42 protein-coding genes and 1 pseudogene (1 of these 43 running past the window's edge) are annotated in these 57,671 nt (G+C 64.0%); 25 read left to right on the forward strand and 18 right to left on the reverse strand.

Annotated elements, in window-relative coordinates:
* The 4 genes from N7650_RS21945 to N7650_RS21960 form a co-directional block, all read left to right on the forward strand.
* Nucleotides 1-377 (forward strand): PaaI family thioesterase (locus N7650_RS21945; RefSeq protein WP_279899996.1); only part of this gene is annotated, 377 nt, incomplete at its 5' end.
* Nucleotides 374-835 carry a PaaI family thioesterase gene (locus N7650_RS21950; RefSeq protein ID WP_279899997.1) on the forward strand — a complete coding sequence of 154 codons (462 nt, stop codon included), beginning with the start codon at nt 374-376 and terminating at the stop codon, nt 833-835. The genes N7650_RS21945 and N7650_RS21950, both read left to right, overlap by 4 nt.
* 108 nt (nt 836-943) lie before the next feature.
* Complete coding sequence (gene htpG, locus N7650_RS21955; RefSeq protein WP_279899998.1) at nt 944-2,848, forward strand: molecular chaperone HtpG; 1,905 nt, start codon at nt 944-946, stop codon at nt 2,846-2,848.
* Between the two features lie 57 nt (nt 2,849-2,905).
* Nucleotides 2,906-3,631: a dienelactone hydrolase family protein gene (locus N7650_RS21960; RefSeq protein WP_279899999.1), complete on the forward strand. Its 726-nt coding sequence runs from the start codon at nt 2,906-2,908 to the stop codon at nt 3,629-3,631.
* Between the two features lie 65 nt (nt 3,632-3,696).
* Here the strand turns inward: N7650_RS21960 and N7650_RS21965 are convergent, their stop codons facing one another.
* Complete coding sequence (locus N7650_RS21965) at nt 3,697-4,557, reverse strand: pirin family protein (RefSeq protein WP_279900001.1); 861 nt, start codon at nt 4,555-4,557, stop codon at nt 3,697-3,699.
* 97 nt (nt 4,558-4,654) lie between these two features.
* Between N7650_RS21965 and N7650_RS21970 the strand changes: the two genes are divergently transcribed.
* From N7650_RS21970 to N7650_RS21980, 3 genes are all read left to right on the forward strand, one after another.
* A complete protein-coding gene (locus N7650_RS21970) occupies nt 4,655-5,659 on the forward strand; it encodes an amidohydrolase family protein (RefSeq protein WP_279900002.1) in 1,005 nt (334 codons plus the stop codon).
* Between the two features lie 69 nt (nt 5,660-5,728).
* Nucleotides 5,729-6,193: a DUF3859 domain-containing protein gene (locus N7650_RS21975; protein ID WP_009396448.1), complete on the forward strand. Its 465-nt coding sequence runs from the start codon at nt 5,729-5,731 to the stop codon at nt 6,191-6,193.
* Nucleotides 6,194-6,334: 141 nt separating this feature from the next.
* The gene (locus N7650_RS21980; RefSeq protein WP_009396449.1) at nt 6,335-7,960 is read left to right on the forward strand and encodes a methyl-accepting chemotaxis protein; all 1,626 of its coding nucleotides are present in this window, start codon (nt 6,335-6,337) and stop codon (nt 7,958-7,960) included.
* Nucleotides 7,961-8,118: 158 nt separating this feature from the next.
* On the opposite strand, the gene fabB is transcribed toward N7650_RS21980, so the two are convergent.
* The 5 genes from fabB to N7650_RS22005 form a co-directional block, all read right to left on the reverse strand.
* Nucleotides 8,119-9,339 carry a beta-ketoacyl-ACP synthase I gene (gene fabB / locus N7650_RS21985; protein ID WP_009396450.1) on the reverse strand — a complete coding sequence of 407 codons (1,221 nt, stop codon included), beginning with the start codon at nt 9,337-9,339 and terminating at the stop codon, nt 8,119-8,121.
* Between the two features lie 11 nt (nt 9,340-9,350).
* Nucleotides 9,351-9,866 carry a 3-hydroxyacyl-[acyl-carrier-protein] dehydratase FabA gene (gene fabA / locus N7650_RS21990; protein WP_009396451.1) on the reverse strand — a complete coding sequence of 172 codons (516 nt, stop codon included), beginning with the start codon at nt 9,864-9,866 and terminating at the stop codon, nt 9,351-9,353.
* 216 nt (nt 9,867-10,082) lie between these two features.
* The gene (locus tag N7650_RS21995; protein WP_279900005.1) at nt 10,083-11,999 is read right to left on the reverse strand and encodes a response regulator; all 1,917 of its coding nucleotides are present in this window, start codon (nt 11,997-11,999) and stop codon (nt 10,083-10,085) included.
* Nucleotides 11,996-12,889 (reverse strand): ABC transporter substrate-binding protein, encoded by an 894-nt coding sequence (locus tag N7650_RS22000; RefSeq protein WP_009396453.1) that lies wholly within the window; start codon nt 12,887-12,889, stop codon nt 11,996-11,998. Before N7650_RS22000 ends, N7650_RS21995 begins: the two co-directional genes overlap by 4 nt.
* Nucleotides 12,889-15,033, reverse strand: coding sequence for a TonB-dependent receptor (locus N7650_RS22005; protein WP_279900043.1), 2,145 nt, complete (start codon nt 15,031-15,033; stop codon nt 12,889-12,891). The genes N7650_RS22000 and N7650_RS22005 overlap by 1 nt, the downstream gene beginning before the upstream one ends.
* A gap of 106 nt (nt 15,034-15,139) precedes the next feature.
* On the opposite strand from N7650_RS22005, the gene N7650_RS22010 reads away from it, so the two are divergent.
* The 3 genes from N7650_RS22010 to sixA are packed head-to-tail and all read left to right on the forward strand — an operon-like array spanning nt 15,140 to nt 16,981.
* Entirely contained in the window at nt 15,140-16,165 is a 1,026-nt protein-coding gene (locus N7650_RS22010) for an NAD(P)H-dependent glycerol-3-phosphate dehydrogenase (protein WP_279900006.1), read from the forward strand.
* 16 nt (nt 16,166-16,181) lie between these two features.
* Nucleotides 16,182-16,529, forward strand: a complete 348-nt coding sequence (locus N7650_RS22015; RefSeq protein WP_009396456.1) for a DUF4389 domain-containing protein — start codon at nt 16,182-16,184, stop codon at nt 16,527-16,529.
* Nucleotides 16,526-16,981, forward strand: coding sequence for a phosphohistidine phosphatase SixA (gene sixA, locus N7650_RS22020; protein WP_279900008.1), 456 nt, complete (start codon nt 16,526-16,528; stop codon nt 16,979-16,981). The genes N7650_RS22015 and sixA overlap by 4 nt, the downstream gene beginning before the upstream one ends.
* Nucleotides 16,982-17,096: 115 nt before the next feature.
* On the opposite strand, the gene N7650_RS22025 is transcribed toward sixA, so the two are convergent.
* From N7650_RS22025 to N7650_RS22060, 8 genes are all read right to left on the reverse strand, one after another.
* Nucleotides 17,097-18,206, reverse strand: a complete 1,110-nt coding sequence (locus tag N7650_RS22025; protein ID WP_279900010.1) for a fimbrial protein — start codon at nt 18,204-18,206, stop codon at nt 17,097-17,099.
* A 16-nt stretch (nt 18,207-18,222) separates the two neighbouring features.
* On the reverse strand, nt 18,223-20,733 hold the full coding sequence (locus N7650_RS22030) for a fimbrial biogenesis outer membrane usher protein (protein ID WP_279900011.1): 2,511 nt from the start codon (nt 20,731-20,733) through the stop codon (nt 18,223-18,225).
* Nucleotides 20,734-20,763: 30 nt separating this feature from the next.
* Nucleotides 20,764-21,498 carry a molecular chaperone gene (locus N7650_RS22035; protein WP_279900012.1) on the reverse strand — a complete coding sequence of 245 codons (735 nt, stop codon included), beginning with the start codon at nt 21,496-21,498 and terminating at the stop codon, nt 20,764-20,766.
* Nucleotides 21,499-21,559: 61 nt separating this feature from the next.
* The gene (locus N7650_RS22040) at nt 21,560-22,111 is read right to left on the reverse strand and encodes a fimbrial protein (RefSeq protein ID WP_009396461.1); all 552 of its coding nucleotides are present in this window, start codon (nt 22,109-22,111) and stop codon (nt 21,560-21,562) included.
* A gap of 253 nt (nt 22,112-22,364) precedes the next feature.
* Nucleotides 22,365-27,284 (reverse strand): RHS repeat-associated core domain-containing protein, encoded by a 4,920-nt coding sequence (locus N7650_RS22045; protein WP_279900014.1) that lies wholly within the window; start codon nt 27,282-27,284, stop codon nt 22,365-22,367.
* Nucleotides 27,285-27,344: 60 nt separating this feature from the next.
* Complete coding sequence (locus N7650_RS22050) at nt 27,345-28,403, reverse strand: hypothetical protein (RefSeq protein ID WP_279900016.1); 1,059 nt, start codon at nt 28,401-28,403, stop codon at nt 27,345-27,347.
* A 100-nt stretch (nt 28,404-28,503) separates the two neighbouring features.
* A complete protein-coding gene (locus N7650_RS22055) occupies nt 28,504-29,595 on the reverse strand; it encodes a hypothetical protein (protein ID WP_279900018.1) in 1,092 nt (363 codons plus the stop codon).
* A 35-nt stretch (nt 29,596-29,630) separates the two neighbouring features.
* The gene (locus N7650_RS22060) at nt 29,631-30,224 is read right to left on the reverse strand and encodes a hypothetical protein (protein WP_279900019.1); all 594 of its coding nucleotides are present in this window, start codon (nt 30,222-30,224) and stop codon (nt 29,631-29,633) included.
* Nucleotides 30,225-30,382: 158 nt separating this feature from the next.
* Here N7650_RS22060 and N7650_RS22065 point away from each other — a divergent pair, with 158 nt between their 5' ends.
* The 10 genes from N7650_RS22065 (at nt 30,383) to N7650_RS22110 (ending at nt 50,829) form a co-directional block, all read left to right on the forward strand.
* Nucleotides 30,383-32,689: a hypothetical protein gene (locus tag N7650_RS22065; RefSeq protein WP_279900020.1), complete on the forward strand. Its 2,307-nt coding sequence runs from the start codon at nt 30,383-30,385 to the stop codon at nt 32,687-32,689.
* 179 nt (nt 32,690-32,868) lie between these two features.
* The gene (locus N7650_RS22070) at nt 32,869-34,662 is read left to right on the forward strand and encodes a hypothetical protein (RefSeq protein ID WP_279900021.1); all 1,794 of its coding nucleotides are present in this window, start codon (nt 32,869-32,871) and stop codon (nt 34,660-34,662) included.
* A 52-nt stretch (nt 34,663-34,714) separates the two neighbouring features.
* A complete protein-coding gene (locus tag N7650_RS22075; protein ID WP_279900023.1) occupies nt 34,715-35,176 on the forward strand; it encodes a hypothetical protein in 462 nt (153 codons plus the stop codon).
* On the forward strand, nt 35,106-37,055 hold the full coding sequence (locus N7650_RS22080) for a hypothetical protein (RefSeq protein WP_279900024.1): 1,950 nt from the start codon (nt 35,106-35,108) through the stop codon (nt 37,053-37,055). Before N7650_RS22075 ends, N7650_RS22080 begins: the two co-directional genes overlap by 71 nt.
* Nucleotides 37,056-37,070: 15 nt before the next feature.
* A complete protein-coding gene (locus N7650_RS22085) occupies nt 37,071-39,959 on the forward strand; it encodes a hypothetical protein (protein ID WP_279900026.1) in 2,889 nt (962 codons plus the stop codon).
* A gap of 78 nt (nt 39,960-40,037) precedes the next feature.
* Entirely contained in the window at nt 40,038-43,985 is a 3,948-nt protein-coding gene (locus N7650_RS22090; RefSeq protein ID WP_279900027.1) for a sugar-binding protein, read from the forward strand.
* Nucleotides 43,986-44,065: 80 nt separating this feature from the next.
* Nucleotides 44,066-44,584 (forward strand): hypothetical protein, encoded by a 519-nt coding sequence (locus N7650_RS22095; protein ID WP_009397092.1) that lies wholly within the window; start codon nt 44,066-44,068, stop codon nt 44,582-44,584.
* 204 nt (nt 44,585-44,788) lie between these two features.
* Nucleotides 44,789-46,810 (forward strand): hypothetical protein, encoded by a 2,022-nt coding sequence (locus N7650_RS22100; RefSeq protein ID WP_279900029.1) that lies wholly within the window; start codon nt 44,789-44,791, stop codon nt 46,808-46,810.
* Nucleotides 46,811-47,004: 194 nt separating this feature from the next.
* Entirely contained in the window at nt 47,005-49,197 is a 2,193-nt protein-coding gene (locus N7650_RS22105) for an autotransporter outer membrane beta-barrel domain-containing protein (RefSeq protein WP_037059587.1), read from the forward strand.
* 159 nt (nt 49,198-49,356) lie between these two features.
* Nucleotides 49,357-50,829 (forward strand): hypothetical protein, encoded by a 1,473-nt coding sequence (locus N7650_RS22110; RefSeq protein ID WP_009397089.1) that lies wholly within the window; start codon nt 49,357-49,359, stop codon nt 50,827-50,829.
* A 47-nt stretch (nt 50,830-50,876) separates the two neighbouring features.
* Here the strand turns inward: N7650_RS22110 and N7650_RS22115 are convergent, their stop codons facing one another.
* Nucleotides 50,877-51,155, reverse strand: a complete 279-nt coding sequence (locus N7650_RS22115; protein WP_009397088.1) for a helix-turn-helix domain-containing protein — start codon at nt 51,153-51,155, stop codon at nt 50,877-50,879.
* A gap of 268 nt (nt 51,156-51,423) precedes the next feature.
* Between N7650_RS22115 and N7650_RS22120 the strand changes: the two genes are divergently transcribed.
* The 5 genes from N7650_RS22120 (at nt 51,424) to N7650_RS22140 (ending at nt 55,678) form a co-directional block, all read left to right on the forward strand.
* Nucleotides 51,424-51,753, forward strand: a complete 330-nt coding sequence (locus N7650_RS22120; RefSeq protein WP_009397086.1) for a hypothetical protein — start codon at nt 51,424-51,426, stop codon at nt 51,751-51,753.
* A gap of 150 nt (nt 51,754-51,903) precedes the next feature.
* Entirely contained in the window at nt 51,904-52,698 is a 795-nt protein-coding gene (locus N7650_RS22125) for an alpha/beta hydrolase (protein WP_009397085.1), read from the forward strand.
* On the forward strand, nt 52,695-53,549 hold the full coding sequence (locus N7650_RS22130) for an alpha/beta fold hydrolase (RefSeq protein WP_279900033.1): 855 nt from the start codon (nt 52,695-52,697) through the stop codon (nt 53,547-53,549). Before N7650_RS22125 ends, N7650_RS22130 begins: the two co-directional genes overlap by 4 nt.
* A 117-nt stretch (nt 53,550-53,666) precedes the next feature.
* A complete protein-coding gene (locus N7650_RS22135; protein WP_279900034.1) occupies nt 53,667-54,455 on the forward strand; it encodes a DUF4892 domain-containing protein in 789 nt (262 codons plus the stop codon).
* 173 nt (nt 54,456-54,628) lie between these two features.
* Complete coding sequence (locus N7650_RS22140) at nt 54,629-55,678, forward strand: AI-2E family transporter (protein WP_009397082.1); 1,050 nt, start codon at nt 54,629-54,631, stop codon at nt 55,676-55,678.
* On the opposite strand, the gene N7650_RS22145 is transcribed toward N7650_RS22140, so the two are convergent.
* The 3 genes and pseudogenes from N7650_RS22145 to N7650_RS22155 all read right to left on the reverse strand — a co-directional run.
* Nucleotides 55,675-56,337 (reverse strand): GntR family transcriptional regulator, encoded by a 663-nt coding sequence (locus tag N7650_RS22145; protein WP_279900036.1) that lies wholly within the window; start codon nt 56,335-56,337, stop codon nt 55,675-55,677. The genes N7650_RS22140 and N7650_RS22145 overlap by 4 nt on opposite strands.
* Nucleotides 56,338-56,353: 16 nt before the next feature.
* Nucleotides 56,354-57,061: a FadR/GntR family transcriptional regulator gene (locus N7650_RS22150; protein WP_279900037.1), complete on the reverse strand. Its 708-nt coding sequence runs from the start codon at nt 57,059-57,061 to the stop codon at nt 56,354-56,356.
* Between the two features lie 15 nt (nt 57,062-57,076).
* Nucleotides 57,077-57,671: pseudogene (locus tag N7650_RS22155) on the reverse strand (C4-dicarboxylate transporter DctA) (it continues 724 nt past the right edge of the window).

Here is a 57,671-nt window from a genome sequence, read left to right on the forward strand (position 1 = left end):
GCATCACCCTGCGCATGCCCTGGTCCCCCTCGATCGTCGGCAACCCGCAGACTGGAGCGGTTCATGGCGGTGCGATAACCACCCTGATGGATACTGCGCTGGGCATGGCCACGCTCTGCGCCCTGCCGGAATTCGAGGTTTGCCCGACCCTCGACCTGCGGGTCGACTACATGGGTCCCGGAGTCGCCCATCAGGACCTGTTCGGCCACGCCCATTGCTACCGGGTCAGCCGCGAGGTCATCTTCATTCGTGGCGCCTGCTACCAGGCCGACCCCGGGCAGCCCATCGCCCAGGTGGTCGGTACCTACATGCGCCTGGGCAAGGACATCAAGGGTGGCCTCAACTTCGCCCGCACGCTCAAGGGAGAAGCGCAATGATCCCGGCGCAGGTCCATCAGCAACTGCGCGAGGCGCATGCCCGCGGCGATTACTCGGCCCTGCTCGGGCTGATTCCCTATGCCGGGCTGATCGGCATCCAGTGCAGCCGTGACGGAGACGACCTGCTGTTCCGTTTGCCGGCCAACCCGGACAACGTCGGCAACCCGCTGCTTCCGGCAATCCACGGCGGCGTGATCGCCGGTTTCATGGAGCTGTCGGCGGCGCTGTACCTGCTGGTCTTCAGCGAAAGTGCGAGCATTCCGAAGATCATCGACTTCTCCATCGACTATCTGCGGGCCGGCCATTTGCGCGATACCTTCGCCCGCTGCCAGCTGTGGCGCCAGGGCCGCCGGGTGACCAACGTGGCGATCACTGCCTGGCAGGCGGACCCCGCCGAGCCCATTGCCACGGCCCGGGCGCATTTCAAGATCAAAGAACTGGTCGCGCCCTTGAAATAGTCCTCCATGGCCCCATCTGCTGTTCATCCCGTTGCGACTGGCGGGATACGTGTCCGCAAGGCCGCCCGCCAGCGCTATCAATGCCATCAGATCGGAGTTTTGAAGACCATGAGTGTGGAGACTCAAAAAGAAACCCTGGGCTTCCAGACCGAGGTGAAGCAACTGCTGCACCTCATGATCCATTCGCTGTATTCGAACAAGGAAATCTTCCTCCGCGAGCTGATCTCCAACGCCTCCGATGCCGTGGACAAGCTGCGCTTCGAAGCGCTGGCCAAGCCCGAGCTGCTCGAAGGCGGCGCCGACCTGAAGATCCGTATCAGCTTCGACAAGGACGCCAACACCGTCACCCTCGAAGACAACGGCATCGGCATGAGCCGCGATGAAGTCATCGCCCACCTCGGCACCATCGCCAAGTCCGGCACTGCCGACTTCATGAAGAACCTCACCGGCGACCAGAAGAAGGACTCGCACCTGATCGGTCAGTTCGGCGTGGGCTTCTACTCCGCATTCATCGTCGCCGACAAGGTCGATGTGTTCAGCCGTCGCGCCGGGCTGCCGGCCTCCGAAGGCGTGCACTGGTCGTCGAAAGGCGAGGGTGAATTCGAAGTTGCCACCCTCGACAAGGCCGAGCGCGGCACCCGCATCGTCCTGCACCTGAAAAAGGGCGAGGAAGAGTTCGCCGACGGCTGGCGCCTGCGCAACATCGTCAAGAAGTACTCCGACCATATCGCCCTGCCGATCGAGCTGCCGAAAGAAGCACCGGCCGCCGAAGGCGAGGAGAAGCCCGCCCAGGAATGGGAAACCGTCAACCGCGCCAGCGCCCTGTGGACCCGTCCGCGTACCGAGATCAAGGACGAGGAATACCAGGAGTTCTACAAGCACATCGGCCACGACTTCGAAAACCCGCTGGCCTGGAGCCACAACAAGGTCGAAGGCAAGCTGGAATACAACTCGCTGCTCTACGTTCCGGCCCGTGCGCCGTTCGACCTGTACCAGCGTGAAGCGCCCCGCGGCCTGAAGCTGTACGTGCAGCGCGTGTTCATCATGGACCAGGCGGAGTCGTTCCTGCCGCTGTACCTGCGCTTCATCAAGGGCGTGGTCGATTCCAACGACCTGTCGCTGAACGTCTCGCGGGAGATCCTGCAGAAGGATCCGATCATCGACTCGATGAAGTCGGCGCTGACCAAGCGCGTGCTGGACATGCTGGAGAAGCTGGCGAAGAACGAACCCGAACAGTACAAGGCGTTCTGGAAGAACTTCGGCCAGGTCCTCAAGGAAGGGCCGGCGGAAGACTTCGCCAACAAGGAAAAGATCGCCGGCCTGCTGCGCTTCGCCTCCACCCACGAGGAGGGCGGCGAGCAAAGCGTATCCCTGGCCGACTACCTGGCTCGCGCCAAGGAAGGCCAGGACAAGATCTACTACCTCACCGGCGAGTCCTACGCGCAGGTCAAGAACAGCCCGCACCTGGAAGTCTTCCGCAAGAAAGGCATCGAAGTGCTGCTGCTGACCGACCGCATCGACGAGTGGCTGATGAGCTATCTCAACGAGTTCGATGGCAAGAGCTTCGTCGATGTCGCCCGTGGCGACCTCGATCTGGGCAAGCTGGATTCGGAAGAAGACAAGAAGGCCCAGGAAGAGATCGCCAAGGAGAAGGAAGGCCTGGTCGAGCGCCTAAAGGCCGCGCTGGGTGACAGTGTCAGCGAAGTGCGCGTGTCGCACCGCCTGACCGACTCCCCGGCGATCCTCGCCATCGGCGAACAGGACCTTGGCCTGCAGATGCGCCAGATCCTCGAAGCCAGCGGGCAGAAGGTCCCGGATTCCAAGCCGATCTTCGAATTCAACCCGAGCCACCCGCTGATCGAGAAGCTGGACAACGAGCAGAGCGAAGACCGTTTCGCCGACTTCTCGCACATCCTCTTCGACCAGGCGGCGCTGGCCGCCGGCGACAGCCTGAAGGACCCGGCCGCCTACGTTCGCCGGCTGAACAAGCTGCTGGTCGAGCTGTCGGTCTGATGTGATGCAGGAAAGCCCGCTTCGGCGGGCTTTTTTCATTCTTGCAAGGAGAAATCGATGAGCAATGTGACGATCGAATCGCTGGTCTACCACGTCGGCGGTGAAGCCTATGAAAGCCGCCTGGTCTACACCCATGGCGCGCAGCCACAGCCGGCGCTGGTGATGGCACCGAACTGGATGGGCATCGGCGAAGGTGCCGAGCGGATTGCCCGGGCGGTAGCGGAGAAAGGTTATGTGGTGCTGATCGCCGACCTCTATGGGCAATCGGTGCGGCCGCAGAACGCCGAGCAGGCGGGGGCGGCGATGATGCCGCTGAAGAACGACCGCGCCGAGCTGCGCAAGCGCATGCAGGCGGCCGTGGCGCAGTTGCTCGGGCAATCGAAGGCGCTGCTGAGCCCGGGCAAGCTGGCGGCGTTCGGTTTCTGCTTCGGTGGCTGCTGTGCCCTGGAACTGGCTCGCGACGGTGCGCCGTTGCAGGCGGCGATATCCTTCCACGGCACCCTGGATACCCCGGACCCGGCGGATGCGAAGAACATCAAGGGCGCGGTGCTGGTACTGCATGGCGCGGCCGATCCGCTGGTGCCCAAGGAGCAATTGCCAGCCTTCGAGGCCGAGATGGACGCGGCCGGTGTGGACTGGCAGTTACTCAGCTACGGCGGTGCGGTGCACTCGTTCACCGATCCGGGGGCGAATGTGCCGGGCAAGATGATGTATGACGCACGGACCTCGAAGCGGGCGTTCGCGGCGATGCACAATCTGCTGGAAGAGGTGTTCAAGGCTTGAGGGCCTCATCGCTGGCAAGCCAGCTCCCACAGTGTGGGAGCCGGCGTTGCCGGCGATTGCTGACTTCAAGGCAACTCGATCCTCCCTGACTCACCTGCAACGACAGGCCAGTCCCCCGCCGCCCATCTCTCCCGGGCCCTATCGATCAACCCCGGATCGCTCACCACGAAGTTCCAGTTCATCCGCCGCGGCCCATCCAGCGGCGCGCCGCCGATGATCACCAGATGGCTCTCGCCCTCGGCATACAGACTGGCTTCCTCGCCTTCGCTCAGTACCACCAGCGTCTGCGGTTCCAGCAGCTCGTCATCCAGCCGCACCTCGCCGGCCAGCACATACACCGCCCGTTCCCGGTGCTCATCCGGCACGCACAGGGTCGTGGCGGCTTCCATGAATACTTCGGCGTACAGCGTGGGCGAGAGCACCGGCACCGGCGACGCCAGGCAGAAGCCGTTGCCCGCGATCATGCGTATCTTCACTCCCAGCGCTTCGCTGACCGGCAGGCTGCCTGCCGGGTGATGGCTGTAGTGCCCGGCGCCTTGTTCCGCTTCTTTCGGCGACGCCAGCCAGATCTGCAGGCCATGCAGTCGCGAGCCTATTTCCAACAGATCCGGCGGTGTGCGCTCGACGTGGGCGATGGCTGCGCCCGCGGTCATCCAGCTTACTTCGCCGGGCCTGACTCGCTGCGACGAGCCCAGGCTGTCCTTGTGCAGCAATTCACCCTCGAACAGGTAGGTGAGGGTCGACAGTCCGATATGCGGGTGCTGGCGGATGTCCATGCCATGCCCCGGTGCATAGTCGGTCTGCAGCATATGGTCGAAGAACACGAAGGGGCCGACACTGCGGCACCTGGCCGAGGGCAGCGGGCGCAGGATGGGCTGGCCCTCGACCGATTCGGCGCGGGGGCGGATTACCAGGGGCGAGGTCATGGCAGGCTCCAGCCAGGTTGAAGTCGGCCTAGCATAGCGAACCGCTGCCGCCAGCGCGCGGTCTACCCTGTCCCAACCACGAGCAAGGAGGGCAGCAATGCTCGCAAGAACCCTGGGCGTACTGCTGTGCGCCGGGCTGCTGGTCGGCGCCGCGCAGGCACGGGATTACCGCTACAGCGACGCCCACCTGCACTACGTGGATTTCTTCCAGGAAACCGAGGGCATGCCCGCGCTGCTCGAAGCCATGGACAAGGCCGGTATCGAACAGTCGATGATCAGCGGCATCCCGGTCGCCAAGAAATGGCATGAGGACGAGCCCAAGCGCCCGCGCTATTACGCCGGCGACGATGCCGATGCCTATTGGTACAGCGCCACCGACAGCTACGTCGCAGCGGCCGTCGAGAAGCTGCCGCCCGAGCAGCGCAAGCGGTTCCATCCGTTCCTGTCCGGGATCAATCCGGTGGACAAGAATGCCGTGGCCCACATCGAGCGCATGCTGGAGCTGCATCCCGGCCTCTGGCAAGGCATAGGCGAGGTCTTCACCCGCCATGACGACCTGACGGCCCTCACCAGTGGCGATACGCCCCGGGCCAACAACGAGGCCATGACCCGCATCTATCATCTGGCCGCTGAGCGCGACCTGCCGGTACTGCTGCACTCCAATATCACCTCCAAGCGCGAGCGCAATCCGCTGTACCTGGCGGAAATCGAGGAGCCGCTGCGCAATCACCCGCATACCCGCTTCATCTGGGCCCATGCCGGCAGCAGCATGGAGATTCATCGACACCAGGAAAAAATGGACTTCCTCCTGCCGACCCTGACCCGGCTGCTGGAGGATTACCCCAACCTGTACGTCGATCTGTCCTGGAGCGTGCTGCAGCCGTACCTGCTGGACGACAAGGGCACGCCGCGCAAGGCGTGGCTGGCGCTGGTCGAGCGCTTTCCCGAGCGCTTCATGCTCGGCTCCGATGTGGTCGGGCGTTTTTCCAGCCTGGGCGAGCAGTTCCAGGGCTTCGCCCCGTTCCTGGACGCCTTGCCGGAGGACATCGCGCACAAGGTGGCCAGGGACAACTTCCTCGCGGTGCTGCCCAAGCCGCGTTGAGCGCGATTGTCATCAGCCTGTCATGGCCGGGTCATAGTCTGCCGCGATCCACAACAGAGGAAGCGCAACATGTTGACTAGCCGTTTGAGCGCCCTGGTCGGGCTGATGTGCATCGCCGGCCTGGCCCAGGCCGAGGTGCGGGTGCAGGGACCGGTGGAATACGGCGTGTTCGAGACCAACATCAAGAACCCGCAGCCCGGTGAACGGGTCATCACCATGAACAGCCAGGCGATCCAGGCCACCGATGTCGTTCCGGCCAGGCTGGGCAGCAAATTCGGCATCCGCTACCGCCTCGAAGGCAAGACCGCCGACGATACCCCGCTGACCCTGCTGTACCTCACCCCGGGCATCGTCACCCCGGACGGCAAGCGCCACGACAAATTCGAGGTGGTGCAGAAGCTGGTCCCGGCTGCGCCGCAGGACGTGATGGCCTACGAATTCACCGAGCATCACGAGGCGATTCCAGGCGAGTGGCACTTCATGGTGTTCCAGGGTGATCGCCTGCTGGCAGAGAAACGTTTCACCGTTCGCTGATCATTCCGGCGATGCGGTGGTCGCGATGATTGGGCAATTTAATATCACCATTTCTTCTTACGCAAAAAGTCGACGGTCCGATACCTTCTAAAGAAGTGTCCGCTGCATGACGGATGCAGCATCTTCGGAAGGAACCGTGCGATGAGTTTGAGAAGCCTGAACATAGCGCCCCGGGCCGGACTGGGCTTCGGCCTGCTGGCGCTGTTGGTGGTGACCCTTGGGCTGTTCTCGCTGGTGCAGATGTCGAGCATGCGCGAGCAGTCCGAGCAGGTGGAAAGCAATTGGCTGCCAAGCGTGATCAGCGTCGGCACCATGAGCCAGGACATGCTGCGCATACGTGCCCTGACCCTGCGCTTGCTGGTCAACCGCGACCCCGCGGCGCAGCAGCAGAACATCTCCCGCATCGACGCCCTGAAGCAGGCCCTGAGCAAGGCGCAGGCCGATTACGACGCGCTAATCGTGCTGCCCGAGGAGCGCGTGCTGTTCGACCGCTACATCGAACTTCAGACGCAGTACCTGGGCATGCAGGCCCAGGTGGTGGGCCTGGCCACCAGTGATCGTATCGAGGCCGCCGAAAGCCTGGTCAACGGCGAGATGAACCAGCTTGCCGACAACCTCACCACCACCCTCAACCAGTTGATCGATCTCAACAACCAGCACGCCCATATGGCCACCAGCCAGTCCGAAGCGGTGTATCTCGGCGCGCGGGTGTGGGTCATCGGCCTGTTGATCGGCGCCTTGGTGCTCACGGTGGTGCTGGCGCTGGTGCTGACCCGCAGCATCGTCAAGCCCCTGGCCCAGTCGCTGCAGGTTGCTGAAGTGGTGGCGAGCGGCGACCTTACTCCGCAGATCAGTATCCAGGGCCGCGACGAACCGGCGCGCCTGTTGGTGGCGTTGAAACAGATGCAGCAAAGCCTGCGCGACACCATCGGGCGCATCTCCGACTCGTCGAACCAGCTGGCTTCGGCCTCGGAGGAACTGAGCGCGGTCACCGAGGATGCGACCCGCGGCCTGCAGCAGCAGACCCAGGAAATCGAACAGGCGGCGACGGCGGTCAACCAGATGACTGCGGCGGTGGAGGAGGTGGCCAGCAATGCCGTGGCCACGTCCGAGGCGTCCAGGGAATCCGATCGTATTGCCCGCGAGGGTGTGGCCCAGGTCCAGCAGACCGTGGTGTCCATCGAGGAACTGGCGGCGGGCGTGAGCCTGAACGTCGATGAAGTGGGGCAACTGGCGGAGCAGGTGCACGGGATTTCCAAGGTGCTCGACGTCATCGGCTCGATTGCCGAGCAGACCAACCTGCTGGCGCTCAATGCCGCGATCGAAGCGGCGCGGGCCGGCGATGCCGGGCGCGGGTTCGCCGTGGTGGCCGACGAGGTGCGGGCGCTGGCCCATCGGACCCAGCAATCGACCCGGGAAATCGAGCAGATGATCGATGGTATCCAGCAGGGCACCGACCGTGCGGTGGATGGCATGCAGCAAACCCGCGAGCGGGCGCGCAGCACCCTGGATGGTGCGCACGCGGCCGGGGCGGCGCTGGAAGAGATTGCCACGGCGATCAGCCGGATCAACGAGCGCAACCTGGTGATCGCCAGCGCCTCGGAGCAGCAGGCGCAGGTGGCGAGGGAGGTGGATCGCAACCTCACCAATATCCGCGATCTGGCGTTGCAGAGTTCGGCGGGAGCGTCGCAGACGGTGGAGGCCAGCCAGGCGCTATCGCAACTGGCGGTGGACCTGAACGGGCTGGTGCGGCGCTTCTCGGTGTAAGGCTTTCCGGCCTCATCGCTGGCAAGCCAGCTCCCACAGGTTCTGTGTGCTCTGCCGACCCTGTGGGAGCTGGCTTGCCAGCGATAGGGCCCTAAAGGTCCACAAACAAAAACGCCCCGAACACAGTCGGGGCGTTTTCAGTGCAAGCGGGCTAGCCCTTACTTGCCTTCCCAGCGCTTGAGCACCAGGGTGGCGTTGGTGCCGCCGAAGCCGAAGCTGTTGCTCATCACGGTGTCGATCTTGGCGTTTTCGCGGGTTTCGCGAACCACCGGCAGGTCGGCGACTTCCGGATCCAGCTCGTCGATGTTGGCGGAACCGGCGATGAACTTGCCTTCCATCATCAGCAGGCAGTAGATCGCTTCGTGCACGCCGGCAGCGCCCAGGGAGTGGCCGGACAGGCTCTTGGTCGAGCTGATGGCCGGGGCCTTGTCGCCGAACACTTCGCGCACGCCCTTCATTTCCGCGACGTCGCCGACCGGGGTCGAGGTGCCGTGGGTGTTCAGGTAGTCGATCGGCGTGTCGACGGTGGACAGCGCCTGCTGCATGCAGCGGATCGCGCCTTCGCCGCTCGGGGCAACCATGTCGTAGCCGTCGGAAGTGGCGCCGTAGCCGACGATTTCCGCATAGATCTTGGCACCACGGGCCAGAGCGTGTTCCAGCTCCTCGACCACCACCATGCCGCCACCGCCGGCGATGACGAAGCCGTCACGGTCGGCGTCGTAGGCGCGCGAAGCCTTGCTTGGCTCGTCGTTGCGCTTGGTCGACAGGGCGCCCATGGCATCGAACAGGAACGACTGGCTCCAGTGCTCTTCTTCACCGCCGCCGGCGAAGACGATGTCCTGCTTGCCCCACTGGATCTGCTCCATGGCGGTGCCGATGCAGTGAGCGGAGGTGGCACAGGCCGAGGAGATCGAGTAGTTGATGCCCTTGATCTTGAACGGAGTGGCCAGGCACGCGGAAACGGTGCTGCCCATGGTGCGGGTCACGCGGTACGGACCGACGCGCTTGACGCCTTTCTCGCGCAGGGTATCCAGCGCTTCCATCTGGTTCAGGGTCGAAGCGCCGCCGGAGCCGGCCACCAGGCCGGTACGCGGGTTGGAGATCTGCTCTTCGGTCAGGCCGGAGTCCTTGATCGCGTCCTGCATCGCCAGGTAGGCGTAGGCAGCGGCGTGGCCGACGAAGCGATAGACCTTGCGGTCGATCAGTTCTTCGAGGTTCAGGTCGATGGAACCGGAAACCTGGCTGCGCAGCCCCATTTCCTTGTATTCCGGGTTGAAACGGATGCCCGGACGGCTTTTACGCAGGTTTTCGGAGACGGTCTCTTTGTCATTGCCCAGGCAGGAAACGATGCCCAGACCGGTGATTACGACGCGGCGCATGCGAATAACCCTTAGAAATTTTCAGTGGAGGTGAATACACCGACGCGAAGACCTTCGGCGGTGTAGATCTCGCGACCGTCGACGCTGACCGAGCCATCGGCGATGGCCATGTTCAGCTTGCCCTTCAGGACGCGCTTGATATGAATGTTGTAGGTAACCTTTTTCGCCTCCGGCAACACCTGGCCGAAGAACTTCACTTCGCCCGAACCCAGGGCGCGACCGCGGCCCGGCAGGCCTTGCCAGCCAAGGAAGAAACCAACCAGCTGCCACATGGCGTCGAGGCCCAGGCAGCCCGGCATCACCGGATCGCCTTCGAAGTGGCAGGCGAAGAACCACAGGTCCGGATTGATATCCAGCTCGGCGACCAATTCACCTTTGCCGTACTTGCCGCCCTCTTCACTGATGTGGGCAATGCGATCCACCATCAGCATGTTGGGGGCGGGCAGTTGCGCGTTACCTGGGCCGAACAGCTCACCGCGACTGCAGCGCAGCAGGTCTTCCCGGGTAAAGGCGTTTTGTTTGGTCATGCGAGCTCCTCAATAATCCTCGTGCGGCAGGGACCGGTTCTTCCCGATCCGCCCCATGAAAGCCCTTGGCTCCGGGGCGGCAGCCTACTCATAGACTATTGCGTTGTAGTGAAAGTCACAGCACAGCGAACGAAGATGTACACCTGTGCACTGAAATTTTTCCGACAGACCTTTCTTGCAGATCGGTTCGGCGTGTAAGACTGCCGCAATTTTGCATTATTCGCCAGTCGCGCTTGCCTGAGCGGGTAGCCAGCGCTGCAGAATCTCCTGCAATTCATTGCGTTTGAACGGTTTGGCCAGGTAATCGTTCATCCCGGCTTCAATGCAACGCTCGCGATCACCCTGCAGGGCGTTGGCGGTCAGGGCGATGATCGGCAGGTCGCGGCCCTGGGGCAACTGGCGCAGGCGCCGGGTGGCTTCGTAGCCGTCGACGATCGGCAGCCGACAGTCCATCAGCACGGCCCCGAAGCGCTGCCGGGCCACCAGGCTGATGGCCTGGGCGCCGTCGGCAGCAACGATCACCTCCAGCCCCAGGCTGCGCAACATGGCCTGGATCACCGCCTGGTTGACCGGGTTGTCCTCCACCAGCAATACCGACTGCCCTTTGCCATCGTCCGCCCCGGCAACGTTGTCCGGCAATGCCTGCGGACGGTCGTGCGGGCGCAGGGTCAGGGGCATTTCCAGGGTGAAGGTCGAACCCTGGCCCTCGCGGCTTTCCGCCCGCAGGCTGCCGCCCATGCGTTCGGCCAGGTTGCGGGCGATGGACAGGCCCAGGCCGGTGCCGCCATAGCGCCGGGAAATCGAGCTGTCGGCTTGCTGGAAGGCGATGAACATGGCTTCCAGGCGGCTGTTGTCGATGCCGATGCCGGTGTCCTGCACCGCGCAGGTGAACCAGATCAGCTGGCGGTCCAGCACCTGCCAGCGCGGCACCACCCGCACGCTGCCCTGCTCGGTGAATTTCAGGGCGTTGCCGATCAGGTTGACCAGTACCTGGCGGATCCGCGTCGGGTCGCCGCACACCTGCAAGCGCTCCAGGCCGTCGGGCATTTCCAGTTGCAGCGCCAGGTGACGCTGCTGGGCGGCGTGAAGGAAGGACTGCACGCAACTGCCGATCAGTTCCGCCAGGTTGAAATCGATCTGTTCCAGTTGCAGCCCGGTGCGTTCGATCCGCGAGAAGTCGAGGATGTCGTTGATCACTTTGAGCAGGTGCCCGGTGGACTCGCTGGCCACCAGGGTGTATTCGGCCTGCTCGTCGCTCAGCTCGGTGGTCTGCAGCAGTTGCAGCATGCCCAGCACGCCGTTCATCGGGGTACGCAACTCGTGGCTCATCATCGCCAGGAATTCCGACTTGGCCTTGTTCGCCTGCTCGGCTTCCTCGCGGGCCTGGATCATCTGCGCCATGGCCTCCTGCTGTTCGCGCGAGGCCTGGGCCAGGCCGCTGGCCAGGTTGTTGATATGTTGCGCCAGGTGCCCCAGCTCGTTGTCGTCCACCACCGGCAACGGCGTGTCGAAATCACCTTTCTGGATGGCCTTGACCGCATGCCCCATGTCGGCGATCGGGGTCGCAAGGCTACGGGCCAGGCGGCGCGCCAGCAGGAAGGTGAAGACCAGGGCGAACAGGGCGAGGATCGCCGCCTTGATCACGATTTCCTGCTGGCGCTGGCTGAAGGCGTCGTCGGACATGCCGACGATCACCCGGCCAAGGTAATCGTCGGCGACGATGCTCGCCGGTTGCTCGCCATTGTGCAGGAAGTCGCCATCCAGGCTGATCCGTTGCAGGCGGATCGGCGCCTGGAACACTTCCACCTGCTGGGCGCGGTTGACGTGTTCGTCCGGCTGCTCGACATAGACCAGGATGTGGTTGGCGCTGTCCTGCACTTCGAGGAAGCGCACGTGGGGGATGGTCAGGGTCGCGCGCATCAGGCCTTCGAGCACTTCGTCGTTGCCGGAGATCACGCCGTATTCCGAGGCCGGGGCAAGCTGGTTGGCGATCAACTGGCCGGTATGGTTGAGTTCCTGGCGCAGGTCCTGGATGCGCACGAAGGTGAAAAAACCGATCAGCAGCAAGGTCAGCACCAGGGCCGGGCCGAGGCTGATGATCTGGGTACGGGTACTGATATCCCAGCTTCTCATCGGGCGGATTCTCCTGCGGACACGGCCTGCCTGGCGGCATCGGGGTCGATCGCCTCGATGCCCAGGGCCCGGGCGACCTGCTGGTTGCCGGTTACGCTGAAATACTCCGGGTAATGGCTGCGCGGCCATTTTTCCGGGGGCTGGTCGAGCAGGCGGTCGATCACCGCCAGCCAGGCGTTCTGGTCGCTGAAGGTACTGGCCAGGGCCCCGGCGCGGACGAAGCCGGCATTCGGCCCGACCAGCGCCATCTGCCTTGAATAGGCACTGAGCAGCAGGTTTTTCGCGGTCTTGGGGTTGTACAGCGAGGGATCGTCGAGGCCGAGCAGAACGTCGGTTTCCTTGAGCAGGCTTTGCAGGGGGCGGTTGTCGCGCAGGTCGGGCCAGGGTTGCGCGTCGATCTCCATGCCCAGCGGTAGGGCGGCCTGACGCAGTTCATCGAGGAGGAAGCGGCTTTGCTCGCTGTACAGCACGCCGACCCGATGGGCCTGGGGCAGCAGGTAGCGGACCAGATGCAGTTGCCGGGCCAGGGGCGGGTCGCTCCAGAGCAGGCTGAGGTACGCCGGGCGCAGGTCGCCCAGGCGCTGCCGCGCCTGGACCCGGCTGATGCGCAGCACCAGCGCCGGCGGCCCGGCCGGCTCGCGCATGCGCCAGTCCAGCGCTTCGGGGTCGAGCAGGATCAGCCGCGTGTCGCTGCGCAGCCGGGCCGGTTCCGGCAGTTGCGCCAGGGGCACGAAGCGCACCGTGTCCGCCGGGCGCCGGGTCTTGAGCGCTTCGACGAATTCGCGCACGCCGCTGCTGTCCTGGGCACCGGTCAGGAGGATCTCGCCGCCGGCCAGGGACACCAGCGGCCAGAGCAGGACCAGCAGCAGCCAGCGCCGCCAGAACCTCATCAGAACTCCAGCTCCGCGCTGAAATACAGGAGGTGGCGGCTGTCGTAGCGGTTGTCGACATTGGCGGTGGGCTGGTCATCGAGACGCTGCTGCAAGGTCCCGGACAGTTCCAGGCTCGCCTTGGGCAGGGCGATGCGCTTGGCCACGCGCAGGTCGACCCGCTCGAAACGGTACTGGTTCAGGGCGTCGTCTCCGTAATAGAAGAGGGCGCTGGACCAGCCCCGCCCCCAGTCGCGCATCCAGCCGGCGGAGCCGCTGTTGCGTGCACTGAGGCGCTGGTCGGCGGGGTTGCTGGCTTCGGCGTCGACATAAGCGTAGGTCAGGCGCACGCGATCGTTGGCGCTGGCCCGCCAGTCCACCTGGGTCTCGGTGCCGGTGAAACGCGCTTCGTTGCTGTTGCTGGCGATGTACTGGTTGTTGCGCAGCGGCTCGCTGATCATGCCGGTGATGCGGTCATGGAACAGCTTGATATCGACACTCAGGTCGAGGTCGGCAAAGTAGCCGTTGTAGCCCACTTCCCGCGAGCGCATCAGTTCCTGGTCGAGGTTGCCCGGGCCGCGGGTCTTGACGAAGTACTCGGCGGTGCTCTGGCCGAAGGCCGGCGGCGTCAGGTTGCTGACCCGGTAGCTCCAGTTGACGTTGTTCTCGAACATGTCCGGTGAACGCACCGCCTCGGAGTACACCGCGCGCAGGCCATGGCGCGGGGTGATCAGGTAGTTCACCGCGATGCGCGGGGTCAGCGAATCGCCGGCCAGCCGCGAATTCTCGTACATCGCGCCACCCTGGACGATCCAGTGCTCGTCCAGCCGCCATTCGAGCTGGCCGAACAGGCGCCAGGTCTGGTCGTCGAGGCTGCCGTTGAAATAGGTCTCGGAGTCGGCGCGGTCGTAGCGGTAGTTGACGCCGCTGAGCAGGCGCAGGTTGTCGGCCAGGCTCAGGGTGTCCTGGATCTCCAGGTCATAGCGGGTTTCCCGGGTGCTTTGGTCGACGTCGCCGCACACCACGTTCTTGCCGCCGCTGTTCCATTGATTGCCGACCTGCCGGGCCAGGTCCTGGAGCACCGGGTCGGCATTGGGCGGCGGGTTGTTGGCGTTGCGCGCCACCTGCTCGGCGTAGTTCGGGTTCAATTGCCAGAGGCGGGTCAGTTCCGGGCTGAAGGCGAGTTGCGCATCGCAGGCACGCCACACCTGCTGGCGGTCCCAGTGCTGCGCCGAGCCTTGCACATAGAGGCTGTGGCCCGGGTCGAAATCGATGTTCCAGCGCAGCGAGCCGGCGTAGTCCTTGGCCTTGACGTCGGCATCGTTGCCGCGCTCGGTGACGTAGGGGAAGACCGGCTGGTAGGTGTAGGGGCGCTGGTCGCTGCCTTCCTTGGCCGAGAGTTGCCAGTCGAGGCTCTGGTTGAGATCAAGGGTGTGGCTGGCGCTGATGTTGAAGCGGGTCAGGCGCCGGCTGTCGCGGTAGTCGCCGCCCGTGGCGTTATGGTCGAAGCCGTCGTCCTGCATTCCCGACAGCGACAGGCGCAGGTCGCCGCCGTCCCAGCCCATGCCCTGGCTGGCGTAGAAGTCGGCGATGCCGCGCTGGCCGCGGGTCACCTTGAGCCGCGTGCCGTGGCTGTCGGCCGGGCTGCGGGTGAGGATGTTGACTACCGCCATCAGCGCATTGGCACCGTAGCTGACCGTGTTCGGCCCGCGGAACACCTCGATGCGCTCGATATCCTCCATGGCCAGCGGAATATCGCTCCAGTCCACGGTGGCCAGGCCGGCGCGGTACACCGAGCGGCCATCGATCAGCACCTGCATGCGCCGCGCGTCGTTGACGTTGCTGCCGTGGTAGTTGACCGTCGCCTGGTTGCCGGCGCCGTAGCCGACCATCATCCCCGGCACCAGGCGCAGCAGCTCGGGAATGTCGCGGGCGCCGCTGGCCTTGATCAGCTCGGCGTCGAGCACGGTCATGCTGCCGGGCACGGCGGCCGGGGACTGTTTCAGGCGGGTGGCGGTCAGAACCTGGGGCAGGGCCTGGCTATCGACGAACAGATCGTCGGCAACGGCCGGCCCGCCGACCAGGGCGGCCAGGAGCAACAAAGGGTGTGAAGGGCGTGGGCCAGAGAACACGGGGCGGCCTTGATCGATAAACGAAACCGGCATGTTAACCGAGTAGCCGGCATTTTCCAGTGATCTGGCGCTGGTGGAGACTTCGACGCTCCGTATAATGCCGGCTTCGCCACTCATTAATGGCTCTGACGGATTGGATATGACTGAACAGCAACCTGTTGCGGTTCTGGGGGGCGGCAGTTTCGGCACCGCCGTGGCCAACCTGCTGGCGGAAAACGGTGTCGCGGTACGCCAATGGATGCGCGACCCGGCCCAGGCCGAGGCCATACGCACGACCCGGGAAAACCCGCGTTATCTCAAGGGCATCAAGGTCCATCCTGGTGTCGAACCGGTCAGCGACCTGCTGCCGGTCCTCGAAGGCAGCGAACTGATCTTCGTCGCCTTGCCGTCCAGCGCCCTGCGCAGCGTGCTGGCGCCCCATGCAGCGCTGCTCGAAGGCAGGATGCTGGTCAGCCTGACCAAAGGCATCGAGGCGCAGACCTTCAAGCTGATGAGCCAGATCCTCGAGGACATCGCGCCCAAGGCGCGCATCGGCGTGCTGTCCGGGCCGAACCTGGCGCGGGAAATTGCCGAGCATGCGCTGACCGCCACGGTGGTCGCCAGCGAGGACGAGGAACTCTGCCAGCGGGTCCAGGCCGTGCTGCACGGGCGTACCTTCCGCGTGTATGCCAGTGCCGACCGCTTCGGCGTCGAGCTGGGCGGGGCGCTGAAGAACGTCTACGCGATCATCGCTGGCATGGCCGTGGCCCTGGGCATGGGCGAGAACACCAAGAGCATGCTGATCACCCGCGCCCTGGCCGAGATGACCCGCTTCGCCGTGAGCCAGGGTGCCAACCCCATGACCTTCCTCGGCCTGGCCGGGGTCGGCGACCTGATCGTTACCTGTTCCTCGCCCAAGAGCCGCAACTACCAGGTCGGCTACGCCCTGGGCCAGGGCCTGAGCCTGGACGAGGCGGTCAACCGGCTGGGCGAGGTGGCCGAGGGGGTCAACACCCTCAAGGTGCTCAAGGCCAAGGCCCAGCAGGTGCAGGTGTACATGCCGCTGGTGGCCGGGTTGCATGCGATCCTGTTCGAGGGCCGGACCCTGGCCCAGGTCATCGAGTTGCTGATGCGCGGCGAGCCGAAGACCGATGTCGATTTCATTTCCACCAGCGGTTTCAACTGAGTCACAGGAGCACGACATGAGTGAATCCCCCAAGCAGATGCAGCACGAGTCCATCATCCTTCGCGTTCTCTGGATGCTCCTGTTCCTGCTGGTCTGGCAGGTCGCCCAGACCCTGCTCGGCCTGCTGGTGCTGGTGCAACTGATCTATCGCCTGGTGTACGGCGCGCCGAATGCCGGGCTGATGAACTTCGGCGATAGCCTCAGCCAGTACCTCGCCCAGATCGGCCGTTTCGGCAGCTTCCATACCGAGCAGAAACCCTGGCCGTTCGCCGACTGGCCGGCAGCGCGCCCGGCCGAGGGCGAGGCGGCCCACAGCGTGCCGCCGGCACCGCACCCAGTGCGTGACGAAGAGCCGAAGCTGTGAAGCTGTGGATCCTGCGCCACGGCGAGGCCGAAGCCCATGCCCGCAGTGACGACCAGCGCAACCTCACCGAGCACGGGCGCAAACAGGTGCTGCGCAGTGCCGCCCACCTGATCGGCCAGCCCCTCGATGCGATTGTTGCCAGCCCTTATGTGCGGGCGCAGCAGACGGCGGCGCTGGTGCATGAGGCGCTGGGGTTTGGCCATCCGGTCGAGACGGTGCCGTGGTTGACCCCGGACAGCGATCCCGACCAGGCCATCGCCCGGCTCGATGCCCTGGGGCTGGAGCGTGTGCTGCTGGTCAGCCACCAGCCGCTGGTGAGTACCTTGCTCGGCCTGCTGGTGCACGGCAACCGTCAATCGGGCGATCCGATGGGCACTGCCAGCCTGGCGCAACTGCGGGGTGAAGCGCTGCTCAAGGGGCTGATGACCCTGGAGAGCCTGCGTCATCCCTGAGGCGTCTGGCGTGGCTTATGGCCTCATCGCTGGCAAGCCAGCTCCCACAGGGATCTGAGCTGTAACCTGTGGGAGCTGGCTTGCCAGCGATGAGGCCGGTGCAGGCCCACGCCGCCTATTGATAGGTAATGGTGAAGTTCAGCGCCCCCTTGGCCGATCCCGACTTCACCGCCTGGCTTGCTTCTGTCTGGTAGAAGCGCGCCGAGAACGGCAATACGGTATCGCCGCTCGGCGAAATCGCCTGCAACGGCACGTCCTGGTTCAACTGCACCGGGGTGACGCCATCTGCCATCAGCATCTGGATCCCCACGCCCTCGGCGGTCGAGTCGTCGGTCAGGCCGAAGATGCCGCGTTGCGCATCGATCGGGGTCGAGCCCTTGGCGCCTTCGAGGCGGATATGCGCCGTCGCGACTCCGCCCTCCGGATCGTCCTCGCAGTCGTTCAGGGTGATGGTGAACGGCACGGACGGGGTGGTGAAACCGGGGCCGGTAAAGTCCGTATTGTCCCACTCGCCCAGTTCCACCGGGTCCGCGCTCACCGGGTTGGGCGGCAGTCCGCACTGGGACTGGATCACCGTGCCGTACAGGTGATGGCCTGCCACCTTGCCAATCCTGGTCGCGGTGGAGCTCCACAGTTCGCGCCCGTCGAGCTCATTGACGCCGGGTGGGATGTCACCGGTCTTGATCAGCGTGATGAAGGGATTCAGCCGGCTCATGAGCAGGTACCCGACGGTGTCGTGATCAACGTAGCCTTCGAAGGGGACGATGGGCGGTCCGACGGTTTTCCAGGTATTGGTCGCGTAGGGCCAGTTGAACGGAAGGCCGAGCTTGATCACCACACCGACCCCGGGAATGTTGGTCTGCAGGACCCTGCCGGTGACGTCGTCGCCAAGCACCGGAGGCAGCGGCCCGGGATGGATCGGGACACTGGCCCTGACGGAAATGTACAGGTTGTGCGGGCCGACGTCGCGGAAGCACTGGGGTATGGTCAGCAGGTTGTTGGTGACAGGCCACTTCACCCCGGGCGGGCTGATGAAGGTTCCTACCGGTGCGTCCCTGGGCACATAGTAGGTGCCCAGATAGTTGGTATGGGTCATGGGACCGACGGGATAGTCTTTGCGCCAGTCGCAGTACTGGTCACCGGGGTACGGGTCCTCGGCGAAGGCGGGCTGGCTGCTCAGGAAAAGGCCGGCACAGGCCAGCAGGGGACGGAGGCATGGGATCATGGGCGACTCGATGGGTTCATTGGCAGGTCAGCGATTGCAGGTGATAACCCTGGCTCGCGGTCATATGGCGGGTGTCGATCGGCAGGCGACACTGGTCGAGGCTGTTGTTGCCCCAGCGGATATCCAGGACCTGGCTGGCGAGCTCGGTACTGAGCATCACCTGGCCGGCCTGGGCGACCAGGCCCAGTATTTCGCCATCGGCGCCGCGCACCTGGGTGCCGAAGGGCAGGGGCTGATCGTGGGCATCGTGCAGGGTCAGCAACAGGCGGTTGACGTTGCGCACCTCGAAGCGTGCCTTGATCACTGCGCCGCGCCGCGGCACCACCTGGGTGGTGCCGTTGACGATCTCCACCTCCGGGCCGAGCAGGTCGGTCTCCAGGGCGATACGGTTGGTCCGGTAGGGGCGCAGGTAGGGCATCAGGGCGAAGCCGCGGGCATTGGTAAGCACTTCGTTACTGTTGAGGAGGCCAACATTGGCGGTGTCCGGGACTTCCACCAGGGCCATGGTTTCCCCCAGGTACGGGCCGAAGGTCAGGCCGTCGCCATGGGCCAGCACGGCGCCACTGGCGTTGAACGACAGCGAGCGGAAGTCATTGCCCTGGGTCAGGCCGGCGCCGAGGCTGGCGTAGGGTGCCTGGTAGCCCAGGGCGATAGCGGCGGACTGGCGCTGCTGTTCGTCATTGGCGAGCGAGGCGCGGTAGCTGACGCGCGTGTCGGCGAGGCTGCCATTGAGGCTGGCGCGCTGGCTGTAGCGTCCGCCATTCTCCAGCACGTCGAAGGTAGCATTGGTGGAGCGACCGAACTCCAGTGGCAGGGTAATGCTCAGGCCGATCTGCCGATCGTTGCCGTAGCGCTCGTCGCTCAGTGACTGAGAGGCGTAGAGGTTGTAGCTGACACCCTTGTACTGGGTGTTGAAGTTGAACTGGAACTGGCGCTGCTCATAGGCGCTGTTCCAGTAGTCCTGCTGCGACAGGGTCAGGTTGATCGCACTGCGGCTGCCGATGTTCTGGTAGATCGCCGCTTCCAGGCGACTGCGCCGGCTGCCATGGAAGCTGCGGTGGCGGCTGCGCTCGCTGACGGCTTCGTCGAAGTCGCGGTAGCCCTCGGTAGAGTAGCGGTAGCCGGCAAAACGCAGGTGGGTGCGGGTGGCGAAGGATTTGCCATATTTCATCGCGTAGCTCATGCCGCTGGTCTGCCGGCCAGTGCTGGTGTCGTTTTGCGATTCGGAGCGGGTCAGGTCGAAGGACACGGCCCCCAGGGCGCCCAGGTCGCGAGCCAGGCCGAGGTTGCCGGCGCGATAGAAGGTGCTGCCCATCAGGCCGCCATAGAGAGTCGAGTCCCAGGCCCCACCGACCGCCAGGGTGCCTTGCCAGAGCAGGGGATCGTCGAGCCGGGACGACGCGTTGTAGCGTCCTGCTGCCAGGCTGTAGCGCCACACGCCATTGCGCAGCAGGTTGCCGAGGGTCGAGTAAGGCTGGGTGAAGCGGCGCACCTGGCCGTCGGCCTCGGTCAGGATGATTTCCAGCTCGCCGCTGCCGCCGACGGTGCCCAGGTCATCGATCTGGTAGGGGCCGGGGCTGACGTAGGTGGTGTAGATCGGGTAGCCGTTCTGGCGGATTTCCAGGCGGGCCCGGGTATAGGCCACGCCGCGCACGATCGGTGCATAGCCCTGCTGGCGATCGCTGAGCATGCCCAGGTCGGAGGCGACCAGGGCGCCGCTGATGGGCACGCTGCGGAACACGTCGCCGTTGGTGAAGGTTTCGCCCAGGGTCAGGTTGGCGTGGGTGCCGGGCAGGTCGCGCTGCAGGTAGGTATAGGCGCTGGTCCAGCGCCGCTTGCCGTCTTCGTCCTGGCGCAACGACTGGTTGCTGCGCAGGCGCCACGGGCCGAGGTTGAGGCCGGTACCGAGGTTCAGGTCCTGGCTGCTGGTCGCCCCGGCGAAGCGGTTGCGGCCTTCCTGGGCGGCGACCTGGTAATTGAGGAAGGCGGCATTGATGCCGTGGTTCCAGTCATCCTGGGACAGACCGGCGCTGGCATCGCGGCGCAGATAGAACTGCGGAATGGAAATCGCCAGTTGCAGGCGGCTGCCGTCGAAATCCACCTGGGCGCCCTTCACCACGGCTGGCAGGTCGACGCACTCGTCCAGCAACTGCCCGGGCTGTTCCAGGCTGTCGGGGCGGATGCCCAACTGGCCGACGAGCTCGGCGTCGAGGCAGGGCTGCAGGCCGCCGCGCGGGCTGGCGCTGAAGTCGACCTGGTGCTGGCCGAGGCTGTCGCCATTGACCAGCACCTCCACCGGGTAGCTGCCCGGCGCCAATGTGCGCTGGCTGGCCAGGCTGTCCAGGGCCAGTGCGCCGGTTTGGTGGTCATGGCCGGGTGCCTGGTGCATGAAGCTCGCCTCGAAGCCCGGGATGCTCTGAGCCTGGGCCGACTGGGAGGTGGACAGGCCGAGGCCGCCACCGGCAAGCAGCAGGTGAAACAGGGGAGGGCGGGAGATCAGGCTCCATCGCCGTGGAGAGGAATGCATGGTCATGCTCCTGGCGCTGAAAGGGCGGAGTCAGAGGTCGGACTGCAAGGCCACCGTGATGGGTTTGCTGTAGCCGCCGTAGTCGTTGATCGCGGCGAAGGTGACCCGGGGATTGCCGCCCAGGCCGGGGACTGGCAGTGGATAGCGCTGCTTCGACAGCGGCGCGGCCATCGGTGCCTCCAGCGGGCGCAGGGTGTGTTCGCCGTGGTGCACTTCGAGGCGGCTGAACGAGTAGTGGAAGGGCGTCGGGTTATCTACCACCAGTTGCGGCTTGCCATCTCTGCGCTCGATCGACCAGCGCAGGTCCTTGAGCCTGTCCATCGGCTCGTCGGTGAGCTGGCTGGGTCGGTAGAACAGCTTGATCCGCGTGCGCAGGGCGATGTTCAGTACATTGGCCTGGCCGCCGCGGGCCTCTGGGATTTCCTGGACATTGAAGAAAAACAGCGATTCGCGGTCTTCGGGCAGGCGTGTGGGCAGGCCGTTGATCTGCACCAGCTGCTCGGCGCCGGGATCGAGGCGGAACAGCGGCGGCGAGGCGATCAGCGGCACGGCTGTGGTGGTATCGTCGGCTTCGGTGTTGACCCAGGTCTGCACGGCGAAGGTGCTGGTGCTGGGATTGTTGACCACGATCGAGACACTGCGTTTGTCGCTGTCGAAGACCACGCGGGTGGCGTTGAGGCTGAGGGCGGCATGGGCCCCCGGCAACCAGGTGGCGAGCAGCAGCAGGGTGGCGCCGGTGAGCCGGCGCAGGGTCGGGATGGACATGGGGACTACCTGTGCAGTGCGGAGCCCGCGAGCGCAAAGGGGACGCGCGCGGGCAAGGCCGTCAGTTGATTTTGACGACGAAGGACACGTCGGCATCCGCCGCGCCCGGGGTTACCGTGGCAGCGGTGGACTTGTACACGGCGGTGAAGAACATTTCGGTGGCGCCGGTGACATTCAGCGGATAGGCCGCAGAGGCCTCACCGTTCTTCACCGGGTTGCCGGAGCGGTCCTTGAGCGCCACGGCCACGCCGGTGGCGGCGCCACCGACGGTCTTGATCGCATACAGCGAACCGTCGGCGCCGGCCCCGCCCTGCACGCCGGTGAAGGTCACGGTGGCGGTATTCGGGTTGTCGGGGTCGATCCCGCAGGCGGCACCGCCGGGAACGCGCATGGAGAAGCTGCGGCCACCGGCCTCGGCGCCCAGGTTGGGGAAGTCGGCGACCCGCGGTGCACCCATCTGCACCAGGTTGCCGACGGCACCGCTGTCGGGGTTGACGATTTCGATCGGGCAGGTGCTGCCGTTGATCTTGCCGTTGAAGTTGATGGTGCCGGTAGTGGCGAATGCGGAAGTGCCGGCCAGCAACAAGGCGGCGGCCAGTAAAGTTCGTTTCATGTTATCGACTCGAAGTAATGGGTAATTTCTGAAGTTTGACTTCAGTTGTTTCTGTTACGTTTTGTAGGACTGTTCCTGTGTTTAAAAGGTAATGGCCTACAAGGTGGGAAGTTTATGCAGGTGTTTTTTAAAGGTATGTAGGAAAAGGAGACTGAGATTGTTGAATAGCGGTGTTGAATGGTCGGAGAAGTTTGTGTTGGTAAAACAACCGGGGCCGAACTAAGTTCGGCCCCGGCGTTTCGGCTAACCCGATTCAAAGGTTGATAGTTAGATCCGTGTTGAACGTGGCAATTGAGCCACCCGTCGTCGGCACCCATTCGCCCAAGGCGTTCTTTTCAAACTTGCTGGAAGTCATGTGCAAGACAGGTCCGCTGTGTTGTTTGCTGTGGGTCGTGCTTTTTGGCTGAGGTGGTGGGCTAGGTGGTTCAGCCCCTCCTCCAGCCCCGCCAGATCCTCCCTCCCCTCCGCTGCCTCCCGCAGCCGGGTCACTGCCCCTCCTTGGTCCATCTGCTGGGGAAAAAGTCTCTGCGTTTGTGCTTTCCTGAACCGGTTTACGCCGGAAACGGTTCCTAATGAATTTCAGACCCTTGCCGCTGCGCAACAGTGAGTCTCCCACCTGGGTGTTCTGGTTCATCATCGGCGTTGTTGCATTATCTCCGCTGTCAGCGGTCTGCTTGATCTCTGGCTCGTCCGGCGGTGTTTTTTGAGACTTGGGCCATCCCGCCCTGTCTTTCGGCCCCCACCTGTCGAGCGCCCCGCCTGCTGCGGAGATGGCGCCACCGACAGTCACCATGATCGTGGCGAGCGTCAACATCTCCCGATCCTCCTTCAGTGTTGCCACTACTGCGAGCGCGCCGCCTGCAGCCGAAACAGCCACCCCTATGGCGCCCACCACCAGCGGTATGGTCAAGCCACCTGTCCAGGGGGTGAAAATCGCCATCACCGCTGCCCCCACGATAAGCCCCGCTGCCGGCCCCCATTTTTCCAGGAAGCTCGCTGCGCCCGGCTCTGGGGGTGGCGGCCGGTAGATCGGGTCGGGTCGTCTCGGGTCTACGGCCCGGTGCCCGGTCGGATCGCGGAAACGTATCGGGTTGCCCAGGCAATAGGTGTAAGGGTTGAGCCCGCCCTCGAGGAACGGGCTGCGCGAGTCGGGGTTGTGGAAACGCATCAGCGACGGGTTGTAGGCCCGGTAGCCGCGGCCCAGCAGGTACCAGCCGGTGGCAACTTCGCGCAGTTCGCCATTGAAGCCCATCAGGGATTCCAGGCGCTGCTCGTCGGCCAGCTCGCCATAGGCGCTGTACACCATCTCGCGCAGGCCGCTGGCAAGGCTGGCGCCGATCACGCTGGGGCTGGCATCGGTGAGCAGGAGCATGGTGCGCTCGTGGTCATCCAGTTGCTGCTGGCCAAGCGGCTGGCCGGCATGGCTGAAGTACTGGGTCTGCACGCCGTCCTGTACGGTATGGCTGAGGCTGTAGCCCTGGTAGAAGCGCAGGGTTTCCGCCTGCTCGCCGATCCGCGCGCCGAGCAGGTGCTGGTGGCCGTCGTAGCGGTAGCTGACCAGGGACTCGCTGCCATCGGCGCTGGTCACTTCCAGCAGGCGGCCCTGGGCGTCGTAGCGCAGCCGTTGCCCGGCCTCGTCGTTGAGCTGGTTGCCGTCATCGTCGTAGGCGAAGGTCTGCTCGCCGGGGTAACCGCCTTCCACGTAGGAATTGGTCACCTTGATCAGTTGGCAATTGTCGTCTTCGGCGTAGGTGAAGATTGCGGTGTTGGTCTCGCCATTGGCGAAACTGGTCATGCAGCGTTTGATGTTACCGAGGGCATCGAAGCGGAACATCTGGTCGGTGATGGCGTTGCCATAGCGATCGCTGGGCAAGCGTTCGCCCGAGCAGTGATGTTCGGTCAAGCGCCCGCGCTGGTCGTAGACGTACTCTTCCTGCAACAGGCTGCGGCCGTCCATTTCCAAGTGCCGGCCAACCAGCTGATCGTCATCGCGCCAGGTGTGGGTGAGGGTTCGCGCCGGGCTGTCGTTGAGCAGCAGGGTCCGGATCCAGACGCGGTCGAGGCTGTCGTAGCTGTTCTCGCTGACCAGGCGGTCGCCGCTGCCGAGGTCGCGGGTGGTGGTGCGGTACTGCCGGCCATCGTCGTCGTATTCGAATTCGGCCTGCAACTGGCCCTGGGTCATGCATTTCACGCGGCCCTGATCATCGTAGGTGTACAGGGTGTCGACGGCGTTGTCGGTGCGTTTCAGCGGCAGGCCTTGCAGCGAGGTCTCGTAGTGGGTTTCATGCACCTCGCCATTGCTGTCGGTCCAGCTTTCCAGTTCCAGATGACCGAGGACGTTGTAGGTGTAGGCTCGCTCGCCGGCGTCGTTGGTGGCGCTCTTGATCCCGGCATCGTCGCGGTCGAAGCCGTAGGTGAAGGTCTGGCCATCGACAACGATCTTCTTCGGCTGGTCGCTCAGGTTCTGCTCGTAGAAGTACTCGATGGTGGCCTGCGCCGGGGTGATCAGGCGGCTGGCCCGCAGCGTCTGGTCATCGTATTCGTAGCGTTGGTTACGCCGCCCTACGCTCAGGGAGGTCAGGCGGTCGAGGCCGTCGAATTGCTGTTCGCCGAGGAGCAGGGTGGTCTGTTGGTCGTCGCCGGGAATCACGCGGATCTCGGTGGGCAATTCGTCGCGGCTGTGCTCGGCGAAGCTACGCTCGATCACGGTCTGGTCCGGCAGGCGGGTGTGCGCCACCCGGCGACGCGAGTCGTATTCGAAGTAGGTGCTGCGGGTTTCCAGGGCGAGTTCCTCATCAGCGCGGATGCACTCGCCGTAGCCATCGTAGATATACACCTGACGACCGACTACCTCGTCCTCGTCGCCATGGCGCTCGGTCCAGTCGATCTTGCCGAAGGCGTTGTACTGGGTGACGCTCAGCATGCTGACCGACGGCTCGGCGCCAGCGCTTTCACGCCAGCTGCGCTCCAGCTTGCCGCCTTCGCCGAACGGCGTGGTCTCGGTGACCAGGCTGACCCCGTCCGGGCCGGTGACGCGGCAGCGCTGGCCCCAATCGTTGTAGGTGTAGTGGGTGGTCAGGCTCAGCTCGCGTTCGTAGAGCCGGTCATACCGGGTTTCCTCGCTGAGCTGGCCGAGGCCATCGTAGACCGCGCTGTAGGTGCGCTGCCAGGTTGCCCCGGACTTGATCTCGCTCAGCAGCACGCGGCCCAGGCCATCGTAGTGGTCGCAGGTCAGCACCTGCTTGACGTCGGTCACGGTGCGGGTGGCCTGTTGCCCGTCGGCGTGGACCAGTTGATAGGCGTAGCTGCGGATCGCCTCGAAATCGCTGCCGGGGGCCACGGTTTCGGTGGTCAGCCGCTGCAGGTTGTCATACTCGAAGCGCACCTGCACATCGTTGGGGTCATGGCCGAGCAGCAACTGGCCGCTGTTCAGCGCCTGGTCGCTGGTGTACACCTTCTGCTCGCCGTCGTAGCCGGTAAAGGTTTCCACCGTTTGCAGGCTTTCCTGGTCCAGCAGCTTGTTGCGCGCCTTGCCGTAGTGGTAGTCGGTGCTGTTGCTGGTGCCGTTGAGGGTGTTGACCTGGCGCAGCGGACGACCATGCAGTTGCGGGTTGTCCGGAGTTTCGTAATAGGTGCGCAGGCTATGGTTGAGCAAGGTTTCCTTGTCGCCCCTGCGCTCGAAGAGCGATTCCTCGCTGACCGCCAGCCAGTCGTTTTCCGGCGCACCGCGCAGTGGCGCGTGCTGGCTGTAGCGATAGCGGGTGATCAGCACCGGTGCATCGCCGCGGGCCTGTGGCGCGGGGGTGACGATGACTTCCTTGACATTGCGGGTGAAGCCGAGCGGATCCTTCGGGCAGCCGTCCTCGCCGTCGGGATCGTAGAAGACCGTGCGCGTGCTGACGCCGTCGGGCCGCACCTCCAGGGTCTTGTTGCCATGCTCGTCGTATTCGTTGAGCTGCAGTTCGTGCTGGATCTTGCTCGAGTCGCCTTCCAGTCGCCAGGTGTGCTGCACCGAGCGCGGCATCTGGAACTGCTTCGGTTGCTGGTCGAAGGGCTTGTTCTCGGCGTAGTAGTCGATGACCTTGGTGAAGACGCACTTGCCCTGGCGGGTTTCCTCTTCGACCTGCAGGTGGAAGCGGTTGTAGGTGTGCTTGACCTGGCGCACCGCCTTGCCGTCCAGCCATTGCTGGACCGTGGTCGAGTAGTCGTAGGTGAAGTCGACCTTGTACAACTGGTCGAGGCCGTCGTCCATCCAGTTGATGCCGGAGCCGTTGCCGAGGAAGTTGTTGGTGCTGTAGGTGTAGGTGGCTTCGTGGACCGCCAGGCCGGGGCCGGGACTGGTCAGGTGGCGGGTCACCCGGGGCATGTTGGGGCGTCCGCTGGAGCCCGGATAGGCATGGCCGCCATCCAGGTACTCCAGGGTTTCATGGGCGCCCATCGGGGTCTTGACCTCCTTGATGCAGGTCAGCCCGCGGACGGTGATGTAGTCCAGGCGCCAGGAGGCCTGCTCGGCCACCGGCAGGATGATTTCCTGGACCCGGTCGCCGCTCAGTTTCATCAGGAAACGGCTCTGCGGTTGGTCGTCGAAGGGCGGCAGCAGGACCTTGACGTTCTCGCTGTCACGCACGATGCGAAGCAGCTCGCCGCGGTCGTCCTCGATCTTCGCCAGGCGCCGCTCGCCATTGGCGAAGTCGGCCCAGGTCAGTTTGATGGAGTGGCCGGCCGGGCCGTAGATCAGGGTCGGCAAGGCCACGCGCTTGCTCGCGCTGCCCTGGGCGGTGAGCACTTCCACCAGGCCGCTTTGGTGCACCACGCGCCAGGTATCGTTGCCATCGTCGAAGAAGCGGAAGCTGTCGAGGCGTTTCTCGGCGATCGAGGGTTCCGCGCCATCGCCGGTGATCTTGAAGCTTTCGCCGGTGTACAGCGAGAGCATGTTCCTGGCGATCACGTATTGGCTCAGGCGCAGGTTCCAGCCGATACCGTAGCCGCTGTCCTCGAGGTTGAGCGGGCTGAAATCGAGCTTGAGCGGCAGGTCGGGCCCGCTCAGGGCATTGGCCTTGAGGTTCGGCAGGTCGATGGACAGGGTGTACTGCCCGGTGCGTGGATCGACGTTGCTCTTGAAGAACTCAAGGTAGTTGAATGCATTGGAGCTGACGTTGCTGTGGGTTGTCATGTCCAGGGCACCTCTTGATCGAATGAATGAAAAGCGTGGCGCAACTTATCGGGCTGGCTGTCAGGGCGGCGACTGCTGGTAGACGGTGCCGCACTGGTACCAGGTCTCGCCGTTTTCGTCGTGCCAATGAGCCCGGCCGATCAGCACTTTGTTGCCCCCGCAGGCGAAGCGGTGATGGTTTTCGTCGAGCGAGGGCGTACGGAAGTCATCCGGCAGGACGTACAGCGGGGTATCGCCAGCCCAGGCTTCGGCGCAGGTGTAGCGGGTTTCGCCGCGCTCGTTGCCATCGTGCTCGTGCCCGGTCATCACGGTGTTTACAGGGCAGACGAAGTAATGCCTGAACTCATGCTTGGCCCATGTCGTGGGGTTTTTCATCGTAATGGCGGTATCACCCTGCATGGGGGTACCGCAACGGAACTCGTTCGGGTCTCGTTCGTCGCCGAAATGGGCGCGGCCGAGCAGCATGCGGTTGCCGCCACAATGGAAGGTGAAGCCCTCGTCCCAGTTGACCCACTGGGTGTTCTGCTCGATCAGGCGTACCTGCACGGTGGGCTTGGGCAGGGTTGCCCGGGAGGTGGTGATCCTGACGCAGGACAGGGCGTTCAGCGCATCGGTGCTGCTGCCTTTCAGGTAGCTGTCCACCAGCAGCAAGCCCGGCTTGATCAGCGTGTTCTTGGTAAACCGGAAGAAATACGGGAGCTGCACGGCCTCGGTGATGGTCACCTTCTTGGTGGTCTTGAGCTTGATCCAGAATTTGCCGACGGCAACGTCGGTGCCGGATGTCGTGCAGGTGGGGTTGTCGGTGAGGAGGATCTGGGTTGCCGACGGCAAATCTTCGAAGGCGACCGACCATGCCTTGTCGTTCAGGTCGTGACAGCCCGCGTTTCCGGCGTAAAAGTCATAGACCCGGGTTACGCCGCTACCCTCCACGGGTACCGGCACATAGCAGTATCGGTCGTTCTCGTCGTAGGCCGTGATGTAGCCGGCTATCTCATCCGGAGGAATCGTCTGGGCAGGCGTTGCGGGCGGGGCAGGAGATTCCTGCGCCGGCGCTTGCGCTGCGATCACAAGCAGGGCCACGGCGGCCAACAGACTGACTCTCAAGGTGCTCAGGGTCATGGTAAAAGCGTCCTCGGACAGGGGTTAAGCGACTTCCCCGGCGGCGGGCCAGCTGGCGCAGGCATGCCGGAGTCGCCATCGTTTTGCAGGCGCGTGCGTTTCAAGGTGGAGAAAGCTGGAACAGGCTGGCGCAGCGGTACCAGGTCTTGGTGTCTTCCCGGCCGTACCTGGACATGCCCGCCATGACGGTGTTGCCAGTGCAACTGAACGTGTGGCCGGACTCGGTGTGGGGCCCCCACCAGTGATCGAGGGTCAGCACTTCCAGGCGCTCGTCGCCGATCCAGGCCTCGGCGCACCAGTAGCGCGATTCGCCGAGATGGTCGCCGTCCTGCTCGCGACCGGTCATCAGGTTGTTGAGCGGGCAGACGTATTCGTGGGTCACGCCATGCAAGCCGGAGCTCATCTTCTGGTTCTTCAGTACGACTTCCCGGGTGCCCTGCATCGGCGTGCCGCACAGGTACCTGACCTTGGGCATGATGACGCCAAAGGCTTCGCGACCGAGCATCACGCGGTTTCCGCCGCACTTGAACTTCGAGTCGTACTCGGTCAGCTCCTCGTACCGTTGGTCGGTAAAGGTAATGGGCTCCACCGGCTTGGGCAGGGTGCCGCGGGAGGTGGTAACGGTGATGCAAGACAGGGCATCCAGCGCATCGGTGCTGTCGCCTTGCAGGTGTTTGTCCACCAGCAGCAGGCCAGGCTTGATGAGCTTGTTGTTGGCAAAACGGAAGAAGAACGGGAGCTGCATGGTGTCGGTAATGGTCACCTTCTTGGTGGTCCTGAGCTTGACCCAGAACTTGCCGACGGTTTCGCTGTCGCCCGTGGTCTTGCAGGTCCTGCTATCGGTCAGGAGTATTTCGGTTGCCGACGGCAGGTCCTCGAAGATGACCGACCAGGCTCGGTCATTGAGCCCGGAGCAGGGCGATCCGTCTGCCGTGAACTCATACCTGCGGGTCAGTCCGCTACCGGCGCTGGGCACGGGGAGAAAGCATAACTGTTCATTCTCGTCCCCGACGGTGATGAAGCCGGCGACCCCTTTGGTTGGAGATTTGGCGGCTGCGGGTTGCGGGGTGGGCGTCGCGGTCTCCACGGGGGGGGCGCTATCGTCGCCCCGGTTTTCTGCCGGAGGCTCTGCAGCGACGGCGGGCAGGGCCAGGCCGAGCAACAGGCTGCACAGCAACGTTTTCAGGTGCATGATGAAAGTGTCCTTTGAGAGGTATGCAGAAATGCTCAGAACACCCTGGCGCAGAGGTACCGGCTCGGTTCTTCCTCGTCACCTTTGTGATAGCGACCGATCATGAACATATTCTCGGGGCATGCGGCGGTATGCTCGATGTTCTCGTCCGGTGTCCAAAACCATTTGTCGGGTTTGACCTGGAGGGGTCTGTCCCAATAGTCATACGGGGTTCCGCAGTAATATCGGGTCGCACCGTTTTCGTCGCCATCGTGCTCGCGCCCGGTCATGACCTGGTTCTCCGGGCAGATGAACTCGATCCCAGCCGCCTCATGCACCTCCCGGATCAATTTGGGGTCCTTGATCGGAATCGCCTGGAATTGGAACGCCTTGCCACATTGGTACGCGGTCCATCCCTTCTGGTACTCGTCGCCTCTGTGCCTTCTGGCAATGAGGAACTGATCAGTGGGGCAGTGAAACCTGCTGTCCTGTTCCCATTGCGCTTCGGACCACCCAAGCGGCTCCACCGTGACCTGCGCCCTCGGAGCGTTCTGCGCAGGTGCCTGGGCGCATGCCGTCAGCACTGTAGCCAGCGCCGTGGCCAGCAAAGCCCGACCCAGTGTTCGAGCGGCGTAGATTGATACTTTCATGTCTGGCTCCTTGCAGTCCGGAACGTCCGGTAAATGGGTCGGTTCAGTTAATACCCGGTGGCCGTGCTTGCCTACTTGGCAGAACTGCTAGGTTGCGGGGGGCAACGGGCAAGGCTGTACTGAGAGCGCTGAACCGGCGGCGACTGCCTGGAGGGACCATGTCCGATGCCTACCTGGAACTTCTCGAATGGTTGCGTGAGGCGCCGCGCACCTACGACTGGGGTTGCCTGCTGGCCTGGGACCGCAAATGGGTCAACACCCTGCTGCTACGGGAATACATGGAGCGCTTTGCCAGCGACAGCTACCTGCCGCCCTTTACCGCGCAGATCGATACCTCGCCGCTCACCCGCGAACTGATCTACGACTACACCCTCGATTGCCCGCGGCTGTCCTTCGACCAGTCGACCTACAGCGACCCCAGGGCCCGTTTGCGCATGAAGGTGGTCGGTGGCTCGCAGCTCTCGGTGGAGGCCGCCGACGACGGTTCGCCGAAGCTCGCCAGGATCGCCGAAATCGATGTGCTGGCCGGCCCCTCCCTGTACATGAAGCTGGCGCTCCGGAGCACGCCTGGAGCAACCAATCCGCTGGGCCAGGTGGTGCTGGACCTGGCCGAGGGGGGCGATTTCGAGCTGAGCTTCGCCGACACGACGCGGGAGCGGCTGATCGGCGGCGAATTCTTCCAGGAGAGATTCGAGGAACTGCCCAAGGAGAAAAAGATTTTCGTCCTCGGCGAGCTGCTGGTACCTCCGAACGAGTTCCTGCGGCCGGAGTATTTCGAGATCCGCATCCATGGCAAGCCGGGCGATCCCGATGCGGGGGCGGTGCTGTTCATGGTCAGGATGCGTGGCTACGACAACGGTGGCGAGCCGCCCACCGACCGAGACCTGCGCTATCTGCTGGAGGGCGGTTATTCCTTCGCCATGTTGCTGGGTCAACAGTTCTTGCTACAGCAGATGTTCATTCCGGCATGCGCCGTGCTCACGGACACCGCAACGCCGTTTGTCGCGCGCGTGGAGTCGCCGCCGCAGGGGGCGGCCTTCTACCTGCATGCTGTCTCCGGCATTGCCAAGGGCGCCTATATCAGTCGCCACTCCACGAGCTTCGCCCACGCGACCTGCACGATCAGGGTGCCGCTGGCTTCGGCGCAGTGTCAGTTCAAGCTGAGCTTTTCCAACAGCGATATCGTCCTGCACTGGCAGGGCGAATATAACCCCGACGTCAGTCTCGAACTGCACTCCGGCACCCGGCTGGTCGCAGTCGGCAAGGTCGATTTTGTGATCAAGCGCCAGTACCGGCTAAGCCTGATCAGGAGCGAAGGACAGTTGCAGGTCGTCGAAGTGAGTGGCGGTGGGCAAAATACCTGTGAGTTCGCGATCGATGGCCCGGACGTACCGCTCGTGATCGTGGACATGTTCAAGGCGCAGCTGGGCGTACAGATGCGCGACGCCGTGCTCGATCACCTCAAGACCTGGCTTGACCAGGCGAAGTCGAAATTCGTCTCCATCGACCTGGACAAGATGACCCGACTGCTGTTTCGCGGCAGCGAGCACCTGCGTTTCGACAAGACCGGCTTTACCCGCGACCTCGCGCTGTTCGGCAACATAGCCCCGTTCTCCCAGGTGTTCTTCGTGCAGCCGGCGGAACTGCTCATGGGCCCGGGCGAGACGCGGTTGTTCTACACCCTGCCGCCGCGCAGCGTGACCTGGACGGTGGAGGCGCCGGCGGGGGAGAACGGTCCGGTGGGCAGCATCAATGCCCTGGGCCTGTACACCGCCCCGCACGAGCTCGACCGTCCCTTCCTGCGGGTGCGGATCAGCGCCTCGGCCGCCGGCTACACCAGCAGCGCACTGGTCACCGTGCTGCCCGGCGAGATCAGCGTCAATCCGCTGGTGATGGTGCACAGCGCCGGTTCGAGCATGGGCCGGGAAATGGTCGCCGGGGCCCGCGATCCGGGCTCGCTGACCTGGACCTTGGTCAACCCGGACTCCGGCGCGCGAATCGTGCTCAGCCAGATGGCGGACGGCGACAAGACCTACTTCCCTGGGCCGGTACAAGAGGGGGTTACCTGGTCGATCGACGAGATCAAGGTCACCCACGACCTGACCCGGCGCTCGCGAACCGTGTACGTCATGCTGACTCATTTCACCCCCACCCTGCAGATCACCGCGACACCGGCAGCCGATGGCAAGACCATCGCACTCAAGGCGTTCCACGAGGGCGAGGAAATACCCGGCGAATATCGGCTGGAGTGGCAAGTACTCCTGGGGGCCGGCACGGTCGATGCAACTTCGGGAGTGTTTACCCCGGGTGCAACATCGCCGTTGCGCTTTTCAATAGTGATCGCCAGGGTTCATTGGACGGAAAACATAAAGTCGAACGGTTATATGCTCTTGCCGATTCCCTTCATTGAACTTCCAAAGCCGTCCTGGCAAGGCTTTTCCATTTCCCCGCCCGCACAACGATAAGCGTCCCCAACGCCGTTTCGGGCGTATTGGCGAATGCCGTGCTGATCAAGCGTAACTGCCGTTGCGCATTTGGCAACCTGATAGTTCTGCCAGTACCGGCAACGCGTAGCGGGGTGTACAAAAACTCCACTGCAAGCGAAGGCCTGCCGGTTGATTCCGGCCACTGATAGGAATGACTCATGAATGATTTACCCAAGCCGTCCATCCCCTTGTTGCGCGGCGACACCATTGACCTGGAGGACCTTGGAGGGGATCTGGCCACCTGGATCAAGTACCCGGGGATTGCCCTGGGCGACGAGGTCTATCCAGTGTGGCGTGGCTGCGGCCAGGACAGCGCGGCCTATGACTACGCCGGCGAAGTGATTGAAATCGACGACTCCAACTACGATCCGGAGATGGGCTTGTCGATCGCTATCAGGGGCAGCCTGCTGAACGCCCTGGACCAGGGCTGGGCCATGTACTCCTACTCGGTCGCGCTGCAGGGGGGCGAGCGTGGTCCGGAGTCGCTGCGCCAGTTCTGCTATGTCGGGGTACGCCCGCGGCAGGCTGTCTTGTTGCCGGTGGCGCAGATGCGTGACTCCCACGACCTGGCCCTGGACTCCGGCAGCGTCATCGGCAGCACCACCCCGGCGGTGGTCCCGCCGTACCTGGCCATGCGTCCGCGAGACAAGGTGATCCTCAGTTTTGCCGGTTATTACGACGACGGGGAGCCGGATGACACCTGGTCGCAGCCCAAGGAGCTGAGCGCCGCCGATGTCGGCAAACCGCTGGTCTGGCAGGTGCCCAAGAGCCAGTTGAGCTGGATCGAGGGCGGTCATGCCGAGGTCAGCTACCGGGTCGAATACGCCTCGGGCGAGCAGGCCAGTGACTCGGCAGTGCAGACTTTCCGTATTCGCCCGGCGGACTCCGCGCGCCTGCCGGCGCCGCAAGTCGAGGGGCATGATGGCGACAGCCTCGATCCCGGACATTTCCCCGATGGCCTGTACCTGCGCATCGCGCCCTGGCCGGACATCCAGGACGGCGACCGCCTGCTGGTGCACTGGATTGGCGGACGCGATGCCGACAGCGTGATCAAGTCGCTGCGCATCGATACCTCGGCCATCGATAGCGGGGTGATCGAGGTGCTGATCGAGGCCCACTGGCTGCAGGCCAATATCGGCAGCCAGGTGCGGGTGTTCCACCAGTATGCCCGCGAGGGCGTGGCCCACAGTAGTGAAGACCTGGCCCTTAACATCCGCGCGCCGCTGAACCTGCTACCGCCAAACGTCGAGCACGCCACGGCCGAGGGCGGCGCCGGGGAAAACAAGGGCGTGTTGCTGGCCTTCGATGCCCGCACTGGCGCTTACGTCGACGTGCCGGACAGCTTCCCGCTGGGCCCGGGCGATCGCCTGGCCGTGCACTGGGCCGGTCATCCGGCAGGTGGGCAGCATATCGCCGACACCCCGGTCGACGGTCGTGAACGCCGCTTCCGCATTCCCTCCACGGCCATCGCGGCCAACATGGGCCCGGGCGAGACCAAGCGTTTCGAAGTGTTCTACCAGCTGACGCCCGAGGGCGAAGAGCCACTCAAGTCGGTGCCTTTCAACCTGCGGATCGAACCGATCGCGCGCAGCCTCTACAGCAATGTGCAAATCGTCCAGGCCGACTCCGGGGCCTTGTCCTTGGCCAGGGTTCCCGCTGCCGGGGCCGACCTGGTCCTGGCCAGGTGGTACTTCATGGCCGTGGGCCAGTTGCTGAGCATCAAGGCCAGCGGAGTGGACGCCGGGGGCCAGCAGGTCAGCCTGATGGTACGCAACGCCGCGCCCGTGACCGCCGCCGAAGTGGCGGCGGAGCAGATCGAGGCGAGGCTGATCCGCATGTTCCTCGAATCCTTGCAAATGGGGCAGAACTTCACCCTGACCGCCGAGGTGAGTTTCGACGGCGGCGGCAGCTATTACCCCTTCAAGGACCTGAACCTGCCCCTCAGACCCTGACCGCAAGCCAACGCCTGCTTATGCAGCCCTGCACCGAAAGAGGATACACACCATGGAATCCAAAGCTTCCCTTGACGACATGCTTGAGTGGTTGCGCGGCGGTTCGCGGACCGGCGGCTTCAACTGCATCGTCGCTTACGACCGGGCCAAGACCAATGCCGTACTGCTCCAGGAGTACATCGAGCGTTTCACCGCCGGTACCTACCTGGAACCCATCAATATGGACGTGCCGACCTCGGGCAAGACCCGCGAGCTGACCTACGACTACATCCTCGATGCCGGGCGGCTGTCCTTCGAAAACGCCACCATCGCCAGATCGAAAGCCCGCTTGACCATGCACGTCATCGGCGGTTCGCAGGTGTCTTTGGAGGAGTCGGACTCCGGCCAGCTAAAGGTGGCCGGGATCAGCATCCATCGATGCCCTGCAGGGACCGCTGGTGTACATGGACATCGAGCTCGAGGCAACCGAGGGGCTGATCAGCGAGGATGGCAAGATCTACCTCGACCTCAATAAAACCTTCGAAGTCATCATGCTTACCTTTGCGGCGACCGACCGTGAACGCAAGATCGGCGGGGAATTCCTCAATGAGTATTTCAAGGGCCTGCCGGAGGACCAGCAGATCCACGTACTCAACGAGCTCAAGGTGGTTCCTGGCCAGTACCTGGTGCCCCAGGAGTTCTTTATCCGCACCCATGCGGCGCCCGGAGGCAAGGATCCGAATTCCATCCGGCATGGTGCGGGGGCGGTGCTGGTGTACATCACCACCCTGGGCCAGGAGAACGGCAAGATCGCGGTCAAGGACGAAGACCAGCCGTACCTGATCCCGGATGGTTTCTCTGCCAGCATGCTGCTGGGCCACGACTTCCTGATGGCCAGGATCTTTTCCGAGGGCTGCCGGGCCCTGGCCGATGACGGCAGCGAGTATGACTTCGAACTGGTCAGCTATCAGGAAGGCATCGTCGATCATATGCGGGTATTGCGAGGTGTCGCCAGTGGGCCCGATATCACCGGCAGCAGCGCGACCTTCAAGGAGATCACCGCCCGAGTGCTCGCCTTCCCGCTGGCCGACGATGATGTAGTCTTGACCTGCAAGTTCAGCGACGACCGTATCACGCTGGACTGGAAAGGCTTTTCGCGGCTGCGCCTGACAGTCTTCCTGCAAAATGACCAGATGCAGGACTTCTGGGCCGATGCGTCCTGGCACATCATCCGTTCATTCGAACCCCGGCTGGACAGCGCGACGGGCATGGTGAGCCTGGTGGCTCTGGACGAGACCCCGATGAAGCGCCTGAAGGTGAGTCCCGGTGTGCATGATTATCCTCCGGTGATCGAAAACTTCGGGGAGATCACCGATCTCCTCGAGCCGCAACTGACGCAGCGGCTGTTCGACACCCTGGCGAGATTCTCGGAACCAGCGTCGGCCATCGATATATTTCGCCTCAACAGCATCCTGTTCAGGGGCGACAACGTGGTGGTGCTCAAGGACGTACACCAGCCTCGCGATATGTTCCTGATCGGCGATGTCTCTCCCTCCCTCACTCATTTCTCCATCACGCCCATGGACGAGAAGGTCGGCCCCGAAGGCCAGGTGACGTTCAAGACGGTGCCGCCGGTCAGCGGTGTTACCTGGTCGGTGGAGAAGGTCCCGGGTTCGTCCGACAAGGTCGGCAGCATCAGCGCCAGCGGAGTGTATACCGCGCCGAAGAAGAGCGAGCTCGATGGCAGCTTCACCCGGGTCAGGGTCACGGCCACGGTGGGCGACTACCGCCAGAGTGCGCTGGTCAGCATCGTCAGCCGGGACATTGCCCTCAACCCGCTGGTGGTGTCCATGGGGGTGGACAGCGGGGTGCTCCGGGAAATGTCGGCGGGCACCCTCGGTGACGGCGAGCTGGTCTGGACGATCGCCGACCCCAGTTCCGGCTCGGAGATCGTGCCGAGCAACGTCGAGTTCGGTGACAAGGCGTTCAAGCCCGGGCCGAAGCAGGACGTCCATATCCTCGTCGAGGAAGTGGTGGTGGAGAACAAGAGCACGGGCTCCAAGGTGTCCAGCTACGTTGTGGTGACCCACGTCCAGGGCAGCCTGACTATTAAATACGAGAAAACCGACAATCCGGACGAGGTGCAGTTGACGTTCAGGCATGAAATGGAGGACGTGCCCCCGGACGAATACATGACGCTCACGCTGGTTGCCGGTTCCGGAACGATCAGCGCCGACGGTTTATTCAAGATCGATCCAGCCGGCCAGCACAAGTTCGCCGTGATCGAGGCGCTTTACGCAATGGGGCCTTTCAAGTCCAGGGGCCACATCATCCTGCCGATCCCGTTGCTTGATATCAAACAGGCGCTCGAAGTCCAGGCCAAATGCCTGGAGCACAAGCCAGGCAAGCCCTGAGAGGGAGTCACCATCATGTCGGAACATACCCTGCAAGCATTGCTGGCGCGCATGCGCGACAAGCCGGTCACCCTCGGCTGGGGCGCCATCGCCGCCTTCAGCCGCGACCGTATCAACCACCTGCTGCGCCATCAATACGTCAGCGGGCTCAGCGATTTCCGCCTGATGCCGCCGTTCAGTGGCACGGTGTCGCTGACCGATGAGCAAAGCATGCTCGCCACTTTCCAGAACCTGACCTTCGGTGCGCCACGGATTTCCTTCGAACCGGCAGCGCTGCCCATGGCCCGGGTCAGGTTGTCGGTCGAGGTGATCGGTGGCAGCTTCAGCCTGGTGCAGAACCTGATGGACAGCATGCCGCGGCTGCTGACCTGCTTCGATTTCAGCGAGGCCGACGGGTTCACCCTGGCCATGGACCTTGACCTCTCGACGCTGATCGGCGATGTCGACCGCCGTGGTCGCTTCGTCCTTGACCTGGAAAAGGGTGAAAACCCGCTGTGCAACGTGCTGGTCGAAGAGCGGGCGCAGAAAGCCATGGGCGGGCTGTTGCTCGACTTCATCAAGCGGCAGCCGCGCAGCTTGCGCATCTTCGAGATGGGCTTGGTGGACCTTAATGGCTACAACCCCCTGAGCCCCAGGGAATTCCATGTGTACACCCAGCCGGCGCCCGGTTCTACCGACGGTGACGGTGCGCTGCTGCTGTTCACCCGACTCAAGGGCATCGACGAGAACGGGGGCGAGCCGGCGCACAACGACGATTTCCCCTACCTGATCCCCAGTGACATGAGCAAGGGCGGCGAGCCCTTGTATAGCGCATCGCTGGTGCTGAACGCGGATCTGCGCGACTGGGTCGGCGAGCGTCCATTGGAGATGATCGAGCGCCTGGGCTTCCCGGCGCGCAACCTGTTCAGCGAAATCCCGAACGGGCGTCATGAGCCGCACGATCTGCTGGTGCTGGGCAACATCCAGCCGGCGCAGCAGAGCGCGGTCATCGAGCCGTTGCTGGGGGCGGTGAAGCCGGGCCAGGAGCGCCAGTTCCGGGTGCGCGCCGCCGATGGCAGCCTGGTAACGGATGTGCAGTGGAGCACGCGCAGCCTGGGCAGCCCGATCTCCGCAGGCAGCATCAGCAGCAGCGGGCTTTATACCGCGCCAGCGGAAAAGCGCATGGGCCAGGACAGCGTGCCTGCCGTAGTCACGGCCAAGTACAGGATCAATGACACGACCTATGAAAGCTCGGCCATGGTTCTCGGCCGCTTCGAACTGATGAGCGTGCAGCCCCGGGCGCAGTCCATGCTCAGCGGGCGGGAGCCGGTGGATATCCATGTTGCGAGCCAGAGTGGCGGCGATCTGGAGTGGACGCTGCTCGCGCCGGGCATCGGCAGCCTGCAGGTGCAGGGCCCGGGGCACGCGGTCTACACGCCGCCGGATAAGGTCGATACGCTGATCAATGTGCAGAAGATCCAGTGCCGCGACAAGCTGAGCGGCGAGACCATCGAGTCGACCATGATCGTGCTGGGCGGCAGCCCGGGTGCGCTGGTAGAGCCGGTCTTCGTTCCCTCCATCGCCCGTGGCCAGACGGCAGCGTTCAGCACCGATATCGAGGCGCAGTACCAGCGCTGGAGCGTGATCGGCGAAGGCAGCGTGGACGCCAACGGTGTATTCACCCCGCCAGACAAGGCCACTTCGGTGATCAGCCTGGTGCTCTGCCAACTGGTCTATGACGACAGGGTCCTGGCCACCGGCTACGCGGTGGTGCAGTTGTCGGCCCGCAGGGAACTGCCGCACTGGTCGTCGCTTCAGACCTTCAAGATCAGGGCGCCCAACAACCTGACCCGCGCCTATGCCAATGGCTACCAGCAGATTCCCCTGGTGGTGGAGGTGGAGACCACGACCGTCGATTTCGATGGTGAGCAGTACGAGATTCCCCTGACCGATGGCGAGGTTGCGTCGATCCGCCTGGCAGACATGTACACCGGCGACGACATCGAGTTTCTCGCTGACGAGCAGGAAGGCATCGAATACGGCAGTGGGGAGGTGACCTTCACCCACAAGTACGCCAACCGCTTCGCCCTGTTCCCCGCCACGGCGGCCGGCCCACTGGAGCGCCAGCCCGTGCCGGAGCCGCGCAACGGCAGGACAAGGTTCCGCGAGCTGTACCTGCATACGACGGCTCGGGACACGCAGAAGTTCTTCGTGCGTTTCACCGACAAGTTCGGCGGAGTCTGGGAGTCGACGAGTAAAGGTGACGAGGAAACCACCATCGAGCTGATCGGGGTTCCTCCACCCTACGTGGACCCGGAGGTCGGTCCGGGCCATGACTTCAACATCGTGCGCGAGCGGGTCTGGCAGGGCCCTGTTGGTGGTGACGACCCCGGCAGCGGCGACGATTTCACTTACTACATGGAGTCGGTGGACTACTGGTACATCATCTACCAGAGCCTGGGCCGGCCGATACCTTTCGCTACCCTGCAGATCGAGGAAAACACCTCGACCATGCAGTGGGAAAGCGAGCAGATCTCCGAGACCTTCTTCAGCTACACCGGCTACTGCTTCTATCCGTACAACTTCCCCGGGTACGACGAGCGGCCGCCCCGGCTGTCATTCGACACCTACTTCCAGAGGCTGGGACTTGAGGCGTTGGGCACTGCGATCCGCGAGGAGTTCGAAGATGACTTCACACCGGCCCCGGGCCAGTTGCTGGTCAGCAACCACCGCGTGGCGGACATGCGGTTCTGGTACGACGACATGGCCGAAGGCGATCCGAACAAGCGCTTCCGCGAGAAGCTGGACAAACCGGTGATCTTCGTCCTGCTGGATGTACATGGCAATCGCCATCGGCTGGCGGTGGGCTACGAGTCACCGACCAAGGAGGACAGCCGCAACACGCTGGTCCTCAAGATCCAGTAACCGCTCTGCAATCCAGGCGGCGCGGGCCAGCGACCGGGGCCCGCGCCACTTGCTCTTTCTCCGTTGGGGACCAAGCCCATGACCACTTCTTCCACCGTGCGTTCCAACGCTTTCAATTTCATGAGTTTCATGAACAACAGCGTCGATCCGAGGACCGGGCAGTACACCCTGTCCATCGACCTGCCCGAGCTCAAGGCCAACGCCCTGATCGGTCCGAACGTGCCGATCAAGCTCGACTTCAATCCGCTCAACCTGCTCGACAGCGGCTACGGCCTGGGCTGGAACCTGCGCCTGAGCGAGTTCAACCCGGTCAACAACATGTTGTCGCTGCATACCGGGGAAAGCTACAAGGTCACCGGTGATGGTCAGGAGCCGTCTATCAAGGAGAAGAAGCTCGATACCTTCCGCTTCTTCGACGAGGGCAATGGGGTTTGGCGCATCGTGCACAAAAGTGGCCTGGTGGAAGTACTCAAGGAGCTTGGCAGCGGCTCCCAGCGCATCGCCCTGCCCAGCGAGATCCTGGCGCCGAGCGGGCACGCGGTCAAACTGAGCTACGCCGTGTTCGAGACGACCCATCGCCTGGCCAGCATCGCTGACGCCAGTGGCGAGCTGCTGCGCCTGGTGCGTGACAGCTCGGAGGTCAGGCTGCTGCTGCCGCCTTTCGATGACAAGCCGCTGTCGCGCTTCGTGATGAAGCTCAGTGGTGGCCGGGTCAGCGAGATCGTGCTGCCGGTGCCGGAGCTGGCATCCTGGCGCCTGACTTACGAGACGGTCCGCGGCATCAGTTGCGTCAAGTCGGTTGGCACGCCGCTGGGCGGCAGCGAAACCCTTGAATACCTCGATGGTGGCCATCCGTATCCGGGCAACACCGGGCGGCCCAATCTGCCGCGGGTGACCCGCCACACCATCGTGCCTGGCCCGGGCCTGGCAGCGCAGGAAACCACCTATACCTACACGCCCGAGAACTTCATCGGCAACGGCTCTTCGATCAACTGGCAGGACGATGGTCTCGATCAGTTGTACAAGGTCGACTACACCTACAACTACGGCTCGGTCGCCAGCCACTTGCTCGATGGCAAGGTGGTGCGCACGGTGAAGTACACCTTCAACCGTTTCCACCTGATGACCGAGGAGGAGACCCGCCAGGGGCGTTGCGTGAAAACCGTGAGCACCACCTACCACGCCCTGGACACCAACTTCGATAACCAGCCGGGGAACTTCCAGCTGCCGCGCTCGGTGCAAACCCGCTGGTGGATCGACGGCGAGCCGAGCCGCCACCGCACCGAGACCCAGATCAGCGAATTCGACCTCGATGGCAACCCGACCCTCGAAGTCCGGCCCGATGGCGTAAGTACCTCCAGCACCTGGTACAAGGCGGCAGGGGAGGAGGGTTGTCCCGAGGATCCGGATGGCTTCGTCCGTCATCTCAAGGAGCAGGTGGTCACTCCGGCCCCTGGTGGCGCCTGCGATGCGCCGGTGCTGCGCACCCAATACCGCTACGTTCGCTTCGAGCCCCTGGCCACGGTGGAGAAGAACGCCTGGCTGGCGCTGGAGAGCGAAACCCTGAGCGACGGCGCGACCTTGCTCAAGGAAACCCGCCACGAACACTTCAACACGCCGGACGATGCCAGCCTGCACGGACGCCTCGCCAGCGACAGTGAAACCTACAATGGCCAGCCGACCTTCACCGACTATCACTACCAGGTGCTGGCCACGGAGGGTGTGCTGCAGACCACCGAGACCCTGACCGGCTTCGATAAGACCAGCAAGACTCTGGTGCTCCAGCATGCCTTGCTGATCGGCGAGCCGGTGCAGACCCACGACGATGACGATGTGGTGATCCGCTACAGCTATGACACCCTGCGCCGAATCAGGTCCGAAACCGTGGCCCCGGATACCTCCTACGAAGCCACCCGCCACTATACCTACGCCCTGGCCCGGCTGGACGGTCAGCGGGCGGTCCAGGTGATGACCGATGTCAACAACGTCGAGACCCGGACCACGGTCGACGGCCTTAATCGCCCGATCCTGGAGGAGCGCCAGGACGTCGACGGCGCCGACAGCGACGCCATTGCCTGGCGCACCACCTATACCGCACGTTTCGACGGCCTGGGGCAGAAGGTCGAGGAGTGCGAATTCGATTGGTTGCTGCAGGAGCAGTTGCCGCTGGTGCACCACTTTACCTATGACGACTGGGGCCAGCAGCTCAGCGACACAGGGCCGGACCAGGTGGTGGTATTCGAAGAAAACGATCCCATCGGCAGCCCCGACTGGGCCGGGCCGATCAGCCGGGCCTGGCGGGAAAGCATCGACGGCGAGCAGGTCAGCGGACAGACCGTGACCCGCGTCAACCTGTTCGGCAAGCCAGCGCGGGTCGAGCGCTTCGATACCGAGTCCGAGCCGGCGCGGATCAGCCTGCACGAGTATTTCTACGATGGCTTGGGCCGGACCCGACGCGAGGTGGACGGTCTTGACCAGACCACCCTCTACGATTACGACGCCTTCGACCGTCTGGTGGAGAACGTCCTGCCGGGCCTGGCGGTGGTCCGCCGACGCTTCGTCACCCACAGCGATGAAGACCTGCCGACCCACATCAGCGTCGATAACGTCGAGCTTGGTCAGCAGCACTTCGACGGCCTGTCGCGGATGACCAGCTCGGTGACCGGCGGCCGCGAACGCCTGTTCACCTACAAGCCGGGGCGCATGCAGCCGGCCACGGTGACCACCCCGGCCGGCGCGGTGATCGCCTATGAGTACCTGCCGCAACTGGGCGATGAGCCAACGCGTCGCGAACTGTCGCCCGAGGTGGCGGCCGACTATGTGTACGACAAGAAGAACGCCCGCCTGGTCAGTTGCACGGAGCAGGGCCAGTCGCTGGTGCGCGAATACTTCAGCACCGGCGAGCTGAAAAGCGAGACGCGCAGCGAGGATGGCCAGGAGTACGGCATGCAATACGAGTACAGCCTGCGCGGGCGCTTGCTGAGCTATACCGATGTGTTCGGGCAGACCCAGACCTACGAGTACGATACGGCCGGCCGCCTGATGTGTACCGTGCTGGGGGCCACCACCTCGACCTTCCACTATGACGGCCTGGGGCAACTGGAGTGCATCAAGACCAACGATAACGGCGGGCAGTTGCATGTGCAGATCGGCTACGACGACTTCTCCCGGGAGACCTCTCGCTGCTTCGACTTCGGCGACCTGGTCCAGCATCTGACCCAGGAGTGGAACGCGGTGGATCGCCTGACCAAGCGCATCCACAACGAGGGGGGTACGCTGTTGCGCGAGGAGCGCTACGGATACGACGAGCGCAATCGCCTGACCGACTATCAGTGCGATGGCTCGCCGCCCCTGGACGCCTACGGCCAGGCGGTGCAGGCGCAGTTGTTCCGCTTCGACGGGATGGACAACATCACCCGGGTAATGACAGTGTTCCCCGGCGGTCAGAACCGTGCCGACTACCACTACGACAATCCCGCCGATCCAACCCAACTGACCCATGTGATCAACAGCGATCAAGCGTATCCGCAGCGCATCGATCTGGAGTACGACGAGGACGGCAACCTGGTGCGTGACGAACAGGCCCGGCAATTGAGCTACGACGCCCTCGGGCGCCTGCTCGGGGTTGGCGACGGCAATGGCGTGTTGTCCGGTAGCTACCGCTACGATCCACTCGACCGCCTGGCCAGCCTGTCCGGTGCCCAGGGCGCCGAGCAGCGTTTCTACCGCGAGGAGGAGCTGGCCAACCTGCTCCAGGGCGAGCAGGGCAGTACCTTCATGCGCGGCGCAGGCAACTTGCTGGCGGAGCACCAGGCAGGCGACATCAGCCTGCTGCTGGGCTGCGACCATAAGAACAGCGTGCTCAGCGAGCACCTGGCCGGCGAGGGCACCACCGACATGGCCTATACCGCACACGGCCATCGCAGCACCCGGGTGCAAGCCCGCCTGGCCTTCAACGGCGAACTGGACGAGGAGGCGGGTGGGCAACTGCTGGGAAAGGCTACCGGTTCTACCGACCCGTCCTGAAGAAGTTCTGCAGCCCTGACGAATGGAGCCCGTTTCGCCGCGGAGGCCCGAATGCCTATGCCTATTGCAAGGGCGATCCGGTGAATGCGAGTGATCCGACGGGGCATAACGCCTGGTATCTGTTCGGTTCTCTGCTCTCCGGCGCCGTCTTTGCCTATGCCAGTATCATGGCCGCCACGAAGAAAGGTCGTGCCCAGGCCGACTGGAGCATCGTGGCTGCATTTTCCGGCGTGATGGCCTTGGGATTGGGGTATTCGGCCTACAGGGCGAAGGGGAACAGCAAAAACCTGCCGGCGCCCGGCGACGCTCCGGAAACGCCGGTGAACGGCAGTATCAAGCAGAGTATCAGCAGCAACACTTCGGCCAAGCAACAGGCCAAGGATCGGCAGTCGATGAAGGAGGCGAGCGAGCTGGACCAGAGCCTGGCGAGGCGTAAAGAATTTTTTGAAGATGCCTACAAGCAGCCGCCGGATCTGCAAAGTTACAAGCAAGGGCTGACCGATAAAAACGGTATACCACTGTCGGGGCGAGCGCGTGCCGGAGCGATACGTAATTCCGGTGGATCTTGGAATCGCGGATATCAATCCTCGAGCCCGTGAGTCTGCCTGGCTTGACCTGCTCACCCTCCCTTCGTGGCCGTCCTTCGGGGCGGCCTTTTTCTGCTTCGTGCGCTTGGCGCACCTGTTATTTCTGTCAGTTACGCCAATCCTTCCGGAGGTATTAAATGGCCCCACGGCTGTTCGGTCCGGAGCGGCATCCGCCGTGTCAGCGAATGGCTGGACACATGGAGAGGGGTGACCGAAATGTCACAGTCAGAACAGCAACGAATCGCAGAGCAGGCACGCAGGGATTACCGCAAGGCACAAATGGACCGACGTAACGAAACGACGGACCTGCCACCGGTGACGCTGGCCGCCGGGGTAATCGCCGACGCCAACGACAACACCCTGTTCAGCAGTGCCCGGCAGGTGCCGCTGGCCGTTACCATGCAGGCCTGGACCCTGCCTGACCCTGCCCATCCGGATGACCGTGAGCGAGTGTTCATCCAGTGGGCACCCGCTGGCACCACCCACTACGAAACGGTCGACGAGATCGAACTGGCGCCGCCGTTCCCCGCGCACTTTCCGCTGACCCTGCACGTGCCGCCCGAGGTCATGCAGACGGATGGCGCCTGGGATATCACCTACAGGGTCAAGCACTACAACGGTTCCTATCAGATGTCGCTGGCACTCACCGTGGTGGTCGACAACACCGAGCCCTGGCGCCCGCACGAGCCGCCGAAGCTGATCATGCCCGAGGGCTTCATCAGCGAGCAGACCCTGATCGACAACCCCGATGGCATCACCGCCACCCTGCCGAAGTATGACGACCGCCAGCCACATGATGAACTGATCTATTGGTGGGCGACTTACCCCATTCCCGACGATCCGATGGATGTACCGATCGGCGGGCGTTTCGAGGTGACGGGCGATCCGATGACGTTCAAGGTCAGGACGGACCTGATCCGCGAGGTGGGGGACGGCGGCTGCTACATAACCTATATGCTGGTCGACAAGGCGCTGAACCGCAGCCGCCTGGCCGTCTACCAGCCGGTGGCCGTTGCCCTGGGCACCCTGCCGGCCGACCTTGCGCCGCCGACCGTGCCCCTGGCCGAGAGCGACAACCTGATCGACATGGCCGATGCCGGGATCGGTGTGGTGGTGAACATTCCCGGCTACGTCGGCTGGAAGCCGAAAGACCGCATCGAGGTGAAGTGGGGCAACAGCCTGGTGACTGCGGAAGAGCTGGGCTCGGTGCCGGATTTCCCGATGCCGGTGCGCGTACCGTCGGCCATCCTCAAGGCCGAGTACGGCACCGCCGTGGGCGAGCTGGAAACCAGTGTCGGCTACAGGATCCTGCGCGGCACCGTGCCGTTCGATGCGCCGGAGATCAAGATCAACGTCGACTTCTCCTATATCGGTCCGCCGCGGCCCGAACCGGACCTGACCTGGCCCGACCCCGTCAACCCGGCCCTGGGCCAGCTCGATACCTATGGCAAGGTCTCCGAGCAGTTCAACGAACTGACCCCCGCAGACAACGGCCAGCCGGCCAAGCAGAACATCATCCTCTACGCACCGGCGGCGAAGGACGAGATCATCGAGTTCTATTGGGGCGATCGCCTCGGCTACACGTACGTGCTGCAAGGCTTCGAAGAACCAGGCGACGAGATCGGCGTGGAGATTCCCTGGGAGATCATCCAGGACGTCGGCAATGGTCCCGCCGTGCCGGTGCATTACCGCATCAGCGCGCCAGACGGGAACAACAAGCAGCATTCGAAGACCTACCATGTGAAGGTCGACGCCTTCGTCCTGACTCCGGAAGCGCCCGAATACCTGGGGCTCAACCCTGAAAGAGGCTGGCTGGTCTGCGAATCGCTGTTCGAGGACTTCGCCAACCCCCATCCGGACGAGCCGGCGGTGCGGGTCAGGATTCCCGACCTGAGCAAATGGCTCAAGGATGGCGATACCGTTACCGTGACCTGGACACCCTGGGACAGTCGCATCGAAGACACCGGTGCGGTCATCGAAGACGCGATCTTCACCCAGGACTACATCATCGGTCCCGAGCATCCGGCTACTGGCTTCGTCATTCGCGTGCACCCCTACGACAAGCACATCCTGCCGACCTATAACCCGGAGGGGGGCAAGATCGATGGGCGGGCCTACACCAAGTATTCCTTCGAGTTGAATGGTGTACCGGTGACATCCCTGGAGGTCCTGGCGACCGTTTCCATGCACGTGCCCTCGGGCTACTGCCCTATGCCTGAGCGCAAACGCGTGCCATAGCAGGCCGGGTTACCTCGCGCCCGGGGCGTTCGGCGGGCGCGGGGCTCGTCGTAATCTCTGCTATATTTTTCGGAATTTTCCTACATAAAATTTGGGTTGTCGTCTGTAGTCTCGCCGGCCTTTGCGAAGTGAACCCGGTTGCCCGCCAGCTTGGTTTGACCGCGTCGTTTCATAGCCTGCGAGAGCTTCTCATGATGACCAAGACTCCTTCGTTCAAACTGCGTCCCCTGGTTCGCATTCTGAAATTCGCTGCCCTCGCGCCGCTGGTGCTGGGCAGCGAGTATGCAATGGCCAGGACGATCATCGGCGACGAAACCATCGATGCGACAACGCCTTCCGACAGCTACCTGGTGACCGGTGGCTCCCATCTCACCGCCAATGGCGCGCAGACGGAGCACATCGTCACCCAGGATGGCGGCAGGCTGACCCTCAACGGCAGCGCCGTGACCGCCACCGGCATCAACGTCGGCGTGTTCCTTGGCAGTGGTTCGGCGGATATCTCGGGAAGCACCATCACCAGCGAAACCGAAGGCTTGTCCCTGGGGCGCCAGGGCAGCAACGGCTCCACCGCCAGCGTGCGGGACAGCAGCATCACCGGTGGCCGCAGCGGCGTGCAGATTTCCGCCAACAGCGACCTGCTCCTGGAAAACACCCAGGTGACTGGCACCAATGCCACCAGCCAGGGCATCCAAATGTTCGGCGGCTCGGTCACGGCCCGGAACAGTTCGATCATTGGCGGCACCCACGGTATCCGGATCCGCCTGGACAGCTCTCTTCCCGACAGCGCCACGGTGCACCTGGATGGCACCCATGTCGAGGGTGGCACCGATGCGGCGATCCTGGTCGGTACGGGAGCAGGCCAGGGCGTCAGCGCCGATATCGTGGTGGCCAACGGTTCGACCCTGACAGGCGGCGACGGCAACGTGCTGAAGGTCGCCAGCGGCTCGACCGGTAACATGACCGTGGACAACAGCCACCTGGTGGGCAATGTGGTGGCCGAGGATGGCGCCACCGCCAACCTGACCCTGCAGAACCATGCCACCCTGACTGGTGCTCTGGAAAACGTCGCCAGCCTGACCCTGGCCAGCCAGGGCCAGTGGAACATGATCGAGAACGATGAAGTGGGTGACCTGGTCATGGACGGGGGCGCGGTCCGGTTCGGCGAGGCCGATGCCTTCTACCGCCTGACCGTGGAAAACCTTTCCGGCAACGGCACCTTCATCATGGATACCGACTTCTCCACCGGGCAGACCGATTTCCTCGAGGTGACCGGCGATGCCCGCGGCGACCATAAGCTGCTGGTCGGCAGCAGTGGCGCCGATCCGTTGAACGACGGGCAGATACATGTGGTGCATATCGCCGGTGGCGATGCCAGCTTCTCCCTGCTCAACGGGGAGGTGGACCTTGGCACATTTTCCTACGACCTGATTCGCGACGGTGACAACTGGTACCTGGACGCCTCGATGAAAAAAATCAGCCCCGGGACCCAGACCGTGCTCGGCCTGTTCAATGCCGCGCCCACCGTGTGGTACGGCGAGCTGTCGAGCCTGCGCAGCCGCATGGGTGAACTACGCCTGAATGGCGGCAAGGCCGGTGCCTGGATGCGCAGCTACGGCAACAAATACAACGTTTCCGCCTCGTCGGGCACCGCCTACCAGCAGACCCAGCAGGGCGTGTCCTTCGGTGCCGATGCGCCGCTGCCGGTCGGTGACGGCCACTGGCTGGCGGGTGTGCTGGCCGGCTATAGCGACTCGGACCTGAATCTGGCCCGTGGCTCCAGCGGACAGGTCGATAGCTACTACCTGGGTGCGTACACCACCTGGCTGGACCCGCAAAGCGGCTACTACTTCGACGCCGTGCTCAAGTTCAACCGCCTGCAGAACGATGCCACGGTCAATCTCAGCGACGGAACCCGGACCAAGGGCGACTACGACAATCACGCGCTGGGTACCTCGCTGGAATTCGGCCGGCATATCGCCCTGGGCAATGGCTGGTTCGCCGAGCCTTACACCCAGTGGTCCGGCGTGACCATCCAGGGCAAGCGCTACAACCTCGACAACGGCATGCGTGCCGATGGCGATACCGCCCATTCGTTGCTGGGCAAGGTCGGCAGCACCTTCGGGCGTAATGTCGAACTGGGCGAGGGCCGGGTGATCCAGCCCTATGTACGGGTCGCCTATGCCCATGAGTTCGCCAGCGACAACGCTGTGCGGGTAAACGACAACCGCTTCAACAATGACCTCTCGGGATCGCGTGGCGAGCTGGGGGCCGGGGTCTCGGTATCGCTGGCGCGGAGCCTGCAGATGCATGTCGACCTGGACTACAGCAATGGCGAGCAGGTCGAGCAGCCATGGGGGGCCAACGTCGGCCTGCGCTATAGCTGGTAATGCTGCGGGAGCGAGCCGCCAGGCTCGCTCCTTGAATACTGCGGCCCGCCGCCGATACCTGATACTTCTGTCAGTTATGCCCATCCCCTTCTTGCCGTTAAATGGAGTGCGACACCCGAGCCTTCGGGTACCGATCCGCTTTCTTGAGGAGAGCTGCCGATGTCGACCCCGTTGCAAGAAGCCCAGGTCCTGCTCCCGCCACCCATCGTCGACGCACTGCTCGACGATATCGACGGTGGCCAGCCCAATCTGCTGCATATCGATGACTTGCAGGTGCCGCTGGCGGTCGAGGTCCCGGAATGGCTGCACAGCGACCCCTCGCCGGACCATCCCGAGAGTCTGGAGCTGTTCTGGAATGGCACCACCGTTGCCACCAAGTTCTGGACCACGCCGGTCCTGCCGGAAGATCTGCACCTGACGGTGGCGACCGAGTTTCTCACCGAAGGGCAGCAGCGCATGGAGTACAAGGTGGTGCTCTACAATGGCTCGCCCCAGGGATCGCAGCCGCTCATCATCACCATCGATACCTCCCCGCCGATCCTGGGCGGTGAGCAGGGCGCCCTGGTCTTTCCGCCCGAGGTCATCGACGGCGGCCTTACCTGGCAGTATCTGGAGGCCTGCAACGACCGGGTGGTGGCGCAGGTTCCGGAGTACCGTGAGGTACGGCCCGGCGACACCCTGACCTGGTATTGGGACGATGAGCCCTTCGCCTATCATCAGGCGGGCTCGCGCACGCTCACTTCCGAGGATATCGGCCAGCCGCTGGAGCTGGTCTTCGACGGCAATCTGATTCGCGAGCGGGGTGATGGCCGGCGCTATGTGCATTACGACGTCACGGACCGCGCCGGTAATCCCAGTGTTTCCTCCAGGCAGGTGCCCTTGTCGGTCAGTGCCACGCCGATACCGCGGGAACTGCTGTGGCTGGATGTAGTGGAGGCCGATGGCGTCGGCGAGGAGTTGGTGCTCGATCCCGAGAAGGGGCGCAGCGGCATACAGGTCGTGCTCGACGGGCAAGTGCTTATCTATCCCGACGAAGAGGTCTGGGTGCATTGGGATGATCCCGGCAGTGTGGCGGACTTCGAAGGCCTGCTGGACAAGGACGGCGATCCGCGGCTCTGTCATGTTCCCAGGGAAAGCGTGATTGCGTCGATCGGCAAGACGGTGACGCTGTATTACGAGGTAAGAGGGCCTGGCGAGGTGCTGCCCTCGACGCCGCGCCAGGTGCGCGTCAGCAAGGTGCCGTCCAACGGCTTTCCTACGGTGCAGTGCGAGGGCCACACCAGCAAGGGGCTCAGCCTGGCGGCGGTGCCGGCCTCGGGCGCGCGCCTGACCCTGGCGTTCTGGAAGCTGATGACCACCGATCAGATGGTCAGGATACTGGTCAGTGGCGTTGACCCTGCGGGTGAAACCCTGGTGCACCGGGCCCTGTACGACCATCGGGTCAGCGAGGCGGAGCTGGTCAGCGGGATCGGTGCCGAAGGCGATGTGGTCATTCCCAAGGCGTTTCTCGAGTCGCTGAAGATCGGGGAAGTATTCAGTGTGAGCGTCTACGTCAGCTTCGACCTCGGTGAAACCTGGCCGTACGAGGCGACGCCAAACTTTCCGAGCCTCAGGCCGACGCTCATTCCCTGACGCCCTGGCCCGTGGCCGACCGCTTGCGGCCGGCCTGGGCCACAGGTTCAGCGCAACTTGATCAGGCCCTGATCAAGGGCCTTGAGCATCGCCGCGCTGCGTGACGTCACGCCGAACTTGCGGCGGATGTTGCAGAAGTGGAAATTCACCGCCGACTCGCTGCATTGCAGGATATGGGCGATCTCCCAGGACGTCTTGCCTTCGGCGCTCCATTGCAGGACCACGGTTTCGCGCAGGGTCAGCCTGATGGGGGCTTCCGACAGGGTGGGCACGCGCTGGACCGGAGCAAGGGGCGGGGCGCTGCCAAGGGATTGGGATGCGTACATGAAGTGAGCTCCTGACGTTGGAAGTGCAGTGTGATTCCTTCGAAAATCGATGCGACCGGGACGGTACGGACACACTTATATCCCCGTTTCTTCATGTTGAAACCTGACAAAAATATCAGTTGTGAAGATTTTGTGCGGTGACCACGCCCCCGCTTTCGATACGCCGACCTGATATTTTTGTCAGTTGTTGCACTCACTCCGAATTGCTAGCGTGGAGGCGTACGAGCAGCATGCCCTGCGAGGAAACCCCATGATCGGAAGTAATGGAATGCGAGCCTGTTCAGCGGACCTGCGCCAGGTACTCGATGAATGCAATTTCAGCTATCGCCTGGACTTCGCCGAGTTCCAGTTGTTGCACGACGCCGCCGATGCCCGCCTTGATGCGCTGGTCCGGCGCTACGGCGATCGCCGCGAGTCCGAGCAACTGCAGCAGTTCCAGCTGGCCTGCGAGCAGATGGCGAAAATGCTTCAGGTGTCCTGCCTGGCTATGCAGCGGGCCCAGCTTTGCGAGCAGGAGCGCCATCAGGTGCGTGAGGCCTACGAGTACCAGGTGGCCTATATCCAGGCGTGCCTGCACCGCTCGTTCGAAGGGTTCTGAGCACCGGGGGCTTGCCAGCGATTAGGCCCGGAGCAGCAACACGGGGTTCCTGACCGGAGTGCCGTCCCTGATGGCTGTTCCGGTCATTGCTCCATCCCCATCCGTTGCGGACAATCAGTGTCAGTTTTTTCCGCAGCAGGCCGTCCGAAAATGTCGCAACAGATCTTCTTCGCCCATGCCAACGGCTTCCCCTCGGCCACCTACGGCAAGCTGTTCGCCGGGCTGGCGCCGGATTACCAGGTCCAGCATCTGCCACAGCACGGCCACGACCCACGCTTTCCGGCCGGGGACAACTGGCTGCTGCTGGTGGACGAGCTGATCCATCACCTGGAACGGCAAGGCGAACCGGTCTGGGGCGTCGGCCATTCCCTTGGCGGCGTGCTGCACCTGCATGCCGCACTGCGCTGCCCCGAGCTGTACCGCGGGGTGGTGATGCTCGACTCGCCGGTGCTGACCCTTGCCGACCAGTGGCTGATCCGCCTGGCCAAGCGCTGGGGCTTCATTGACCGGATCACCCCGGCCGGGCGCACCGAGGGCCGCCGTGAAGCCTTCGACGACCTTGACCAGGCCCGCGCCTACTTCTCCTCCAAGTCGCTGTTCCGCGCCTTCGACCCGGACTGCCTGGAAGCCTACCTGCAACATGGCCTGAAGAACGAAGGCGGGGGTTTGCGCCTGGCTTTCGACCCGGCCATCGAGATGCGCATCTACCGCAGCATCCCGCACACCCGGCCGGCATCGCCCGGCAAGCTCAAGGTGCCGCTGGCCATGGTCCGCGGCAGCCACAGCCGCATCGTCCGCGCCCACCACGCCCAGGCGGTACGGCGCATGCCGCTGGGCGAAAACCACAGCGTCGCCGGCGGGCACATGTTCCCGCTGGAGCGCCCGGACGACACCGCACGCCTGATCCGCTCGGTGTTCCAGCGCTGGCAGGAGCGTCGGGCATGAGCCATCCCGTCGAGGAAATCCGCCTGGACCTGGGGCATATCGAACTGGCCGCGCACTTGTACGGGCCAGAAGATGGCCGGCCGGTGATTGCCTTGCACGGCTGGCTGGACAACGCCAACAGCTTTGCCCGCCTGGCGCCCAGGCTGCACGGGCTGCGCATCGTCGCCCTGGATTTCGCCGGGCACGGTTACTCCGGGCACCGCCCGGCAGGCGCCGGCTATGCGCTGTGGGATTACGCCCATGACGTTCTGCGGGTCGCCGGGCAACTGGGCTGGGAGCGTTTTTCCCTGCTCGGGCATTCGCTGGGGGCGATCGTTTCGGTGATCCTCGCCGGCAGCCTGCCCGAGCGGATCCAGCGCCTGGCCTTGATCGACGGGGTGATTCCGCCGGGTGCGGCGGCGCAGGATGCCGCCGAGCGCATGGGTATGGCCCTGGAGGCGCAGTTGCGCCATGAGGGCAAGCGCAAATCGGTGTATGCCGAGCTGGACCGGGCGGTGGAAGCACGGATGAAGGGCATGGTCGCGGTCACCCGCGAGGCCGCCGAACTCCTCGCCCAGCGCGGCCTGGTGCCGGTGCCCGGCGGTTTCAGCTGGCGCAGCGACAGCCGCCTGACCCTGCCGTCGCCGCTGCGCATGAGCGAAGAGCAGGCGCTGAGTTTCGTCCGGCGCATTGCCTGCCCGACCGCCCTGGTGGTGGCCGACGACGGCATGCTGGCGCGCAACACGAGCCTGCTCGAGCAGCTACCCTTCACTCTGGAACACTTGCCCGGTGGCCATCACCTGCACCTGAACGACGAGGCCGGCGCAACGCTTGTTGCAGACTGTTTCAATCGCTTCTTTGCCATGCCTTGACTTGTACCGGGCAACTGTCGAGGCTTGGCGGGTTTTGATCAGGGAGACAATCATGACCCAGCACGACAGCAGCCCCCTTTCCCTATGCCACGCCGGCCATGCCGGCGGGGTTCGCCGATGAGTGCCGTCCAGTTCGTTCTTTCCGCGCTGTTGCTGGCTTCAGGAACCGCCCAGGCCGCCGGCGAACTGCCGATTCCGCAGGATGCCAAGGTCTTCGACGAACAGCCGGCGCGGGAGCAGGAGCGCGTCTATCCGCTGGGTCCACTGCGCAAGATCAGCGGGCAGTTGCGTATGGAGGGCAAGGTCGAAAGCCGTGGCCAGGTCAGCTCCACCACCTGGCAATTGCCGCCCGAGCGCAGTGCCGGCGAAGCCTTCACCGCGGCCCGCGAAGCCTTGCAGGCTGACGGCGGCTATCCGTTGTTCTGGTGCGAGAGGCGTGACTGCGGCGAAAGCAGCCTGTGGGCCAACGAGATCTTCCGCAATGCACGCTTGTATGGCTCGGACGAGGACCAGGCGTTCATTCTTCTGCGTCGTTCCGGCGATGACCACGACACCCTGGTTGCCCTGTACGCCATCACCCGCGGCAACAAGCGGGCCTTCCTGCATGTGGAGAAATTCGAGGCCAATGCACCGCTGGGCGACCTGCTGCCGACCCCGGCCACGGTGCTGCGGGAATTGCGCAGCACCGGCAAGCTGGACTACCCGGACCTCGATGGCGAGCCGCCGAAGGCCTGGGTGGAGCTGCTGGCGCGCAGCCTGAACCTGGACAGCAGCCTGCGGGTCAGCCTGACCGGGGCGAAGGCGGTGGCCTGGAACGACCAGCTGAGTGCGGCCGGGGTCCGGGCGGCAAGGTTGGAGACCGGCGACAAACCGGCTGCCGGCCTGCATGTGGAACTGATCCGCTAACGGGTTGATAGCGCCACTCGGGCTTGCCAGCAATCCTGTGGGAGCTGGCTTGCCAGCGATGAGGCCCTGGCTGGCAAAGCAGTTGCCTGGTCTGCCGCCATCGCTGGCAAGCCAGCTCCCACAGGGGCCTGTGTCAAATCGAAGATTTATCTGTATTCCGTGAGAGAGGGATCATGCTCAACAACGACCGCCTATTGGTGCAGATCCTCTTGCTGACCCTGCTCGGCGCCGCCCTGTGGGTCATGGCGCCGTTCATTTCCGCGCTGCTCTGGGGCGCGATCCTGGCCTTTGCCAGCTGGCCGCTGATGCGCCTGGTGACGCGTTGGTGCGGTGGGCGCGAAACCCTTGCGGCCAGCCTGCTGACCTGCCTGTGGCTGCTGTTGGTGGCCTTGCCCCTGGTCTGGCTTGGCTTCAACCTGGCCGACCATGTACGTGACGCCACCGCGTTCATCCGCGACGTGCAGGTCGACGGCCTGCCGGACGCCCCGGACTGGCTGGGCAGCGTGCCTTTCTTCGGCGAACGGCTGGTGCGCTATTGGAACACCCTCGATCAGCAGGGCGCGGCCTTGCTGACCACGGTCAAGCCCCATCTCGGGCAGGTCGGCAACTGGATCCTGGCCCGCAGCGCGCAACTGGGCAGTGGCGTCGTCGAACTGATCCTCAGCCTGGTCTTCGTGTTTTTCTTCTATCGCGACGGTCCGCGTCTGTCGGCCTTCGTCCTGCGCCTGCTGGAGCGCCTGGTGGACGATCGCGGCGCCTATTACCTGGGCCTGGTGGCCGGCACCGTGCAGCGGGTGGTCAACGGGGTGATCGGCACCGCCGCCGCCCAGGGCCTGCTGGCCTTGATCGGCTTCCTGATCGCCGGGGTGCCGGGGGCGCTGGTGCTCGGCCTGGTGACCTTCATGCTCAGCCTGATCCCCATGGGCCCGCCGCTGGCCTGGGTGCCCGCCACTGCCTGGCTGGCCTGGAAGGGTGACTACGGCATGGCCATCTTCCTGGGCATCTGGGGCACCTTCATCATCAGCGGCGTGGACAACGTGCTCAAGCCCTACCTGATCAGCCGCGGTGGCGACCTGCCGCTGGTGATCGTGCTGCTCGGCGTCTTCGGCGGCTTGCTGGCGTTCGGCTTCATCGGCCTGTTCATCGGCCCGACCCTGCTGGCGGTCGGCTACAGCCTGCTGGTGGACTGGTCCAATCGCAGCGGCCCGGAGAACCGGGCTTAATCGAGGTCCAGCTTGGCCTCGATACGGTCCAGATGCACATGCATCAGGCGCAACGCGGCGTCGCTGTCACCGTCCTCCAGCGCATCCACCAGCGCCGCATGCTCCTGCCAGGCGCAGTGCTCGCAGCCCTGGTGCTCGTACTTGGCGATGATCAATGAGGTCATCGGTACCAGTCCGTTGAGAAAACGCGTCAGTGGCGCATTGTCGGCGATCTCCGCAAGCTTCAGGTGGAACTCGCCGCCAAGGCGGATCGCCGTGCAGCGCTGGCCCTGTTCGTGGCTCAGGCGTTCGCGGGCGATCAGCTCGCGCAGCTGGCGCAATTGCCCCGGCCGCGAGCGCTGTGCGGCCAGTTCGATCAGGGTGGTTTCCGCCAGGCGCCGGGCACTCAAGACCTGCCGCGCCTGTTCAGGGTCCGGCGCCGCCAGGCGCGCAGTGTGCGCCGGGCGCTGGACGATCACCTGCTGGTCGGACAGCCGTCCCAGTACCCGGCGAATCACCGTGCGGCTGACGCCAAAGGCTTCGCCCAGGGCCAGTTCGGTCAGCGGGGTTCCGGGCGTCAGGCGCTGTTCGAGGATGGCATCGAACAGCTGCGGATAGATCTCTTCCGCGGACATCCGGCGTCCGCCGCCGGCCATCATGAAGGGCAGGGAGGTGTTCATCTTCGCTCTCCTGTAGTCAATGACCCGGCTGCTCATCCGGGATCTTCAGTTCGATACCCATGCGCCGCCCCTCGGCGAGGATGTGCCGGCGCATCTGGGCGCTGGCCTGGGCGCTGTCCTTGTTGCGGATGGCGCGTACCACCGCTTCGTTCTCTTCCAGGCGCGCGGCCAGATGCTCGGGAGACTTGCGCAGCACCTGGGCGCTTTGCTTGAGGGCGTTGCTGGTCTGCTGCACCACGCTCTGGAAGATCGGGTTGGAGGTCAGGGCGAACAGCGCTTCATGGAAGGCGATGTAGGCACCGACGCCGGCTTCGGCGTCGTCGGCTTCAAGGGCTTCGCGCATGTCCATCAGGGTCAGGCGCAACTGCCCGGTCTCGCTGCTGCTGATGGACTGCGCCACCAGCCCGACGATGAACGGCTCGAGGGTGTAGCGCAGTTGCAATACGTCCTCGAGGCTGGCCTCGGCCACCGACGCGGCCGGGACCAGCGTCGGTTCGGCGGTATCGGGGTCGAGCACCAGGACGCCCTTGCCTGGCATGGATCGCACCAGGCCAAGGGTTTCCAGTACCGTCACCGCTTCGCGCAGGCTGGGCCGACTGATGCCCATTTGTTCGGCCAGTTCGCGCTGCCCCGGCAGCATCTCGCCGGAGCGCCACTGGCCTCGGGCCAGGGCCTGGCGCAGTTTTTCCACTACTGCGTTGACTACGGTCGATGAGGTGATCACAGGTTGCTCCAGGAACTATCGGTCATGCTTCAGAATTCTTGCTGGTGAGCCGTCTTGCGCGGCTGGAAGCTGTAGCCCTGCTTGCCGTCGAGGACGTTGTGGGCGCGATCCAGGTCGATGTCCTTCTCCCAGCGGGCAATCGCCACGGTGGCCACGCAGTTGCCGATCAGGTTGGTCAGCGCGCGTCCGATGCCCATGAACCAGTCCACCGCCAGCACCAGTACCAGGCCCACCACCGGTATCGCCGGGATCGCGGTGAGGGTCGCGGCGAGAATCACCAGCGCCGAGCCAGGGATGCCGTGGGCACCCTTGGAGGTCACCAGCGACACCAGGAGGATGGTCAGCAGGTCGGTCATCGCCAACGGCGTGCCGGTGGCATTGGCAATGAAGACGATGGCCAGGGTCAGGTAGATGGAGAAACCGTCGAGATTGAACGAGTAGCCGGTTGGAATGACCAGGCCGACAGTGGAACTGCCGATGCCCAGGTGCTCGAGCTTGCGCATGATCTGCGGCAGCACGGCGTCGGACGAAGCGGTGCCGAGGACGATGGTGAGCTCTTCGCGCAGGTACTTGAGGAAGGGCAGCAGCTTGAGGCCGGACACGCGCATCA

The sequence above is a fragment of the Pseudomonas sp. GD04058 genome (genome assembly GCF_029836855.1).
In the GTDB taxonomy this organism is placed as follows: domain Bacteria; phylum Pseudomonadota; class Gammaproteobacteria; order Pseudomonadales; family Pseudomonadaceae; genus Aquipseudomonas; species Aquipseudomonas bharatica.

Bases quoted from the DNA above. Each gene is read 5' to 3' on its own strand.
- N7650_RS22115 (WP_009397088.1), bottom strand. From the start codon at position 51,155: ATGTACGCATCCCAATCCCTTGGCAGCGCCCCGCCCCTTGCTCCGGTC.
- htpG (WP_279899998.1), top strand. From the start codon at position 944: ATGAGTGTGGAGACTCAAAAAGAAACCCTGGGCTTCCAGACCGAGGTG.
- N7650_RS22110 (WP_009397089.1), top strand. From the start codon at position 49,357: ATGTCGACCCCGTTGCAAGAAGCCCAGGTCCTGCTCCCGCCACCCATC.
- N7650_RS22035 (WP_279900012.1), bottom strand. From the start codon at position 21,498: ATGTCCATCCCGACCCTGCGCCGGCTCACCGGCGCCACCCTGCTGCTG.
- N7650_RS22065 (WP_279900020.1), top strand. From the start codon at position 30,383: ATGTCCGATGCCTACCTGGAACTTCTCGAATGGTTGCGTGAGGCGCCG.
- N7650_RS22085 (WP_279900026.1), top strand. From the start codon at position 37,071: ATGTCGGAACATACCCTGCAAGCATTGCTGGCGCGCATGCGCGACAAG.
- N7650_RS22050 (WP_279900016.1), bottom strand. From the start codon at position 28,403: ATGACCCTGAGCACCTTGAGAGTCAGTCTGTTGGCCGCCGTGGCCCTG.
- N7650_RS21950 (WP_279899997.1), top strand. From the start codon at position 374: ATGATCCCGGCGCAGGTCCATCAGCAACTGCGCGAGGCGCATGCCCGC.
- N7650_RS22060 (WP_279900019.1), bottom strand. From the start codon at position 30,224: ATGAAAGTATCAATCTACGCCGCTCGAACACTGGGTCGGGCTTTGCTG.
- N7650_RS22055 (WP_279900018.1), bottom strand. From the start codon at position 29,595: ATGCACCTGAAAACGTTGCTGTGCAGCCTGTTGCTCGGCCTGGCCCTG.
- N7650_RS22045 (WP_279900014.1), bottom strand. From the start codon at position 27,284: ATGACAACCCACAGCAACGTCAGCTCCAATGCATTCAACTACCTTGAG.
- N7650_RS22140 (WP_009397082.1), top strand. From the start codon at position 54,629: ATGCTCAACAACGACCGCCTATTGGTGCAGATCCTCTTGCTGACCCTG.
- N7650_RS22025 (WP_279900010.1), bottom strand. From the start codon at position 18,206: ATGATCCCATGCCTCCGTCCCCTGCTGGCCTGTGCCGGCCTTTTCCTG.
- N7650_RS22145 (WP_279900036.1), bottom strand. From the start codon at position 56,337: ATGAACACCTCCCTGCCCTTCATGATGGCCGGCGGCGGACGCCGGATG.
- N7650_RS22030 (WP_279900011.1), bottom strand. From the start codon at position 20,733: ATGCATTCCTCTCCACGGCGATGGAGCCTGATCTCCCGCCCTCCCCTG.
- fabB (WP_009396450.1), bottom strand. From the start codon at position 9,339: ATGCGCCGCGTCGTAATCACCGGTCTGGGCATCGTTTCCTGCCTGGGC.
- fabA (WP_009396451.1), bottom strand. From the start codon at position 9,866: ATGACCAAACAAAACGCCTTTACCCGGGAAGACCTGCTGCGCTGCAGT.
- N7650_RS22120 (WP_009397086.1), top strand. From the start codon at position 51,424: ATGCGAGCCTGTTCAGCGGACCTGCGCCAGGTACTCGATGAATGCAAT.
- N7650_RS21980 (WP_009396449.1), top strand. From the start codon at position 6,335: ATGAGTTTGAGAAGCCTGAACATAGCGCCCCGGGCCGGACTGGGCTTC.
- N7650_RS21970 (WP_279900002.1), top strand. From the start codon at position 4,655: ATGCTCGCAAGAACCCTGGGCGTACTGCTGTGCGCCGGGCTGCTGGTC.
- N7650_RS21995 (WP_279900005.1), bottom strand. From the start codon at position 11,999: ATGAGAAGCTGGGATATCAGTACCCGTACCCAGATCATCAGCCTCGGC.
- N7650_RS22080 (WP_279900024.1), top strand. From the start codon at position 35,106: ATGGACATCGAGCTCGAGGCAACCGAGGGGCTGATCAGCGAGGATGGC.
- N7650_RS22130 (WP_279900033.1), top strand. From the start codon at position 52,695: ATGAGCCATCCCGTCGAGGAAATCCGCCTGGACCTGGGGCATATCGAA.
- N7650_RS22105 (WP_037059587.1), top strand. From the start codon at position 47,005: ATGACCAAGACTCCTTCGTTCAAACTGCGTCCCCTGGTTCGCATTCTG.
- N7650_RS22075 (WP_279900023.1), top strand. From the start codon at position 34,715: ATGGAATCCAAAGCTTCCCTTGACGACATGCTTGAGTGGTTGCGCGGC.
- N7650_RS22135 (WP_279900034.1), top strand. From the start codon at position 53,667: ATGAGTGCCGTCCAGTTCGTTCTTTCCGCGCTGTTGCTGGCTTCAGGA.
- N7650_RS22070 (WP_279900021.1), top strand. From the start codon at position 32,869: ATGAATGATTTACCCAAGCCGTCCATCCCCTTGTTGCGCGGCGACACC.
- N7650_RS22015 (WP_009396456.1), top strand. From the start codon at position 16,182: ATGAGTGAATCCCCCAAGCAGATGCAGCACGAGTCCATCATCCTTCGC.
- N7650_RS22010 (WP_279900006.1), top strand. From the start codon at position 15,140: ATGACTGAACAGCAACCTGTTGCGGTTCTGGGGGGCGGCAGTTTCGGC.
- N7650_RS22090 (WP_279900027.1), top strand. From the start codon at position 40,038: ATGACCACTTCTTCCACCGTGCGTTCCAACGCTTTCAATTTCATGAGT.
- N7650_RS22125 (WP_009397085.1), top strand. From the start codon at position 51,904: ATGTCGCAACAGATCTTCTTCGCCCATGCCAACGGCTTCCCCTCGGCC.
- N7650_RS22040 (WP_009396461.1), bottom strand. From the start codon at position 22,111: ATGAAACGAACTTTACTGGCCGCCGCCTTGTTGCTGGCCGGCACTTCC.
- N7650_RS22005 (WP_279900043.1), bottom strand. From the start codon at position 15,033: ATGCCGGTTTCGTTTATCGATCAAGGCCGCCCCGTGTTCTCTGGCCCA.
- N7650_RS21975 (WP_009396448.1), top strand. From the start codon at position 5,729: ATGTTGACTAGCCGTTTGAGCGCCCTGGTCGGGCTGATGTGCATCGCC.
- N7650_RS21960 (WP_279899999.1), top strand. From the start codon at position 2,906: ATGAGCAATGTGACGATCGAATCGCTGGTCTACCACGTCGGCGGTGAA.
- N7650_RS22100 (WP_279900029.1), top strand. From the start codon at position 44,789: ATGTCACAGTCAGAACAGCAACGAATCGCAGAGCAGGCACGCAGGGAT.
- N7650_RS21965 (WP_279900001.1), bottom strand. From the start codon at position 4,557: ATGACCTCGCCCCTGGTAATCCGCCCCCGCGCCGAATCGGTCGAGGGC.
- N7650_RS22000 (WP_009396453.1), bottom strand. From the start codon at position 12,889: ATGAGGTTCTGGCGGCGCTGGCTGCTGCTGGTCCTGCTCTGGCCGCTG.